A 57,671-nucleotide genomic window follows, 5' to 3' on the forward strand; every position below is an offset into this window, starting at 1 on the left:
GGTGTGGGAGGGGTGGAGTCGCGAGACTCCCCCCTATCCCGATCGGCCAGCGCCCGGCCTTCCCTGCGCCCTCCACTCGGTGAGGGCGGGTTTCGAGAGCATAGCTCGGGCGCGGAATGCGTCGCGAGGACGCGGATGCTCATCTCATCGCGACAGGCTGTTCGGATAGATGTTTCAGATGTGGATCAATGAAGCGGCGAACTCGGGACACCCTCCCCTGGAGGGGGAGGGTCGATCGCGCGCGTAGCGCGGGATCGGGGTGGGGTGATCTCTCCGTTGGCACAAGCATCCGCGGAGAGATCACCCCACCCCGCCTCACGCGTCGCTGCGCGCCCCGCGAGGCGACCCTCCAGGGGAGGGTGGGAGCCCGGCAGCGAGCTTTGGTGCGGGAGGCTGAACTCGCTGGTCTGGGTCGCGACGCTCGCCGCTCACGCCACCAGCACGGCCTCCGCCGCGAGCACGGCGTCGGCGCCGTCGGTGACGGTCTTTTCCAGGGACGGGGCCTGCACCGCGAAGGTCTCGGCGAAGAACCGGGCGAGCGCGACGTGACGCGCCCCCTCGGTCTCGTTCTCGCTGCGCGCGGCCAGCGCCTCGTTGGCCAGCATGCAGCCGCCGAGCGCCGAGCCGAACAGGCGCAGGTAAGGCGTGGCGCCGGCGAGCGCATCGTTCGGCGCGGTGCCGAGCTTGTCCAGCAGCCAGCGGCTGGAGCGGTCGAGCGCGCCGAGCGCCTCGCGCAGCTTGGCGCCAGTGGTGCCGAAGGCCGGATCGTTCGAGGCCTCGACGCGGCGGACGATCTCGGTGAGCTCGTCGAGCAGCTTGAACACCGAGGCGCCGCCGTTCGCACCCAGCTTGCGGGTGACGAGGTCGATCGCCTGGATGCCATTGGTGCCCTCGTAGATCGCGGTGATGCGCGCGTCGCGATAGTGCTGCGCGGCGCCGGTCTCCTCGATGAAGCCCATGCCGCCATGGATCTGCACGCCGAGATAGGCGACCTCGTTGCCGATGTCGGTGGAGAACGCCTTTGCGATCGGCGTCAGCAGCGCGCCGCGCGCGGCGGCTTCAGTGCGCACCGCCGGATCCTTGGCGCGCACGGACACGTCGAGTGCGACGGCGGTCGCGTAGCAGATCGAGCGAGACGCGGCGGTGAGGACGCGCATCTGCATCAGCATGCGCTTGACGTCGGGATGGGCGATGATCGCGTCAGAGCCTGTGCCCTTAGCTCCCACGGCGCGGCCCTGTTTGCGCTCCTGCGCGTAGGCCAGCGCCTGCTGATAGGCGCGATCGGCGACGCCGACACCTTCGAGGCCGACGCCGAGCCGCGCCTGGTTCATCATCGTGAACATGCAGCGCATGCCGGCGTTTTCTTCGCCAATGAGATAGCCGATGGCGCCGCCGTGATCGCCCATCGTCATGGTGCAGGTCGGCGAGGCATGCATGCCGAGCTTGTGCTCGATGCCGGAGGCATAGATGTCGTTGCGGGCGCCGAGCGAGCCATCGGCGTTGACGAGGAATTTCGGGATCAGGAAGAGAGAGATGCCCTTGGTGCCGGCCGGCGCGTCCGGCAGCCGCGCGAGCACGAAATGCACGATGTTGTCGGTCATGTCGTGGTCGCCATAGGTGATGAAGATCTTGGCTCCGGTGATGCGGTAGGTGCCATCCGCGGCGCGCTCGGCGCGGGTGCGCAAGGCGCCGACGTCGGAGCCGGCCTGCGGCTCGGTGAGCTGCATCGTTCCGGTCCATTCGCCGGAGATCAGCTTGCCGAGATAGATGTCCTTCAGCTCCTTGCTGCCGTGGGCGTCGAGCGCCTCGATGGCCGACAAGGTCAGCAGCGGGCACAGGCCGAAGGCGACGTTGGCCGCGCTCCAGATCTCGGTGCAGGCGGCGTTGATGGCGAGCGGCAGGCCCTGGCCGCCATGCGCCTCGGGACCGGACACCGCGTTCCAGCCGGCCTCGGTCCAGCGCTTGTAGGCGTCCGGCCAGCCGGGCGCGGTGGTGACCTTCTTATCGGCGAGCTTGACGCCGTTCCTGTCGCCGATGTGGTTGAGCGGGGCGAGCACGTCGCTCGCGAATTTGCCGGCTTCCTCGAGCACGGCCGCGGTGATGTCGGGGTCGAAATCGCCGTAATGGCCGGCCTCGACCGCCGCCTTCAGCCCGGCGCCGTGGTTGAGGGCGAGCAGCATGTCGTTGAGCGGGGCGCGATAGGTCATGGCGTGTCCTCGGGGCTCGATGTGGCCGGTTTGGCCGCCGTCATCCCATGAAACCGGCCGGGTCTCAACTTTTTCGCGTGGCGCTGCGGCCGGGCGCCGCGGCGGCTTCCAACGAGCAGGATAAGGGCTTGCCGGCATTGACGAATTGGCCTGGGCGGCGGATCACCGGAGGGGCCTGCAAAATTCCTGCGGCGGCGCGGTTGAAATGGGCGGGCGCGCTCTGTAGACCACGGGCGCCGACCCGGAATCGCATGGCGCCCGCGCGCCACGTCGATCCGCCGGGCCTGATGGGGCGTAGCCAAGCGGTAAGGCAGCGGATTTTGATTCCGCCATTCGGAGGTTCGATCCCTCCCGCCCCAGCCAGATTTCTGAAGCGAAGTCAGTATTTTAAATTTTCCCGACTTTGTTGTTCTGAAACCCTCAGGCGTGCCAGGAGTCTGGCCCTCCGAAGGCGGTTGCTGCGAAAAGATTGCCCTGCACTCTCATGATGCCCGCTTGTTTCTGGCAGCCAATTTACTTGGAGCTGAGCGAGAGTCTGCGCTCCGCCCAGGTCGTCTTGCCACTTCTCGCGCAGGCATCAGACGCTGGCGAGCGAGATTCCGTCGACCGGTCCAAACCGAGGCCCGTCACCTCAATCCGGGTCGTCCAGCAGGGATCGGCGGACAGCATCCTCGGACAGGAGCCGGTCGAAATAGGCGATGGTCCTGGTCAGGCCTTCGGTAAGGCCAATCCTCGGCTGCCATGACAGGACAGCTTCGGCGCACGCTATGTCGGGCCGTCGCCGACATGGATCATCCACCGGTCGCTTCCCGCATACGATGGCAGACCGCGAATTGCACAAGTCGATGATGGTCCTGGCGAGTTCCTGGATCGAGATCTCGGCGGGGTTGCCGAGATTGACCGGTCCGGTCACATCGTCGGGGGTCGCGGCGAGGCGGACGAGCGCATCGACCATGTCGTCGACATAGCAGAACGATCGCGTCTGCGACCCGTTGCCATACAGGGTGATCGGCTTGCCGAGCAGCGCCTGGACGATGAAGTTCGAGACGACGCGCCCGTCGTGGGGGTGCATGCGAGGCCCGTAGGTATTGAAGATTCTGGCCACCTTGATCTGTAAGCGGTGCTGGCGCCAATAATCGAAGAACAGCGTCTCGGCGCAGCGCTTACCTTCATCATAACAGGACCTCGGACCGATCGGATTGACGTTGCCCCAATAGTCCTCCGTCTGTGGGTGCTTCTCCGGGTCGCCGTAGACTTCCGAGGTCGAGGCCTGAAGGATCATGGCCTTGAGCCGTTTCGCCAGCCCTAGCATGTTGATGGCGCCGTGAACGCTGGTCTTGGTCGTCTGCACGGGATCGTGCTGGTAATGGACCGGCGAGGCGGGGCAGGCGAGGTTGTAGATGCTGTCGACCTCGACATAGAGAGGAAACGTCACGTCGTGCCGAAGCAGCTCGAAATTCCTATCGTCGAGAAGGGGCTCGATATTGCGGCGTGTGCCGGTGAAGAAATTGTCGACGCAGACGACCTGATGGCCGTCGGAAATCAGTCGCTCGCACAGATGCGAACCGATGAAGCCGGCGCCGCCCGTAACCAAACTGTTCTCGCTGATGCGCCTGGACGCTCTTCTCGACACGATCCTTGCTCGTTAGAATGTTCAGCAACCAATAACAACCATAAGATGAGTCGAAGGGCAAGGCGACGGTCCTGCGGGACTGTCGGCGCAAGGAATGAACGGGTCGATGGTGAATTGTCTTTCGCGGCGCTGGCCGCCGCTTCACCCGCCTGCCGGCGCGTCGGTCTGAAGTCATGGCGCGCATTCTCTATGGCGTGCATGGGACCGGCCGGGGGCACGCGATCCGCGCCTTGACCCTGGCTCAGCATTATTCCCAGCACGACTTCCTGTTCGTCTGTCATGGAGAAGCGGCGCGCCTGCTCGGGGGCCAATTCCGGGTATTCGAGTGTCCCAATCCGGTTACGCCCGTGGGCTCGCATCGGGTCGATGCTCCGGCGGCGTTGCTGCGTACCGCGGCGACACTCAGCAATGGCGCACATTGGCGCCGCCGGGTCGAGCAGGCGGCCGAGGCCTTCGTCCCGGACTTTGCCATGACCGACTACGAGTTCTTCGTGCCGCGGGTGGCGCGCAGGATAGGAGTGGCCTGCCTGTCGCTCGACAATCAACATGTCATCACCATGGGACGGATCACATGCCCTCTGGGCCAGATGTCGAGCCGGTTAGCGACGGCTGCGGCGGTCCGGCTTCTGTTCAGTTCGGCCGACCAGTACCTCGTCTGCAATTTCTTCGACGTTCCCGCGCGGGCGGCGAGCCCCTGGCTTCGGCAACTGCCGCCGCTGCTGCGGCGCGACGTCGTTGCGCGCCGGCCGACGACGGGTGACCACGTCGTCGCCTATCAGGGCTATCCGACGTTCCCGGCCTTCGTCGAGCATCTCGCCACGCTTGGCCGGCCTGTCCGCGTCTACGGCCTGGGCGAGCGCTGCAGCCTGGGTCGCGTCGACTTCAAGGCATTCGACGAGCAATCGTTTCTCGATGATCTGGCGTCCTGCGCCTTCGTCGTCTGCGGCGGTGGCCATACGCTCATCTCCGAGGCGCTGCATCTCGGCAAGCCGGTGTTGTCGATTCCGGTCCGTGGCGCCTTCGAGCAGTTTCTCAACGCGTACTATCTGGAGCGGCTCGGTTACGGCATGCGTGCCGATCTGGCGACTTTCTCGTCGCGGATCCTGCACGAATTCGAAGTGCGGCTGGAGAGCTATCGCGCCCGGATCGGTCACGGAGATTTTTGCGGCAACGATGCGGCCTTTGCCGCGATCGACGCGTTCATCGACGGCCGTTGGCGCCGCTCCCCGCGCTCCGGGCCTCGAGCACGGACTTGAACAGCGTTTCGTAGGCTGCGACCACTCGATCCGAGCCGTATTGCGACAGCGCGCGGATCGCGCCCCTCGCGGCAACGCGGGCCCGTTCCTCGGGATGGGCGACGACATGGCCGATGATCTCGGCGAGCGCGTCGGGATTGCCGGGCGGCACCAGCCAGCCGTCGACGCCGGAGGTGATCAGGCTGCGAAGCCCATCGACCGGCGAGGTAATCACCGGTTTGCCCATGGCCATGGCCTCGAGCACCGCGAGCGGCAGACCCTCGAAATAAGTCGGATGAACGAAGATATCCATCGCGGCGATCCAGTCGCGAACGTTGCCGCGGTCGCCGGCGAAGACCACGCGATCGGCGATGCCGAGCGCGCGCGCCTGCTCCATGAGTTGCGCGCGATCGGGTCCGTCGCCAACCAGCCAGAGGCGAACGTCCGAACACGCCAGCTTTGCGAACGCCTCGAGGAGATCGGGGTGGGCCTTCTGTGGGTGCAACCGTGCGACCATGCCGAGGATGGTGGTGGCGCCGCCGCCATGGTCCCGGCGCAGGGCGGATGCTGCAACGGAACGGTCACGGTCGTCCGCATCGACCCCGTTCGGAATGACCTGAACCTGGTCGCGCCGGACACCTTCATGCGCGAGCGAGAAGGGAACGATTTCGGCGCTCTGGAAGGCCACGCGGTCGGCCCAGGCCGCGGTCTTGCGATCGAACCACAATTGCAGCCGCGGTTTGTCCGCGTAGCGGGCGGTCACAGTCGAGACAATCGGGGCAATGCCGGCGACGCGCGCGGCGGTACGTCCGATCAGATCGCCCCACGGGAGTTCGGTGTGGACGAGATCCGGCCGGCGCCGCCGCAATTCCGCGGCGAGGTGCCAAAGACCGATCAGGCCGTACAGGCGCGGCCGCCCGATGATCTCGACGCTGGCTCCGGCGGCGCGCATGGCAGCGACGACCTCTTCGTTGAATATCTCGTTGAGGCAAATGATGTGCTGGATGTGGCCGCGCGCCGTGAGGCCGGCCACCACGCTGCGCAGCATGGTTTGAGCTCCGCCGCGATCGAGATTGTCGAGGATATGAATGATCTTCATCGCAACGGGGCTCCCACGCGCAGTGCCGCGTCCTTCAGGCCGTCGCGATACAATGTCGCGTAGGCATCCGCCATGCCATCCAGTGAGAAATGCTCGCGAACGTGCCGCAAGCCTGCCTGGCCGATGTCGGCTGCCCGGGCGGGATCCGCCAGGATATCCATCATGCAGCGTGCAAGAGCGTCGGCGTCGCCCGGTCTGACCATCCAGCCGGTCTTGCCGTGGATCACCAGTTCGCGGATGGCGTCGACATCGGAAGCGACCACCGGCCGGCTCGCGGCCATGGCCTCCATCAGTGCATTGGGCATGCCTTCCCACAACGAGGGAAGCGCGAAGAGATCGACGGCATCGAGGATGTCGCGCACGTCGCGCCGGGTGCCCGCGAAGCGGACGAACGTCGTTATCCCGAGCTCGTCAGCTTCGCGCTCCAAGGCTGCTCGACACTCACCGTCGCCGACGAGCCACAGAACCGCGCCGGGGTAGCGCTCGCGAACGAGACGGAAGGCGCGCAACAGATATTGTTGTCCCTTGGACGGATGGAGGCGGGCGACGGTCGCGAGCACGGTCGCTTCCGCGGACGTCTGTAGTTCCCTGCGCACGTCGCCGGGTGGCCGGCGCGCCGTCGTGATCGAAACGCCATTGGGAATGTAGACGACCTGGCCTGCGCGTATACCCTCGTGGCGGATCGCAAACGGCACCGCCTCGCGGTCATTGAAGACGACCGCCCTGGCCAAGTGTGCGGTGCGGCGATCGAGCCACCTCTGCCAGCTTGGTTTGTCGACGTTCCGGCCACGGATGGTAGAAAAGACCGCCGGTACCCCCGTCAGCCATGCCAGCAAGCGGCCGATCATGTCGGAGGTCGGCAGTGCCGTCTGCACGACCTGTGCCGGCCAGGTTCGGAGCTCCTGCGCCAGGCGCAGCAGTCCGGGTCCTGCCCACAGGCGGCCTTCGCCGATGATTTGAACTTCGGCGTAAGGCGCCAGACGTTCGAGGATTTCGGGATGCGCGATTGCACGCATGCCGTAGACGCGCACTGCGAAACCGCGCGCGGCCAGCGCCGGCACCAGGAGAGTCAGCCAGTTCTGGGTCCCGCCGACACCAAGATCGTCGATGAAAATCGCGAGATTGATGAGCTTCTGCATTGCTGCTCAGTGAGCCTACGCTTCGTGACGACAGTACCGCGTCGGTCGGTTCCGTCGGCGGTTGGTCGGGGCGTCCACACGGCGGGTCGGATGGCTGTGGACGTGGAAAATTGTCCAAAGACGTCATTGCCGCGAACCATTGACCGTATTCGGCCGCTGCCCGCAAGAGCGGCGCGAAATGTGGATGGCCGGCGGCGTTTTCATGACATGCTCGCCAAGATAGTATAATTTTCGTATGTCTAGTGTCGGCGGTAAGAGACAGTCGCCGGCAATACGGCTTTGGGGGCCGTGGTGGGAACGATTCCTAGGAAGGACCGTCCCCCCGGAGTGGAACTGCTGCCAGGGGCGAAGCGTGCTAGTTGGGGTCATTGACAGATATCTGACACGGCAGATTTTGCTTGCTTCGGCCGTCGCCGTTGCGGCTGTCGTCGCGCCGGTGATTCTGATCTCTCTGATCAGCCATCTGGGCGAAGAGGCGCTCTATACCAGCTTGGTGTGGCCCGCGCTCGCCAGCACTGGGCCGATGATCCTCTTCCATGTTCTCCCGGCGTTGGTTGCGATCGCGATCGTCTGGTCCTACGGCAGGTTTGCAGCAGATGGGATCCTGATCGTGATCTATTCGAGCGGTCGCTCGACCTTCGCTGCGCGGTTGCCGGGTTTTGCCGTCGCGTTCGCCGCGGTGGCGCTCGGCTATTTGCTGACCTGTTGGGTCGTTCCGCTAACCTCAGGGCATCTCCACGACGTGCTGTTCTCGCTGCGGCGCGGGGTAAATCCGGCGTTGCTCAAGGTCGGCGTTTTCAATCAGTTCGATCATGGTCGTCAGGTCTTCTATTTCAGGAACTACATCAAGGGCAACGAGCTTGCCGATGTCTTCATCCGGCAGGAGATGTCCGACGGCGAGGAGCGGGTCTTCAAAGCTCGTTACGCGGTGTTCGAAAGGCAGGGGGAAGAAAGCGGCTTAGTGCTGCTCGACGGGACCGTTCAGAGCTTGCGGAACGGACAGTCGGAGGTCAGGAGCGTCGCCTATGCTCGTATATTCGTACCACTGAACGAATATGGCTTCGGAGGCGTCAAGCGTGACTATACGATCATCGACGAAGTGCCCCTGCAGGACTTCCTCGATGGCCGCTCCAAGGCCATGGCCGACCCGGGGACGGCGCGCGAATGGATTCATGAGGCTCTCAACCGCCTGGGAATCCCGCTTCTCGCGCTCCTCCACACCTGGCTCGGCCTCGAACTGCTTCCCGTCTGGCGCAGCTTCGGCGACCGCCGAGGTCCGCGTGCCTTGCTCGTCTGCGCCGCGATCGGGGCGCTGCATTTCTTCATGGTGCTCACCATCGAGCAGACGCTGGTGGACTTGCGGACGACATGGGCGGTCGGCGGGCTCTTTCTGGCCGAGTTGGCGCTGGCACTCATCCTCGCCCTCAGGCGCCGCGGCGGGGCGATGGCCGCACCGTCCGCCACGCCCGCCGTTTCGATGCGGCTCGGAATGACCGGCGTGCCGGCGCTGCACGCCGGACTAGCTTTGTGGGACGGGGGCGCCGCCGTTTTTGCCAATGGACCGCACGATCAATTGCCGAACGCGATCGCGCCGCCGTGTCCTTGACGGGTAGTTCGGGCGACTCATCGATTACTTGGACGGATCGGCTTATGGACAACGGCGGAAACGGGATATTGGCGCGTGCAGATCGCCTCGGCAGCTCGCTGGAGAGGCTGGCCGATTCGCGAACCAACCCGCTGAGCATCGTCGTCGATGATGTCGTGGACACCGTCACCGCTATGGTCGCAGGCCGCCGAACGTTGATGTTCGGTACCAACAGCTATCTTGGGCTCAACTTCAATCCGGCGTGCATCGAGGCCTCGGTCGAGGCTGCGCGACACTACGGGACGGGCTCCACGGCTTCGCGGGTCGCTGCAGGCAATCACCGTCTCCACGTGATGCTCGAGGAGGACATCGCGACCCTCTATGGTCGGCGCGACGCGGTGATTTTCAGCACGGGATTCATGGCCAATCTGGGCGTGACTTCGGCGCTCGCCCGCAAGGGCGACATGATTTTTGTCGATGCCCATTGCCACGCCAGCATCTTCGATGCCTGTCGGTTGAGTGGCGCCCAGGTGGAGAGCTTCGCTCACAATGACCGCAGCGATCTCGACAGCCGATTTGCGCGCAGCAACGTCCCTGGACCGCAGACGTTGGTGATCTGCGAGGGGCTCTACAGCGTTCGAGGCGACCTTGGCGAGCTCAAGGGGCTGACGACCGTCGCGCGGCGCCATGGAGCGGTGGTCATCGTCGACGAGGCCCATTCGCTCGGCATCTATGGGCGCTACGGCCGCGGCATCGCCGAACACCTCGGCGTCGAAGCCAATGTCGATGTGATCGTCGGCACCTTCAGCAAGAGCCTTGGCGGAATCGGTGGCTACGCCGTGAGCGATTCGAGTGCGTTGCGCGCGCTGCGCTTCATGAGCAGGCCGTATCTCTACACCGCATCGCTCCCACCTCCGATCGTGGCGGCGGCGCGGCGGGCGCTTCACCTCATCGGAGGGGAGCCGAAATTGCGGGACGACCTCTGGCGCAACGCGCGAGCCATGCATGACGGCCTCGCCGGGATCGGCATCCGGCCATGCGCGGACCCCGGCCCCGTGGGGAGCATCCGGATGCCGGGGCTGGCCGCCGGCTATGAATTCTGGAAGGCACTGCTCGATCGCGGCATCTACGTCAATTTGCTGGTGCCGCCGGCGACACCCGACGGAGACGTGGTGTTGCGCTTCAGCGTCTCCGCTGCCCACACGCCGGATCAGATCCGGGCGGCGGTCGACGCCGTAGCCGAGGTGTCGAAGTTGGTGAAGCTGGCTTGATTGGAAGATGATGCTGGCGCCGCACGGCGTCGCGGCTTCGGATCGGGCTTGATGGGACGACGACGGTCGGGAAGTCATGGCAAAGACGAGCAGCCTGGGGATACTAACTGCGGCGCGCTACGCGCGACGAGTCCTTCCGCATCCATGGATCGCAACCAAGCTGATCCAGATGGAGGCTGACAAGCGGATTTTCAGCAAGTTCCGGATCAGTCGTGCGGAAGGCGAGGCCGGTAGGATTCGCCAAGCGAGCTTCCGTCTGACCGACCGCTGCAATCTGCGCTGCCATACCTGCGGCCAGTGGGGCGACAATGGCTATCTGCTCAACTCCAGCCTTCGGCATCTGAAGGAGCGCGAGATCCCGACCGGTCGCTATCTCGAATTGCTGCACGACCTCGTCGACCATGGTCATGGCCCGCTGGTCTACTTCTGGGGCGGCGAGCCGATGCTCTATGACGGCATCCTCGACCTGATCGAGGGCGCTACCGAACTCGGGCTGCCGGTGAGCATCGCGACCAACGGTACGCGGGTGGCTGCCTCCGCCGAACGGCTGGCCAAGGCGCCGCTCTTCCTGTTGCAGGTGTCGGTCGACGGCCATCGCGCTGACCTGCACAATGCGCTGCGACCGGCCGCGGGGGGCGGCGGCGACAATTTCCACGAGCTTTGCCGCGGGCTGGATGCGGTTGCCGAGGCGCGAGCGAAGCACGGCCGCGGGCTGCCCTTCATCGCCGCCCTGACCGTGATCTCGCAGGCCAACTGCAAGCATCTGGTCGACATCTACGATGCCTTTCGGGACAAGGTCGATCTGTTTGTCTTCTATCTGTCATGGTGGATCGACCAAGGTAACGCGGAGGCGCACGAGAAGGATTTCTTTCGCCGCTTCGGCTTCTATCCGACCCGCCATCACGGCTGGGTCGGAAACTGGAAGCCCAGCAGCACGGAGGCGCTGGACGATCAGCTACGGGCGGTGATGGAACGATCGTCCGGCTGGTCATCGCCTGCGGTCGCGTTGATTCCGCCGATCTCCGGCTCTGACAAGCTGACGACGTATTACACCGATCACCAGGAGCACTTCGGCTATGACGAATGTGCGGCGATCTTCCAGGCGGTCGAGATCAACAGCAACGGCGATGTCTCGCCGTGCCGCGACTACCACGACTACGTCGTCGGCAACGTCAAGACGTCGACGATCACCGAATTATGGAATTCCGAGCCGTACAGGAAGTTCCGGGCGAGCATCGGTCGCGACGGGCTCATGCCGGTCTGCGCCCGCTGTTGCGGTCTGATGGGATACTAAGCGGCTGCGGTCGGCAGGATCTGGAGGGAGTTCATGGCAGCGACACGATGCAACGTCCTCCTCGTTTATCCTCGCTTCGATCTGACGTCGTTCTGGAGCCTGACGACGACGTGCCGGATCGCCGGCAAGCGGCGCATGGAGCCGCCGCTCGGCCTGATCACCGTCGCGGCGATGCTGCCGAAGGAATGGTCGGTCCGCCTCATCGATCGCAATGCGGAGGAGGTCGGCGAATGCGATCTCGCCTGGGCCGACATGGTCATGACCGGCGGCATGATCCCGCAGCGAGCCGACACGCTGCGCCTGATCGAACTCGGTCAATCCCGCGGCAAACCGGTTGTCGTCGGCGGGCCGGACATCACCTCCAGTCCGGATGCCTACAGTCATGCGGACTTTCGCATGCCGGGTGAGGTCGAAGCGACGATGGCCGCCTTCATAGAGTCCTGGGATGCGGGCGAGCGCCGCGGGCTGTTCGAGGCGGAGAAATTCACCGTCGATGTGACCAAGAGTCCGCTCCCGCGTTTCGACCTTCTCAAGCTCGACCATTATCTGGCTTTGTCCGTCCAGTTTTCGCGGGGCTGTCCGTTCATCTGCGAGTTCTGCGACATCATCGAGCTCTACGGACGGGTGCCGCGCGCCAAGACCGTTGAACAGTTGCTCGGCGAGCTGGAGAATCTCTACCGGCTCGGTTATCGCGGCCATGTCGATTTCGTCGACGACAATCTGATCGGCAACAAGAAGGCGGTGAAGCAGTTTCTGCCGCATCTATGCGCCTGGCAAAAGGCGCACGGCTATCCCTTCACGTTCAGCACGCAGGCCTCGATCAACCTCGCCGACGACGACGTCCTCCTGCACTTGATGCGCGACGCGAATTTCGGGGCGGTCTTCATTGGGATCGAAAGCCCCAACGAGGACGCACTGCTGTCCACCCAGAAGAAGCAGAATATGCGGCGCAATCTCGCCGACTGCGTCCACAAGATCTACCGTGCCGGAATGTTCGTGACCGCAGGTTTCGTGGTTGGATTCGACAACGAACACGAGCGGATCGCCGACGAGATGGTCTCCTGCATCGAAACGGCCGGGCTGCCGATCTGTATGGTCGGCCTGCTGACCGCGCTGCCGCAGACCCAGCTCTCGCGACGACTCGAACGCGAGGGGCGGCTGAACCCTGACGTCGATTTCAGCTTCGTCAGCAGCGCCGATGGCGGCGATCAATGCACCGAGGGCCTCAATTTCCGAACCGCCCGGGCGCGGCGCGACGTGTTGGGCGACTACCGCTCGATATTGGAACGGGTCAATCGGCCTGCGGCCTTCTTCGGCCGGATCCGGGCGGTCGCCCGCCTGCTGGTCCCGGCTCGCATCAATGCCTCGGTGCCCTGGCGGGTGGTTTTGAACGATGCGGCGACGGTCGTGCGCCTGCTCTGGTTCCTGGCCGCGCGGCGGCCGGACCTCCTGAGCGGATTCCTTGCGACCATCGCCGAATGCGCAATCCGCAATCCGAGGGCGCTCAAACAGGTGGTCTCTCTATTTCTACTCTACCTCCATGTTGGGCCGTTCTCCAAAGAGGTGATCGCAAGCCTGAACCGGCAGATCGGATCAATCGATGCCGGCCTTGCGCGGCGGCATGAACCGCCGGCGGCGATCGGTCAGGCGGCGGTCCGATCGGGCCTCTGATCAGGCGGTCTTGTCAGGCGGTCTAGTCAAGTGGTCTTGGCGGGAACGTCGAACGGCAGTCCGGCCCAGGTCACACGGCGGTCGAGCAGCGCCTTCAGCCACATCACGGGAAGCAGGACTTCCCGGCACAATCCAGAGAGTGGGGACATCCAGGACCAGCCCCAGCCTTTGGCCGCGAAGAAGGTGACGTCGAGCAAGACCCAGCCGAGCAGGGTCCCGCCCGCCATCAGCCACGATGGCATTCCGAAGGCTGCAGCGCCCACGGCGCCGCACAGGGCCGTGAAAGCGCCACTGACCAGCGGCTCGCCGCAGAAGGCCAGCGGTGCCTGGATTCGACGAATGACCATCCAGCGCTGGTGGCGGTCCCAGACTTCGCTGAACGGCCGCCGGCCGATCGCCTGACGGATCTCCTTGGCTGCGAACACCGTTCGCAGGCCGAGGCGTCCCAGCCCTTGCGACAGCGCGTGATCGTCGCCGAAGGCCGAAGCCATCAATCCGATGCCGCCCGCCCGTGCCAGATCTCGCCGGTCGAACAGCATGACCTTGCCGAAGCCGACGTTTGCGCCGGCGGCGGACAGTGCCAGCGTCAGCGGAGCGGCCTGCCCATTGAGGAATGCTCGCTCGAGTTCGGCGGCGAATCCGGTCGGGGCGACGGCAACAGGGATCGCGCAGACGAGGCCGACGCCGGCGGTCAGGTTCGTCATCAGATCGGCGAGTTGGTCGGGGCTCAGGAGAATGTTCGAGTCCTTGATCAGGATCAGGTCGTGTTGCGCCGCTGCGATGGCCGGGGCGAGATTACTGACTTTCGGGTTCGGAGTGATGCGCTCGTTTCCGGTCAGGATCCGCGCGCCGACCGCCGGGAATTGCGCAGCGACCTGCCGGGCGATCTCGATCATCGGCGAGCGGTCTTCCGCGGCGGCGACCAGAACCTCGCTTTGCGGATAGACTTGCGCGAAGGCGGACGTGAAGGCCGCTTCGGCTTCGAACTCCAGCCGGCGGATTGGGATCACGATCGAGACCGGCGGTCGATCATGTCGTATAGCCAACCTGTGCCGTAAGCGAGGGTGCGCCAATGCGGCCGAGATGGTCGTGATGCGAAGAGCACAGGAGATCGCCCACCATGCCGCTGCGGCGACCGGGAGCATCGAGAGCGCGTCCATCGCCGTCGCCTGTCACTCGTTGTAGAGTTCGGTGCGCTCGGGCACGTCGACATGGACTGCGGCGAATGCAAGGTCGGTCAAGCGCCGCGGCAACAGGCGGGTCAAGTGCAGACCGAAGGCCAGCAGGCGGGGGAATGCGATGACCGCATCGCCGCGCTCCAGCCGCCGCCGTATGATGGCGGCTGCACGGTCGGCACTCATGATGAGGGGCTTCGGACAGACGGTGTCGCGGTTGAGCGCCGTGTCGACGAATCCAGGCGCAACGGTGCTGATGGTGACGCCCTGGGCGGCAAGAGTGGGACGAAGCGACTCGGCATAGGCGTGAAGGCCGGCCTTGCTGGCGCTGTATGCGGGACAGGAGGGCAGGCCGCGCAAGGCGCCGATCGACCCGATGACGGCGATCGTCCCGCGCCCGCGCATGCACATCCGCTCCGCCAGGGGATCGATGGTGTTGATGGCGCCGATCAGGTTGATTGCGATCACGTTGCGCACGACGGCCGGATCTTCCCGCAGCCGGCCGATGCCGAGCCCAGCGGTGACCCCGGCGCCGGCGATCGCGAGCCCGATCGGGGCGGCGTCGTCGACGGCGCGGATCCATCCCGCCATTCGATTGCGATCCCGGACATCGATCGACGCGGTCGTGACGGCTGCGCCGTTGGCCCGGCATTGTGCTGCCGTTTCTTCCAGGCGGCCCTCGTCCCGACCGGACAGCGCCATGTGGATCCCTGGCGCGGCATAGTTCATCGCGAGCGCGCGGCCGATGCCGCTGCTGGCTCCGGTGATGACGATCGAACTGGAGGCGGACATGATGTGCGATCCTCAGCCGTCGTGGCGCGCCGCGATTTCAGCGACGCATGCTGCGTACCCCGCATCGGTCGAGACGATAACGCGCAGGATCAACTGCTCGGCGCGACCGCTACCCGGCACGTCCGATGGCATTCGCTTGACAACACGGCCGGAGAAGAGGAGGCGGCTGCCAACTGGAACGGGCAACAGGAAATTGCCATGGATGCGATTGATCCGCAGTGCCGGCATCCAGTCGCGGAGCGCGCCTTCGATCTGCCCCATAGCCAGCATGCCGTGGATTATCAGGCCGTCGAGACCTGCGGCGCGAGCCGTTGCGGGATCGCTGTGGAGCGGATTGTCGTCGAGCGATGCCGCCGCGTAGCTCTCGGTCTGCGCGATGTCGATCGGCCCGGTCTCGATCACCGGAAAGCTCGAGTCCGGCATCGGGCGCGAGCGGAGTGCGGCGTCGCGTGCTGCGTCGGGACGAAACGTGCGCAACAGCGTGTCGAGCGTTGCGACGATCCGCCCTTCGGAATCGCACACGGTCCCGCGCAAGAGCGTCCGGTCCGTTGGGGTCCGCTCGCGACGGGCTTCGACTGCGAAGCCGTAGTCGCGATCGGGGCCGAGGCCTTCATGATAGGTGAAGGTCTGCGATTGCTGCACGACGATTTCATCGGTGAGCCCGAGCCTGCCGATCACGGTTGGTCGGATTGCGGGAAGGCTGAGCCAGCGGATCGGAAAGGAAAACGGTACGGGGCCGAAGCCGCGCTGCAGCCCCAGCGCGGACACGAAGGCAGCGACGTCCGCCCTGTCAGCGCGGACCGCAATCGGACCGATGCTGACCTGATCCTGCGCGCTGTCCGGCCCGCTCACATCAGATCCCTCAGGGTCAATCCGCCCGCGCGACGGCGAGGCATGCGTTGACGCCTCCGAAGGCGAAGGAGTTCGAGATGGCGACGCGGATCGGCATCGCGCGCGCCGCATTGGCGACCGGGTCGATGCCGCATTTCGCATCGGCACCGAGCCAGTTGATGGTCGGCGGCGCAATGTTGTCGCGCATCGCCATGATGGTGATCGCCAGTTCGATCGCCCCGCCGGCGCCCAGTGCGTGGCCGTGGATCGGCTTCGTGGACGACACTGCGAGGCGGGGCAGCCGGTCGCTGAACACGCGCTGCAGCGCCTCGGCCTCGGCGATATCGTTGGCGACGGTGCCGGTGCCATGGGCGTTGACATAGTCGATATCGCCGGGCGTCAGCCCGGCGTCGGCGATCGCCTGTTCGATCGCGGACCGAGCGCCATTGGGGTCGGGACGAACGATGTCGAAAGCATCGCTCGACGTGCCATAGCCGACGATCTCGGCCAGCGGTTCGACGTTGCGTCGGCGCGCGGTCTCGAGCTTTTCGATCACCATGATGGCGGCGCCCTCGCCGAGCACCATGCCGTTGCGGCCGGTGGAGAAGGGCCGACAGGCATCCGGGGTCAGCACTCGCAGCAATTCCCAGGTGCGGATATTCAGCGCGGTCATCGACGATTCGCTGCCGCCAACGATCGCCCGCTCCACCGCGCCGGACCGGACCAGCGAGGTACCTACTCCGATCGCCTGGGCCGATGAGGCGCAGGCGCTCGTGATGGTGAAGGTCGGGCCAGTGCAGCCATAGCGTATGCTCAGGTGCGAGGTGGCGGCGCTGCTCATGATGCGCGGAATGGCCAGCGGATTGAGACGGGACTTCGTCGCGTAGGCGCTGTAGCACTGCTCGTCGATGGTGGTGATGCCGCCGACGCCGGTTCCGAGAATCACGGCGGTCGTCGGCCCTTGGCGCTCCTCGCGCGCAAGGCCTGCCTGGGACAGGGCTTCGTCCGCAGCGACGATGGCAAGCTGCGCGTATCGGTCGCAGAACGGCAGAACCTTGGCCTCGACATAGCTCTCCGGGGCGAAGCATTTGATCTGCGCTGCGAGCTTGATCTGGTTCGAGCCCGGCCGCTCGAACTCGAGCGGTCCCACGGCGCTTTGTCCGTCGCGGGCTGCGCGCCAGAGGGCGTCAATGCCCTTGCCGGTCGCGCAAGCCGCGCCCATGCCAGTGACGACGACGCGAGGGCGCGACACGTCAGCTGCGCTCCACCAGAATGCGGGCTTCGATCTGTTGCACGAATCCGCTCAGGTCCTTGACGTCAGCGATGCCGCCGTCGATCGGCACATAGACGCCGAACTTCTCCTCGATCGCCATCAGGATCATGACGACGTCGATGGATTGGATCTCGAGACTCTCCAGCGTCGCATCGGGGGTCGTCTTGGCCGGGTCGATCTTCCCTTCGCTGACAATGACTTCAAGGATCTGGTCGGCCAGGGAGGCGGCAGGAGCGGCCTTTTCCACATTCGATTGGGTCAATCGTGCCTCCGATTGCGTGCCAAGTTGCGCTGCCTAGTTACGGCAACTTCAAGTCAGTCTACAATGCTCTTCTCGTAGACTCCATAGGTGTGGGACTGTCGCAATCCGATCCGGGTCAGGGATTGCGCCAGGGGGTTGTTGTCGAGAACCCACCCGGCTATTGCCCGGTCGATGCCCAGCGTCGATCCGCGCTTCCAGAGTTCCTCGACCATGACGGCCGCAATCGCTGCGCGGAGAGCGCTGCTGCGGTATTTCGAGGCCATGCCGAGTAGGACAATTCTGAAGGAACGGTACTTCGCGCGTTTGATGCGGATCAACAGCTTGAGCCAGCCGACGAGGCTCGGGACAGGCCCGAGCCCGGCGGCGACATCGAACAAGTTGGGAATCGCCAGCATGAATGCTGCGGGCTCGCCATCGACCTCGATGAAAAATCCAGCGTCCGAAAACAGCATCGGCTTGAATTGGGCCGTCAGTGCACGCACATCGGACTGCGTGGTCGGGGTGAAGCCCCAATTGTCCTGCCAACCATCATTGAAGATCTGCCTCGCCAGCTCCATGTCGGCGTCGAGGGCGTCGAGATGAATGTCGCGCGTGGTGATGCCGGCGTGACGTCGCATGGAGGAGAATCGTTCGAAACGCCCCTCGGTGCCGACGTCCATTCTATTGTACTCGAAGCAGAGCAACTCTCGGACGAGCGCGTATCCGGCGTCGCGAACGCGACCATCGAGATAGCCGGGATGCCATGGGAACAGCGTCATCGGCGGCTCCTGTTGCCCTTCCAGGAGGAGGCCAGATTCGCCATTGATCGACAGCAGGAACGGTCCCCGAGCCACCTTGCGCCGCTGCCGACGCAGCCAAGCCTCCGCGGCCACGAACAGCGCGTTGACGACGTCGCCGTCGTCGATCGCGTCGAGACACCCGAACAGTCCGATGTCGGCCGCTTCCGGCCCGGTGGCAGCGTGATCGATCTGGGCCGAGATGCGTCCCTGCGGCCGACCATTCCGCATGGCGATCCAATAGGCTGCCTGCCCGTGCGTGAAGAATGAGTTGTGCCGGGGATCGAGCATCTGCCGCCGTTCGAAATCGAGCGGAGCGACGAAACCCGGCATCCCGTTGTAGATCACTCGCGGCAGGACGATGAAATCGTGCAGTTGCGCGCGGGTGTGGACCTGCTCGATCGTCAGCGGCGACGAGGTCGTGCGGCGATGCACCACCGCAGAAGAAGAGTGGCTGTTCTCGCCGGTTGCGGTCATGTGCGGTCTCGGGGCAAGGCAGCGGGATGGGTGCTGCCGGGGCGGTCGGGCCCTTCGGCCCCACCGCCGAGGAACCAAAGCCACTGGGCCGCGGTCCGAGCGGTATTGTAATGCGCGCGCATCTGGGCATGTCCCTGACGCGCAATGCGATCCAGCCGCAGATCATCGTTCCAGATCTGCCGAATCGCGTCGCGCCATTGATCCGCGGTCTGCGCCGACGGCATGCCGCAGATCTCGCTGAAGGCGACAACATCCGGCGACCGGGCGTCGCCGATGGCCGGACATCCCCGGGCGAACAGGCCACGCATGCGACCGGCAGACTTGAGATAGGAATCGGGAACTGACGGCCGCGCCGGGACGATGCCCAGCCGGGCCTGGGCTGCCAGCGCGCACAGCGCTTTGGGCGACCAGGCGGCGTAGCGGACTGGCAGAGCACCCCACTGTTCGCTCCGCTCCGGAAGGTTCGTGAGGATGACGAGTTCGGCATCGGTGTCGCGGCCGAGCGAAGCGAGCGCGTCCTTCAGGGCGACGAGACCATCGAGGCTTTCCCGCGTACCATGCCACAACAAGAGTGGCGGTCGTTGCGAGGGTGCCGCAGCGTCGAGCGCGGCGCCGCCGCTTTCGATGAGATCGACCGTTTCGGTCTCCTCGATGAACCAGGTGCGGGAATGGGCAGTCCCTAAGAACGATGCGAATACCGGAGAGGAAACCGAGACGACATGAGCGAAGCGGTCGAGATTCGCCCAGACCCGGTCCGCGTCGTCGGGCTGCAGCAGGACGGTACGATGCGGTGAGCACAGGCCACGCGGCGGGACGGCCTTGAGGCAGAGCAGCCAATCCACCGGCGCGGTGGGGAGGCCTCCGGCATCGATCTGCCAAGGCAGACCGAGAGCTGCGACTTGACGGCGCAACTCCGGTACGACCCGATCGACATGGATGGCGGTGCTGGGCCACGGATTGGGTGTCCAGAAGTGAATGCGAAGTGGCGCGCGGCGCGGGTCGGGCGGCGGTTCCTCCGGGACAGCCACGAACCGGCCCGTTGTCCGTCCGCCGTGATGCGCCGCCAGCATGTGCCGGAAGCGAAGCTTGGCCGGCAGAAGCGGCGCCCAGCGGGGCAATGTGTTGTCCCAGATCAAGAAAGAATACCGGTACGAATTGTATTCAACGGTTCCGTCGTTCTTCTCTACCGTCCTTCGCCCCGGATTGATAGATATCGGACATCTTCAAGGTTGCAATTGCCATGGCCTGCTCGTTGATGTTTGATGGCATGGCCTTCGTCCGCAGTCTGCGCAGATGCCATCACTCGCCATCAAAGTCGAGAACGTCTCCAAAGCCTATACGGTCTGGTCGTCGCCGGCGGCGCGCCTACATGGGCCGATGCTCGGGCGGCTTGGCCAACTGCCGTTCCTGCCGGCCGCGGTGCGAGACACCTGCGAGCGATTGTCGCATGGCGCCGTGCGCAACTACTACGCCCTGCATGACGTCTCGCTCGAGGTGCGGCGCGGCGCCAGTGTCGGCATCATCGGCCGCAATGGTTCAGGCAAGAGCACGCTCTTGCAGCTGCTCGCTGGGACGCTGACGCCGAGCCAGGGCGAGATCGCCGTCGTCGGCAGCATTGCCGCCATGCTCGAGCTTGGCAGCGGCTTCGATCCGGACTTTTCGGGGCGTGAGAATGTCTATCTGAATGCGGCCATCCGCGGTATGAGCCGGCGGCAAACCGACGCGAAATTCGACGAAATCGCCGCGTTTGCGGACATCGGCGACTTCATCGACCAACCGACCAAGACCTATTCCAGCGGCATGACCGTCCGTCTGGCGTTCGCCACCTCCGCCTGTCTCAAGCCGGAGGTGCTGCTGGTTGATGAGGCGCTGAGCGTCGGCGACATCTTCTTCCAGCAGAAATGCATCCGCCACATGAGGGAGGCCATGGCCGATGTCACCAAGGTCTTCGTCACGCACGACCTCCAGGCGATCCGCAGCGTGACCGAATACGCCTATGTGCTCGACCGTGGCGAAATCGTCTTCGCCGGAAGCTCCAGGGATGCAGTCGATTTCTACATCAGGATGTCGCACCGCGTCTCCGACGGACGCGACCGTTCCGTGGCGGACGCCGGCTCTGCAGCGCTGGGCAGACGCTCTGCGCCGGGCGCGGACATGGACGCGAACAGGTTCGAACGGCTGCCATGGATTGATCTCAAGTCGTCGCAATTGAGCGGGGCGGGGGACGTTCTGATCAGGCGGGTCGCCGTCACCAGACCTGATCTTGCTCCGGCCGGTACGGTTCAGGCGGGGGACCGGATCAGCGTCGACCTGTTGCTGGGGTGCGCCGTAACGAAGACGCACGTGATCGTCGGCTATCTGCTCAGCGACCGTCACGGCAATCAAATCTGCGGCGAGAACAGTTGTAGCCTCGCCCGCGGCGTCGTCGCACTCGATCCCGGCGAACACCTGGTGCGGCTCGAATTTGTCTGGCCGGAAATCCAGCCGGGCGACTACACCCTTACGGTCGGCATTGGCGAGGGCACGGATCCGCTGCGGCACGTCGTCCAATGCTGGGCTCATAGCGTCGTCAAGCTCAACGCCATCAGTCCTGGTCTGGCGATCCACGGCATCTTCAACAACCCGATAACGAAGCTCGACATCGTCCCGCTTGGCGGTTCCACGGCCTGGCCAGCCCCCGGCTCGGCAGCGCCTCCATCAATCCGGTGTGGCGTATGATCGAGCCCGAGCATTCCGCCGACTTGTCGCAGCAACCAGCCTGGGTCGTCAGCGAACCAGCTTACGAGTCGGATGTCCTGAACCCGCAGCTCGCGATATCCCCCTGGCAGGGGCACCGCGACTTCGCCTATGATCTGGTCGGCTTTTCGCGGCCGCGCCTGATCGTCGAACTCGGCGTTCACTACGGCTGCTCCTATTTTGCCTTCTGCCAGGCGGTCAAAGATCGCGATCTGCCGAGCCGGGTCGTCGGCATCGATACGTGGGAAGGCGACGAGCACTGCGGCCACTACGGCGGCGAAGTGTACGAGACGGCAGCGAAGACGATGGCCGGCTCGTTCGCCGATGATCGCTTTGTGCTGCATCGCGCCCGCTTCGATCAGGCGACGGAAGCGTTCGACGACGATTCGATCGATCTGCTGCATATCGACGGCCTGCACACCTATGATGCGGTTCGCAGCGATTTCACCACCTGGTTGCCAAAGCTTGCCCCGGACGGAATCGTCCTGATGCACGATATCGCGCCGTCATCGGGCTACGAGTCCGCCCGTTTCTGGGCAGAGATCAAGCAGCGCCATCCGCACTTCGAATTCCTGAACCGGTGGGGGCTCGGCATCCTCTTTCCCAAGGGCGAACGCTGGTACCGCGCCGGGCTCGCCGAAGGCGTGCCGGACAAGATCCGCGGCTATCTCTACCGCGGCGAATGGCTCGTCGAGCGCTACCGCGCCGCCATCGACTTGCAATGGCAGAGGGAGCAGACCGACCGCTGGTGGCAGGAAAGCGAGAGATTCAAACAGCGCGTCGGCGAACTGGAAAGACGGCAGCCTTCTGGCTGGTTGCGCGCGATCGGCCTCGTTCGTCGCTCCGACGGTGATTGACGGGATGGATTGGGGATATCATCAGATGGATGACACTGTTGCGGTGATCACGCGGACCAGGAACCGTCCGTTGCTGTTGCCGCGCGCCCTGGACAGCGTGTTGGGCCAGAGCTTCGAGAATTGGATTCACGTCGTGGTCAACGACGGCGGCGATCCTGCCACGGTCGACGGACTGATCGCCCAGCGCACGGGCCGCTATGCAGGTCGTTGCCACGTCATCCACAATAATACATCGCGCGGCATGGAAGCCGCGTCAAATCAAGGCGTTGAAGCGACATCCAGCCGCTATATCGTTATTCACGACGATGATGACGCATGGCGACCGGACTTCCTCAGTAAGACTGTGGCCTATATGGAGGCGAATGCGACGTTTCCGAAACTGGCCGGCGTGATCACCCACACGGAGAGAGTCGTCGAATCCATAAGGGAGGACCGGATCGAGACCGTGCAACGACACGATTTCAATTCCTGGGTAAAGGGGGTGCATTTGTTTCGCATGCTGGCGCAAAACATGTTCCCGCCGATCTCGTTCCTGTTCAGGAGAGATGCGCTGGTGAAGATCGGCCCGTTCCGGGAGGATCTTCCGGTTCTGGGTGACTGGGAATTTAATGTCCGATTCCTGCAATCCTTCGAGATCGGAGTGCTGTGCGAATGCCTGGCCTATTATCACCATCGTTTGCCGGCAGGCGCGGTCGAATACAGCAATTCGGTCGTCGATCAGAGCCACCAGCATGAGAACTACAGCGTCTTCCTCCGCAACGAATGGCTTCGTCAGGAACTGAATAGCGGCCGCACCGGGATCGGCACCCTGGCCAATATTTCGTGGCAGATGTTTCTATTGGAGGCGTGGCTTCGAAAGCGGCGCCAGGACAAGGGCTTTCTTCATCGCGTCTTTCGCCGAAGAAAATTCGATTGAGCATGCAAAGCGACATGGACGCGGAACTCCAATCCAGACTTGATGACGCCGACGTCGTTTCATTCGACGTCTTCGATACGTCGATTCTTCGCGCGTTGGCGGAGCCCGATGATCTCTTTCTGTTGATGGAGCCGGCAGTGCGCCGCAGGCTCGGCGCAGATTCAATACAGTTCGCGGCGGCGCGGCGCGATGCGGAGCGGTTGGCGCGCGAACGTGCCTGGCAAAGCCATCGTGCCCGGGAAGTCACGTTGGACGAAATCTACGGCACCCTTTCCGAGTCCCTGGCTATCGATTCGGAGTTATCTAAGGCTGTTGCTCAAATGGAGATCGAGGCGGAGCTCGACGTCTGCCGGCGCAATCCGTTCATTTATGATGCCTATCGCTGGTGCCGCGATCGCGGCAAGCGAATCGCCTTCATCTCCGATTCGTACCTTCCGGAGCACGTGATCGCCGACCTGCTGCGGAATGCCGCCTACGACGGCTATGAAGCCTTGCTGGTTTCGTCGGTCTCGAAGAAGACGAAGTCAACCGGCGAGCTCCATGCCGAAGCGCGAGCGCGCCTGCCCGGTGAAGGTCAGCGCTGGCTCCACATCGGCGACAACGTCCGCGCGGATATCGAGATGGGACGGAAGCATGGAATGTCGACCTGGCATTACCGGCGCTGCATGGACGCGTATATGAGCTCTCACCGCGCCTCGAAGGTGTGGAAGACATCGGAGCCTGCATCTGCGGCAAGGTCGGTCGCGCAGGGGCTGATCGCCAACCGGATCACTCATGCAAGGCGGAACGCCGTGCCGGTCTCGCGCGAGGAGAGCTTTTGGGAGGATTTCGGCTATGTAACGGCCGGTCCGCTGTTTGTCGGCTTCACGGAATGGTTGATTGAGCAGGCTAAGGCGCGCCGCTTGGACGCCCTGTATTTCCTGGCCCGTGAAGGGCTCGTGATGCAGCAGGTCTATGACAAGCTGGCCGCCGCGACAGATGGAGCGGTCAAAGAGACGCACTATCTTTATGGTTCGAGGCGTGCGCTTAACGTGGCGGCGATCAAGGACCTCAATGAGGATGTCATCCGGTTTCTGTCGGGCGGGACATCGGTGCTTACAGCGGCGCAATTCATCGAGCGCGCTGGCGTCGACTGGCGCAAACATGAGGGAGCTTTCGGTGCGGCTGGATTTAGCGGCCCCGACCACGAGGTCAAGACGGAGGCGGACTATGGACGCCTGCGGCAATTGTTCCTCGGGCTTGCAGGACCGATCTGCGAGAACGCGCGCGAGGAACGTGAGGTTCTGCTGGACTATTTGAGCGCTTCCGGTCTGGTGGGGGGCCGCCGCGTTGGCCTGATCGACGTCGGGTGGCATGGTACGATGCAGCGGTCGATCACCGATATGCTGCGCGAGAGGGGGGATTGCCCGGAGATTACCGGACTCTACCTCGGCACATATGGGTTCGCGCACGAGATCGTTCTGCCCGACGAGAAATATCCCCACGACGCCTATCTTTTCCGGCGGGGCGAACCGGACGACTACCGGCGCTTGATCTGGGAGGGGGTCGAAGTCGTCGAATTGTTGTTTTCGGCGACGGAGGGCACGATCGTTCGTATGGAGCGCGACGCCGACGGCAACTATTTTCCCGTTAGGGCGTCCACCGATCTCGAGCCCTACAGGGTCGAGAGTATCGTGCGCATGCAACAAGGGGCGATGCAATTCGTCGACGATTATCTGGCGCTGAAGGTCCGGTTTCCGGACCTCGCCTTGTCCAAGGACGCGGCGGCGGCGCAATTGAAGCGCTTCCTGCAGTACCCGACCGAAGCGGAGGCGCGTCATGTCGGCGATATTCCGCACGGAGAAGGATTCGGTGCCGTATACGCAAGACGACTGCTGGCCTATCCGCACAGTCTGCGGATGCTGGCGCGACCGCAGTCGTTCCGATGGGTGCTCCGGCACGATTATTGGCACGCCGGCCGCAATCGTCGGGGCTCACCGGTGCAGCGCGCGGTTTATTGGCTTCTGACCCGGTAATCCCGCGGACGTCGGCGCCGGCGCGGCCAACCCGCCGGCGACGCCCTCCGCCTTGGTCCCATGGTCATCGCCCACAGTCCGCGCTCGTTCCATCAGCGCGAGATCGCGCGACGTCAACCCAAGGATCAGGAAGAACAGGATCACGCCCGCATATCCGAACCGATAATCCGGCACGACGATGAGGGGAAGCAGCATGACCTGATAGGCGATAGCCACGACCAGATAGACCATCCACTCCGGTCGACGCCGATGCAGCTTCAGCCGCACTATGGCCGCCAGAAGGACGACGGCTCCGATCATCGGCAGCCAATGGCTGGAGAGCCATTGAGGCGCAGCATCGAGATAGGCATTCACCATTCCGTTCGCCTTCGGCCAAAAGAGGTGAATACGAGGATTTGAGTCGATGCCGGGATGGTACGTCCAATGCCCGCGCAGGTACTCGCGCACGATGACGCTACGGGTGTCGAGATATGCGAGCGGATAGGCCACAACGGCGCTCTCCCAGCGGCGACGCAGCTCTGCCAAGTCGTCGCCGACGACGAACCGCACCATTTCGCTTTCGGGATTCGCCCATGCGATCGGAGACAGGCTGTCGCTCCAGTAGTGCCGCTGCAGCACAGCAAGATCGTTGGCGGGAAAGCTCGCGGGAGTCAGCAAGAGCTGATCGGTCCGGATCGAAATGCCGGCGAGGTCGAACAGAAAGATCCCGCCCTCGGCATGCCGGGCTTCAGGCTTGACGACTTTTGCGACGAACAGGCCTAGCGCGGCGGCGGTGAGGAGCAAGACCCCGGCGAAGCGGGCGGCCGGGAGCAATTTTCGTCCGGCCAGGACGTACTCGCCCCAAATGAACAGCGGCAGCAGGAGAACGGTCTCCGGGCGTATCGATGGTGCGAGCGCAATCAGGGCTGCGCGCGTGTGGACGAGCCTGGCTGGCGCGGCCGCTGAGGACATCGCGAAGGTCGCGACGAATAGCGCGGCCACCCAGGTGTCCTTCGAGACCGCAACGAGGTGGTTGAGTACGGGTGGGAACAACGCGAATCCGAACGCGGCCAGCAACGCCGCCGGCGACGAAAGGCCATTGGCGCGTAAGGTGAGGACGACCGCATAAACGATCGCGAAGACGATCAGCGTGGTATGCCCCGCGACCAGGGCCGGAGAGGCGCCGATCGTTCTCCACAGCCAGGCCACGAGAGGAGCGTGCCAGTCGTGAAAGCGGTCGCCGAGTGCCTGGCCATACAGGTCGAGCGCATCGGCATTCATCCGTCCGGGAAACGAGGGCAACGCGATCAGCGCTGATCCGACGAAGGTCAAGAGCGCCAGAGCCCAAGGCGGAAAGCGATCCTGATGCCCGGTCGTCATGAGCGCTGTGCCTGAGAAGGATGCGGAATCGTCGCTGTCGGCTTGCGAAATTCAGCTATTTGCTTGCACTCGTTTGGCGCTACTGTCAAACTTGTTGATACTTATGGTTTCGTAGCGGGGGCGACGTAACATGGCGGCCGTGCAGCAATCGCGAGATCATTTTTCCTGGCCGCAACTGCTGTTGCCGTGGGAAATCGTGCGCAGACTGGTCGCGCACGGCACGCTGCTTCGGCAGTTTACCTTGCGCGATATTCTGGCGCGCTACCGCGGCTCGTATCTGGGCGTTGTCTGGTCGCTGTTGCGGCCGCTGGGGATGCTGACTGTCTATGTGGTCGTCTTCGGCTTCATCCTGCAGCCGCAACTCGGCGGTGGCGCGGGCAAGCTGGACTTCGTGCTCTCGATGTTCTGCGGGCTGATCCTATTCGATTTCTTCGCCGAGGCGGTCGGACGCTCGCCCGCTCTGGTCGTCTCGAAACCTAACTTCGTCACCAAGGTGGTTTTCCCGCTGGAGATTCTGTCGCTGTCGGCCGTGGCGGCCGCGCTCGTGCAGATGATCGTCAGCTTCGTCCCATTCTTCTGTGGCGTCCTGCTGGCGCACGGTACGGTTCCGGCGACGGCGACGCTGCTTCCGCTCGTGGTCGCGCCGTTGATCTGCTTTGCATTGGGCTTTAGCTGGCTGCTGTCCAGTCTCGGCGTGTTTGTCAGGGATCTCAACGCGATGGTGCCATTGTTGCTGACAGTGCTCATGTTTGCCAGCGCGATCTTCTATTCGCTGAGCAGTGTCCCCCCGGAATTCCGATGGTTGTTCGATCTCAATCCGATTGCCGCGCTGGTCGATGATGCGCGCAAGGTCGCCGTGCTGGGGCTTGCGCCGGAATGGGGGAGGCTGGGCGCGATGTTCGCCGCTGGCGTCGTTGTCGCTGTCGCTGGCTATGCCTTCTTCATGCGCACGAAGCGCGGCTTCGCCGACGTGGTCTGACGGTCTGCGGACGCGATGAACAGCACAACGTGCGCTTCGGCCGGGGCGATGAAGGCGCCCACACCGTTTCGATTGGCAATTCTGTTCGACGATGCCGACGCGGCATCGCTGGCGCGAGCCGCCACCTTGCGCGACGGCTTCGATCCCACTTGGTTTGCGCCGGAACTCTGGCCGGCCGGACTCACGCGGTTCTCCGGCCTGATGCGGCTGGCTTGGCAGTTGCGTAGCCGTCGGCCCGCGGCTCTCTACGCGCCGTCGTCGCGCGGTGCGAACTGGGGCGCCGTTATGGGCGTCCTGTTCGGCATTCCCGTCGTGACGGACAGTCCCCAACCCGGCATTGCGCGCCTCGTGCGGCTGGTTCGTGGCCGCTGTGCCGCTGTGGGCTTGGATGCAGCGGCGTCTTCAGCCAAGACGTTGGCGCTGCCAGCCATCGAGGGCGTCGAGCATGTTCTGCGCGGGGTCCTGCAGATGGGATCGTCGTGGACGACGACGGGCGACGGGCGGCTGCCGATCGAGTTGGCGCTGGGCACCAGGAACGGCGGATCGGCGATGGCCGATCGGATCGAAGAGCGTGGCGTCAGTCGTCCCGACCGGTCGGTGCGCGTCGTCGGCCGGCCGACCTTGACGGTGTTCCTCCCCGAGCGGCGGATCGCGACCGGAACGGCGATCGTCATCTGTCCGGGCGGCGGCTATGCCGGCGTCACCATCGACAAGGAAGGTCATGACGTCGCGCGCTGGCTGGCGGCGCGGGGCATCGCCGGCCTTGTCCTGAAATACCGGCTGCCGCAATCGGATCGGGCGGACACCGCCCTGCCGTTGCCGATGGCCGATCTCGACGAAGCGCTGGCGGTAACGCGCGCCCATGCGACGGTGTGGGGGATCCGCTCCGATCGGATCGGCGCCATGGGCTTCTCGGCCGGCGGGCATATGGTGGCATGGGCCTCGCGGTCGGCGGGATCGCCGGCCTTTGCCATCCTGGTCTACCCCGTCATCTCAATGGATCGAGCCATTACCCATGCTGGATCACGCAAGGCCCTGCTCGGGAAGTCTCCATCCGATGCCGTGGCCGGACGTTACTCGTTTGAGCGGGCCGTCACGCCAGGCGTCTGTCCGACATTTGTCGTTCACGCTCGGGACGACACCGTCGCCAAGCCAGAGAATAGCTTCGTCTATCTTGAGGCGCTGCGCGCGGCGGCCGTGCCTGTGGAGGCCATGATCTGTGATCACGGCGGCCATGGCTTTGGCCTCGGAATTCATGGCGGCGAGGTCGCAAACTGGCCGGATCGTTGCCTTGAGTGGATCGCTACGACGACTGCAGCACGTTGGAGACCGTCACCCGAATGAGCGGGACTCGAGCAAGCCGGTCGACCACAACGATAACCCATGGTATCGATCGAAAGGTGTCGTATCGATATTTGATCGCATTGGTTGAGGTTGCGAGGCGGGAAGGTTGCGGCTGAAGAAAGCGAGTTCTTGCATGGGTGCTGGGCGGCGGATTCTTGTTACGGGCGGAGCCGGATACATCGGGTCACATTGTTGCAAGGCAGTTAGGGAAGCTGGATTTGAGCCTGTCTGCTACGACAACCTTGCAATCGGCCATCGATCGTTTGTGAACTGGGGACCTCTTGTTACGGGGGACATCCTGGACGAACGGAGCCTCGTTGCAGCGCTGAGGGAGTTTGAGATCCAGGCCGTTATTCATTTGGCGGCATCGAGCCTGGTGGGTGAGTCTGTATCGCATCCTCACATTTATTATCGTAACAACGTGGTCGGCACGCTGACGCTGCTCGACTCCATGCGCAAGGCCGGATGCTCCAGCATTGTTTTTTCGAGCACCGGCGCAGTCTATGGCGAAGTACCTCTGATGCCCATCAGAGAAGCCCAAGCAGGGCATGCCGTAAATCCATACGGCAGATCGAAATGGATGGCCGAGCAGATCATCGGGGACTTCGAGGCTTCATATGGGTTCAACGCGATTCGGTTGCGCTATTTCAATGCTTGCGGGGCAGATGATTGCGGGCTCATCGGCGAACTTCGGGACCCCGAAACTCATCTGATTCCGCGGGCGCTGATGGTCATTCAGGGACACCTGGATGAGTTCGCCGTCTACGGGGATGATTACGATACTCCCGATGGATCGGCAGTCCGGGACTACATTCATGTCAGCGATTTGGCAGATGCGCATGTGAGGGCGATCCATGCCTTGATGAGAAACGAAAGGAAAATTGTCGGACGAGCGTTCAATCTCGGAACCGGCAGGGGTTATTCGGTCAAAGAGGTGTTGCACGCCATTGAGCGGGAAACCGGTTCTGCGCCGCCCGCAACGATGAAGGATCGTCGCCCCGGTGACCCGTCCACGTTGGTGGCGGACCCCACAGCTGCCAACGACGATCTCCAGTTCCGCCCATTGCGATCGGACCTGCGTACGATCATCAGGTCAGCCTGGGCATGGCATACGAAGGCGCATCCTCGCCGGGTCCGCGAGCTTTGACCAAGGGGAGCCGCCGTTGCGTCCTTCTTTCCGGCTGCCGGCCATGTCAAAGTCGCGAACGACGCGGCCCACCGGCGAGATCGGCCAGCAGCTCTCGAGCATCCAGTCCGCCCCCCAGCAATCGGTCGGTGCCATCCGCGAGATCGGCATCACAATCGAGAAGCTGCAGGAGATTTCGTCGACGATCGCATCGGCCGTGGAGCAGCAGGGCGCTGTCACGCAGGATATCTCGCGCAATGTCCAGCACGCGGCGGCGGGAATGCAGTTGGTCTCGCCCAACATTGCGGATGGACAGCGTGGCGCAGTCGATGCCGGAACCGCCACATCCCAGGTTCTGTCCGCCGGGTACTAGGGCTAGAATCTGCGCCAAATTCAGAATTGGCGTTGATTTACAGCGGACGCCCGTAGCTTTTGATCCCGCCATTCGGAGGTTCGATCCCTCCCGCCCCAGCCAGGTCGAGCGCCCGACAGGCAGGGCTGGATATCGCCCGTGGGACAATGTCGCCGGTACGTCCGATGTTTCGGGTGCCTGCGACGGCAAAATTCCGGAAGTCCAGACAAACCGCGCGCTGTGCCTTGACCGCCCGCCGCGTGATGGTTCACAAATCGTAGCAAACTGAAGGACATGCAGGCGCCCCATGCTGCGCCGCTCCGCTGGCACGATTGCTGCTTAATGAGCCGCCAAACGAGCGCCAGCTCCAGAACAACAGATGCGAGGGACGTCCGGATGCCAGCCCACAGCCCATCCCTCACCTGAGATCCGGCGACAGGCGATTCCGCCTGCGCAGCTTCGCGGGTCCGCCCCCCGGCCCGGCCCGCGTCCGGACGCATGACGTTGCTCCGGCATGCAATGGAGCCGGCGCGGAAGCGGGTCATAGGCAGACCAGAGAGATAGACCGAGTAAGATCAGGGAGAGAAGATACGATGTCTGCAACCACCACAGCGGCCGCGGCACCACCGCAGAAGCCGTTCTACCGGGTCCTCTATGTGCAGGTCCTGTTCGCGATCGTGCTCGGTGTCATCGTCGGCTGGCTCTGGCCCGAGCTCGGCAAGAACGAATGGATCAAGGCGCTGGGCGACGGCTTCGTCAAGCTGATCAAGATGGTGATCGCGCCGGTCATCTTCTGCACCGTCGTGTCGGGCATCGCGCACGTCTCCGAGGTGAAGAAGGTCGGGCGCGTTGCCGTCAAGGCGCTGATCTATTTCGAGATCGTCTCGACCTTCGCGCTTGCGCTCGGGCTCATCGTCGGCAATTTCATTCAGCCGGGGGCAGGGTTCCAGGGCCAGAGCAACGCCGGCACCGCCGCCGTCGCCAACTACGCCAAGCAGGCGAGCGAGATGAAGTCGGTCGACTTCGTGCTTCACATCATCCCGGACACGGTGGTCGGAGCGTTCGCGCAGGGCGATATCCTGCAGGTGCTGCTGTTCTCGATCCTGTTCGGCATCGCCCTGATGACGCTCGGTGAGCGCGGCCATACGATGCGCGCCTTCATCGACGACGCCGCGCACGCGATCTTCGGCGTCATCGCCCTCGTGGTGAAGGCCGCTCCGATCGGTGCCTTCGGCGCCATGGCCTTCACCATCGGTCGCTACGGGCCGCAGGCGCTCGGCAACCTCGCCGGCCTGATCGCGACCTTCTATCTCACGTCACTCGCTTTCGTCGTGATCGTGCTCGGCATCATCGCCCGCATCGCCGGATTCTCGATCTTCAAGTTCCTCAAATACATCAAGGACGAGCTGCTGATCGTGCTCGGCACCTCGTCATCCGAGAGCGCGCTGCCGCAGATGATGGAGAAGCTGGAGCGGCTCGGCTGTTCCAAGCCGGTCGTCGGCCTGGTGGTTCCGACCGGCTACTCGTTCAATCTCGACGGCACCAACATCTACATGACGCTGGCGACGCTGTTCATCGCGCAGGCGATGAACGTTCACCTCTCCTTCGGCGAGCAGATCACGATCCTGCTGGTCGCGATGCTGACCTCGAAGGGCGCCTCGGGCATCACCGGCGCCGGCTTCATCACCCTGGCCGGAACGCTTGCGGCCGTGCGGCCGGAGCTCGTTCCGGGCATGGCGATCGTGCTCGGCATCGACAAGTTCATGAGCGAGTGCCGCGCACTGACCAATCTGTGCGGCAACGGCGTCGCCTGCGTGATCGTGGCGTGGTGGGAAGGCGAGCTCGATCGCGACAAGCTGCGCATCGCGCTCGATCGCGATATCGATCCCGCCGATGTCGAAGTCGCAGTCACCACGGGATAGGCCTGCGGTCGCGGTTGGCGCTGCTGTCGCATTCCAGCGTCGGTAGCGCCGGCCGCGGCCCTGCCCAATCGCGATGCCGCCAACATCTCGGATAATCTGCTAAGGTGGCGGCGGGCAGGGGTTTACCGTGGAGGCATCCTGCCTGGTGCCGCAAGGCCGGCATGGTCTGACCATCGCGACGATACGGCGTATCGTGAACATGGTCGCGCTGGCTGGGGCGGCGGTGCCGAAGCGATGACGCAACCGGAGTGACATCGCAGTCATTCCGTCGCGCCGCGGTCACCCTTGGGGAGGTTGGATGATGGCCGTTGCGCAGTCTGGTGTTCCTCGCATCGTGATCGTCGGCGGCGGCGCCGGCGGCTTGGAGCTCGCGACCCGACTCGGAGACAGATACGGTCGCAAGGGCAAGCTCGACGTCACGCTGGTCGAGCGCAACCGCACCCATGTCTGGAAGCCGAAGCTGCACGAGATCGCGGCCGGCAGCATGGACATCTCCGCGCACGAGGTCGACTATCTCGCCCAGGCCTATTGGCACGGCTTTCACTACCGCATCGGCGACATGATCGGCCTCGATCGCGACAAGCGCGAGGTGCTGGTGGCGCCCTACCTCGACGCCGAGGGGCGCGAGGTCACGCCGCAGCGGACCATCCCCTATGACGTGCTCGTCATTTCCATCGGCAGCCAGAACAACGATTTCGGCACGCCGGGCGTGGTCGATCACGCCATCAAGCTGGAGTCGCAGCGCGACGCCAGGCGCTTCCACGAGCGCATGGTCAACGCCTGCATCCGCGTCCATTCGCAGTCGTCGCCGATCGCGCCGCACCAGCTGAAGGTCGCGATTATCGGCGCCGGTGCGACCGGCGTCGAATTGGCCGCGGAGCTGCATCGCACGACGCGCGAGGTGGTGGCCTATGGTCTCGACCAGGTCGACGCCGAGAAGGACATCAGGATCACGCTGATCGAGGCCGCGGGCCGGGTGTTGCCGGCATTGCCCGAGCGGGTCTCGCGCGAGACCGAGAAGCTGCTCGCAAAGCTCGGCGTCGAGGTCCTGGTTGGCGCCAAGGTCGCCGAGGTCGGCGCCGACAAGGTCAGCCTTGTCGACGGCCGTGTCATCCCGGCCGAGTTGATCGTCTGGGCCGCGGGCGTCAAGGCGCCCGACTTCCTGAAGGACATTGCGGGCCTGGAGACCAACCGCATCAACCAGCTCGTGGTCAGGCAGACCCTGCAGACCACGCGCGACGAGCGCGTCTTCGCGATCGGCGACTGCTCGGCCTGCTCCTGGGGCGAGCGCGGCAACGTGCCGCCGCGGGCGCAGGCGGCGCATCAGCAGGCGTCGCATCTCTACAAGCAGATTCCGCGCTTCATCAGGGGCGAGCCGCTGGCGGACTACCGCTATCACGATTTCGGCTCGCTGGTGTCGCTCGGCGAGTTCAGCACGGTCGGCTCGATGATGGGCGCGCTGGTCGGCGGCAATCTGGTGTTCGAAGGCCTGTTCGCGCGGATGATGTATCTGTCGCTCTACAAGATGCACGAATACGCACTGCACGGGCTCGCGAAGGTGTCGCTGGACACGCTGGCGCGCCTGATCACCCGCCGCACCGAGCCGCACGTCAAGCTGCACTGACGAGGGCGCCTTGGCGTCGGCCCGGCCGATTTTGTTGTCGCCTATTGCCCGGCAAGACCTTAGACTTGCAGCACAATTACGGATACGGCAGCCGCGGCCCGGTACACGGGCCTGGGAAGTGATGGGCCTGGAACGTGATGGGCCTGGAAAAGGGAATGACGGACCTTCCATTCCGGATCGGCCTCGAGGGACATCCCGACGTCACCGCGGTGGTCCGCAGGCGCGCGGGCTGGGTCGTTCGCGGAGTGATGGCGGCTGCGCTGGTCGGCGTCGTGGCATGGCTCGGCTATGCCATTGCCTTTTCCCGCGGGCTCGATCAGCGGCACGCCGCGGCCCAGCAGCGGCTGGCGGTCGAGGCCGCGCAACTCGACGGCTACCTCTCGCGCTTCGAATATCTGCCCTCGCTGCTGGAGACCTCGCCCGATGTCTTCCGGCTGCTCGGCACGCCGGACGATCGCGCGCTGCAGCAGAGCGTCAGCCTGCATCTGAAGTCGATCAACCTGCTGGCCGGCGCCGACAACCTCTATGTCCTCACCGTCGCCGGTGATGCGATCGCCGCCGCCGACTTCGATCAGCCGGGGACGCCGGTCGGCAGCAACCTGTCCTACCGCCCCTATATGCGCCAAGCGCTGGCGACCGGCCGCGGCGTGTTCTTCGGCATCGGTATCACCAGCGCGCGCGCCGGCTATTACCTGTCCTATGCCGTCAAGCAAGAGGGACGGACCATCGGCGTCGCCGTCGTCAAGGTCAATCTCGATGCCTTCGAGCGCGAATGGCGCAACCGCGGTGCCGACATGCTGCTGGTCGACGCCCGCGGCGTCACCATTCTCGCCTCGCGCGAGGAATGGCGCTTCCGCCCGTTGACGCCGCTCTCGGCCGACGCGCTCGAGGAGATCGCGACGTCCAAGCCCTATGGCAGCTCCAGCCTCGCGCCGCTCGGCTGGAGCTTCACGGAGAGGACCGATCGCGGCGGCCAGGTCGCGACCGAGCGCGGCGCGGTCTACAGCGTCGACGAGCGTCCGCTCAACGGGCGGCAATGGCAGCTGCTGCTGCTCGACGACGAGGCGCCGATCCGGCGGACGGCCTTGATCATCGGCACGCTCTCGGGTCTCGCCAGCATCGTGGCGCTGCTGGCGTTCGGCCTGCTGGCGCAGCGACGCCGCGAGATCCGGCAGCGGCTGGCGAGCCAGGCCGCGCTGCAGGCCGCCAATGACAGGCTGGAAATGCGGGTGCAGGAGCGCACCGCCGAATTGCGCGCCGCGCAGGACGAACTCGTCCATGCCGGCAAGCTCGCCGTGCTCGGCCAGATGTCGGCCGGCATGGTGCACGAGATCAACCAGCCGCTGGCGGCGCTGCAGACCGCCTCCGACAATGCCGTGCAATTCGTCGATCGCGGCATGATCGGCGAGGCCCGCGGCAATCTCATCCGCATCGGCGAGCTGGTCCGCCGGCTGGCGCGCCTGACCGGCCAGCTGCGCGTGTTCGCCTACAAATCGAACGCGCCGCTCGATGCCGTCTCGGTCGAGCAGGCGCTGTCCGAGACGCTCAAGATCCTCGGCGCGCGGGTGAAGGACGGCAATGTCGACGTCACCATCGATCTCGCGCCCGAGCTTCATGTCAGGGCCGATCAGATCCGGCTCGAGCAACTGCTCTGCAACATCATCGCCAACGCGCTCGATGCCGTCGAGGGCGCCGCGCGGAAGTCCATCCACATCCGCGCCGTGCGTGAGGAGGGCCAGTGCCGCATCACCATCGCCAACAGCGGCCCAGCGATCGCCGCCGATGTCCTGCCGCGCCTGTTCGAGCCCTTCGTGACGACCAAGCCGGCCGGCAAGGGTCTCGGACTTGGGCTCGTGATCGCCAATCACATCGCGCGGTCGTTCGGCGGCGAGCTGCGGGCGCGGAATCTCGAACCGTCCGGCGCCGAGTTCATTGTGCTGCTGCCGCTTGCCGATTGAAGAGGTTCCCGCATGACTCCTGAGCAACCGGTCGGCGTGATCTATGTCGAGGACGACGAGGATGTCCGCATCGGCGCCGTCCAGGCGCTGCAGCTCGCCGGGCTCTCGGTCACGCCGTTCGCCTCCGCCGAAGCCGCAGGCACGACCGTTCGCGCCGACATGCCGTTCGTGGTGGTCTCCGACGTGCGGCTGCGTGGCAAGAGCGGCACCGAGTGGCTGTCCGAGCTGCACCGGCTCGATCCGGACCTGCCGGTCATCCTGGTCACCGGACACGGCGATATCTCGATGGCCGTGGAAGCGATGCGCAACGGCGCCTATGACTTCATCGAGAAGCCGTGCTCGTCGGAGCAACTCGTCTCCGTCGTGCGCCGCGCGCTCGACAAGCGCCGCCTGACGCTCGAAGTCCGCGCGCTGCGCTCGGCGCTCGCCGACCGCCAGGGCATCGAGGCGAGCCTGCTCGGGCGTTCGCCGCAGATCCAGGAGGTGCGCCGCCTGGTCTCGACCCTGGCCTCGACCAATGTCGACGTGACGATCTATGGCGAGACCGGCACCGGCAAGGACGTCGTCGCCCGCTGCCTGCACGCTCACAGCGCCAGGCGCGGCGGCAACTATGTCGCGGTGAATTGCGGCGGCCTGCCGGAGTCGCTGGTCGAGAGCGAATTGTTCGGCCACGAGGCCGGCGCCTTCACCGGCGCGACCAAGCAGCGGATCGGCAAGATCGAATATGCCCATGGCGGCACGCTGTTCCTCGACGAAATCGAGAGCATGCCGCTCAGCGTGCAGGTGAAGCTGCTGCGGGCGTTGCAGGACCGCTCGGTCGAGCGCGTCGGCTCCAACAAGCCTGTGGCGGTGGATTGCCGCGTGGTGGCGGCCAGCAAGGCCAATCTGTTCGAGCTCAGCGAGCAGAAGCTGTTCCGCGCCGATCTGTATTATCGTCTCGGCGTCGCGTTCATCGAGCTGCCTCCGTTGCGCGAACGCCGCGAGGACATCCCGATCCTGTTCGAGCACTTCACCCTCGAGGCTGCCAAGCGGTTCGAGCGCGACGCGCCGATCGTGAACGAGCAGACCATGTCGCTGCTGCTCGGCTACTCATGGCCGGGCAACGTGCGCGAGCTGCGCAACGTCGCCGACCGCTTCGTGCTCGGTGTGCTCGACCGCAAGGTCCTCGACCGCTCGGGCGCCGCGGCCTCGGAGCTGTCGCTGCCACGGCAGCTGGAGAACATCGAGCGCTCGATCATCGAGGATGCGTTGCGCCGCAAGCTCGGCGACGTGCCGGCGACTGCGGCGCTGCTGAGCATTCCGAAGCAGACGCTTTACGACAAGATCAAACGGCTGGCCGTGAAGGTCGACGGCATCCGCGAGGGCGCGCCGCTGCGGCCGCAGTCCTGACCGTGGTCCTGCGGCGGCAGGAGGGCATCTGTTCCATGCCGGCGATCAGGAACGAATGCTGGACACCGCTTGTTGAAAGATCATGACAGGCAGAGACACTCGCGACCTGCGCTCCGGCGCCTACGACCCCGTCAGCAAGGACGGTCTGCCGCAGTCGCAACAGGTCAAGGACAAAACGACGCCCCACCAGCAGGAGCAGTGGGGCGCTGACGTGCGGGCCGAGCCGTTGCCCGGCACCGAGCCGGTGCTTCCGGAAGGGCTCATGCGCGAGCGGCGTGGTCCGCTCAATCGCAATACTGGTCGCCGCGACACGGACTAGTGCGCGGCGACCCAGCGCGCCTACTTCGCCGCGATCACCATGATCTCGACGGTGTATTGCGGCGCAGCCAGCTTGGCTTCGACCGTGGCGCGCGCCGGGGTATTGCCGGCCGAGACCCAGCCATCCCACACGGCGTTCATTTCGCCGAAGGTCTTGATGTCGGTGAGGTAGATCGTCGCGGACAACAGCTTCGACTTGTCGGTGCCGGCCTTGGCGAGGTGGCCGTCGATGATCGAGAGAATCTCCTCGGTCTGCTTGGTGACGCTTTCACCGGCCGTCTTCTGCGCGACGACTCCCGCGAGATAGACGGTATTGCCGTGAACGACGACCTGGCTCATGCGCGGGCCAATTTCGAAACGCTGGATCGACATCGAAGAACTCCTCAAAAGGTCAATTCGGGGCTTCTCCCTAGCGCGTGCGACGCGGCGACGCCAGTCGGCTGAACGGCCACTTTCGCCAGCTTGGAGCGTGCGACCTTGCGTTGTCGACCGCGCCGCGGCACACGGACCGCGGGGCGTTTCACGATGACCCGGCCTTGTCGCGCTGCAAAGCGGGCTTGCCCATGGGGCAGGCAAAGGCGGGGCGTTTTCCGCGCTTGCACAGATATTTGAGACATGAAACATTCTCCGCGAGGTTCCTTTTTGAAATGGCGGAGGGGCGTGATGCGGAAACGGTTGATGCTGGCGGCACTCGCGGCGATGGCTTTGGTGACGAGCGCGGGGCCGACATTCGCACAGCAGACGATCCGCGTCGGCTGGACCATCCCGGCGGAAGAATCCAAATACTGGATGATGAAGCGGCCGACCGAATTTCCGGATCTCGGCAAGACCTACAACATCGAATGGACCCAGTTCCAGGGAACGGCACCGATGACGCAGGCGCTCGCCGCCGGCGCGCTCGACTGTGCCACGCAAGCGCCGCTGTCACTGGCGAACGGCGTCGTCGGCGGCGGCCTCAAGGCCTACATCGTCGCCCAGCACGTCTATGAGAAGCCGGGCGGCTTCTCGGTCTACTGGGCGGTCAAGGACGATTCCCCGATCAAGACCATCGCTGATCTCAAGGGCAAGACGGTCGGCATTTCCGTGATCGGCGGCGGCACGCAAGGGCCGTTCAACATGCTGCTGAAGCAGGCCGGGCTCGATCCGGCCAAGGACATCAAGCTGGTCGAGGTCGGCTTCGCGGTGTCGGAGGATGCGCTGCGCCAGGGCCGCGTCGATGCGGTCAACATGAACCAGCCGTTCGCCGCGCGTGCCGAGGCCAAGGGCGGCACCCGCAAGCTGTTCTCGCTGTCGGAGGCGATGCCGAACATCGTCCACATCCTCGAGGCCTGCCGCGCCGATTTCGTCGACAAGAATCCGGAGCTGGTGAAGGCCTATGTCCGCGACATCACCGCCGGCATGAAGAAGGCGCTGGCCAACCGCGACGAGACCTTGAAGGTGGTGTCGGAGGTCATGAAGGCGCCGGTCGCCGTGATCGACACCTATCTGCTGAAGGACAATGATTTCGGCCGCGATCCGGTGGCCGCGCCGAACTTCCCGGCGATCCAGAAGATGCTCGACATCTACGCCGAGACCGGCATGCTGCCGAAGCTCGACGTCGCCCAGTTCAAGCATCCCACGATCGTCGCGCCGATCCAGTAGGCGGCTTCACGCGGAGCCTTGTCGATGAGGAAGCTGCGATCGCGTGTGACGGTGGAAGGGCTCGATCGCGCTCCGCACCGGGCCTTCATGCGCGCGATGGGGCTGGACGATGCCGACATCGCCAAGCCGATGATCGGCGTCGTTAGCCAGAAGGGCGAGCAGACGCCCTGCAACATGACGCACGATTTCCAGGTCGATGCGGCGAAGACGGGCGTCTCCGAAGCTGGCGGCACGCCGCGGGAATTCGCGACCGTCTCGGTCTCCGACGGCATCAGCATGAACCATGAGGGGATGAAGTTCTCTCTGTTCTCGCGCGAGCTGATTGCCGACTCCATCGAGGCCGTGGTCCATGGCCTGGCCTATGACGCGCTGATCGGCTTCGGCGGCTGCGACAAGACCCTGCCCGGCGTCATGATGGGCATGGTCCGCTGCAACGTTCCGTCGATCTTCATCTATGGCGGCAGCGCGCTGCCCGGCAAGTACCGGGGCAGGACGCTCACGGTGCTCGACTCGTATGAAGCGGTCGGCAGCTACATGACCGGCGAGATCGATGCACAGACGCTCGAAGGCATCGAGCGGTCCTGCCTCCCGACGATCGGCGCCTGCGCCGGACAGTTCACCGCCAACACCATGGGCATGCTGTCGGAGGCGATGGGCCTGTCGATGCCCAACGTCTCGATGATCCCCGGCGTCTATGCCGAGCGCGCGCACGTCGCGCGGCAGGCCGGACGCCTGATCATGCAGATGCTCGCGCATGGCGGCCCGCTGCCGCGCGACATCGTGACCCGGAAGGCGCTGGAGAACGGGGCGGCCATCGTCGCGGCTACCGGCGGCTCCACCAACGCCGCGCTGCATCTGCCGGCGATCGCCAATGAGGCCGGCATCCGCTTCACCCTCGACGATGTCGGTGAGGTGTTCGCGCGCACGCCGCTGATCGGCAATCTCAGGCCGGGCGGCAAGTACACGGCGAAGGACGTCTACGACATCGGCGGCGCCGCCGTGGTGATCCGCGCGCTGATCGAGAGCGGCCACATCGACGGTTCCTGCATCACGGTCACCGGCCGCACGCTGGCCGAGGAATATGGCGCGGCCAATGCGCCGGACGGCGAGATCGTGTTCAGCCCGGCCAAGCCGATCATGGCGGATGGCGGCGTGGCCGTCCTCAAGGGCAACCTCGCGCCCGACGGCGCCGTCATCAAGATTGCCGGCCTCAAGAACCTGGTGTTCGAGGGCCGTGCGCGGGTGTTCGAGGACGAGGAGGCCTGCGTCGCCGCGGTCCGCGCGCGCAGTTATCAGGCGGGCGAGGTGCTGATCATCCGCAACGAAGGTCCGGTCGGCGGTCCGGGGATGCGCGAGATGCTCGGCGTCACCGCGCTGATCTATGGCCAGGGCATGGGCGAGAAGGTCGCGCTGATCACCGACGGCCGCTTCTCCGGCGCCACCCGCGGCATGTGCATCGGCTATGTCTCGCCGGAAGCCTTCGTCGGCGGTCCGCTGGCGCTGGTGCAAGACGGCGATCCGATCCGCATCGATGCCAAGGCGCGCACGCTCGATGTGCTGCTTGATGACGTTGAGCTGGCTTCGCGCCGCAAGCACTGGACGCAGCGGCCGCCGCGGCACCGCGCGGGAGCGCTGGCGAAGTATGCGAAATTGGTCGGGCAGGCGCCGCTCGGCGCCGTCACGCATGAGGGACCGGCCGAATGGCCCTGGTTCGATCAGGAGCAGCAATGAGCGGCGCGCGTGGGACGATTGGCAGGGTTCTTGCTAATCTTTCCAGGTCCCCGTCATTCCGGGGCAATCGTCGAGGCGCAGACGCGAAGCGGTTGCGCTTCGATGATTGAACCCGGAATCTCGAGCTTGTTGAGCATGACGCAAGGCAATCTCGAGATTCCGGGTTCAAGGCCTTTCGGCCTTGCCCCGGAATGACGGCGGATGTGGTTTAAAACGATCGTCTGCGGCAGTCTTCATGCCTGATATCACGGAGCCTCTAAGCGTGCTGCATCGGAAAGAGAAGCCGACATGGGCGTGACCCCGATCCGACCCGGCCAGCTCGCGGGCGCTCCGCTCGGCCGCCGCGCGGCCACGCCGATCATCGAGATCGATCACGTGTCGCAGGTGTTCAAGACGTCGTCGCGCCGCGACCACACCGCGCTGTCGGACATTTCGCTTTCGGTCGGCGAGGGCGCCTTCGTCTCCATCCTCGGGCCCTCCGGCTGCGGCAAGTCGACCTTGCTCTACATCGTCGGTGGCTTCGTCAGCCCCACCAAAGGCACGGCGAAGATGAAGGGCAAGCCGATCAGCGGTCCCGGCACCGATCGCGGCCCGGTGTTCCAGGAGTTCGCGCTGTTTCCCTGGAAGAGCGTGCTCGGCAACGTCATGTATGGTCCGCTGCAGCAGGGCAAGAAGCCGGCGAAGGCCGAGGCGCTCGCGCGGACTTTGCTCGCCATGGTCGGACTTACCGGCTTCGAGAAATTCTATCCCAAGGAGCTCTCCGGCGGCATGAAGCAGCGCGTCGCGCTCGCCCGCACGCTGGCCTACGGGCCGGAGGTGCTGCTGATGGACGAGCCGTTCGGCGCGCTCGACGCGCATACGCGCACGCGGCTGCAGAACGACCTGCTCGACATCTGGGAGCGCGACCGCAAGACGGTGCTGTTCGTGACCCACTCGGTCGAGGAAGCCGTGTTCCTGTCCGACAAGGTCGTGATGATGTCGCGCTCGCCTGGCCGCATCCGCGAGGTGATCGACATCGACCTGCCGCGCCCTCGACGCCGCGAGGAGCTTCTGCTGGACCCGCGCTACCAGAAATACATCGTCGACATCGAGCGCATGTTCGACGATTCCGGTGACAACGAGCTGCCGTCATGAACGGCCTGCTGAAGCCGCTCGCGCCGGTGCTGGCTTGCTGCGGTCTGCTGCTGGCGTGGCAGCTCGCCTCGCTCGGACTGAAGAACGACAGCTTTCCGACCGCGCTGGAATCGCTGCGTGCGATCCCGCCGATCCTCACCGACAAGGACTCCCTGATCAACATCCTGGCCTCGCTGCGGCGGATGGCGATCGGCTTCGCACTGGCGCTTGCGTTCTCGATTCCGCTCGGGTTGCTGATGGGGCGCAGCCGGTCGACCGCCGCCTTCTTCAACCCGCTGCTGATGCTGATCTACCCGGTGCCGAAGGCGGCGCTGATGCCGATCATCATGCTGTGGCTCGGCGTCGGAGACATCTCCAAGACGCTGGTGATCTTCCTCGGCGTCAGCCTTCCGGTGATCTACCACAGTTTCGAGGGCGCCAAGGCGGTCGAGGAGAAGATGCTGTGGTCGGGCGCGGCGATGGGGCTCTCGGCCGGCGAGCGCCTGCTGCGCATTGTCCTGCCCGCGGCGCTTCCGGAGATCCTCACCGGCTGCCGCACTGGAATCGTGCTGGCGCTGATCACGATGGTGACGAGCGAGATGATCGCGCGGCAATCCGGCGCCGGCAACATCCTGTTCAACGCGCTCGACATGGGCCAGTACGACACGGTGTTCGCGATGATCATCATCATCGGCGCCATGGGCATCTGCCTCGATGCGGCGTTCGAGGTCGTCAGGCGCTGGCTGGTGCGCTGGTCCGAGCCGCAGTTCGACATGCCGCTGAGCTTCTCATGACGCGCACCTCCAACGACATCCTCCTTGGCGCCGCGCCGATCGTGCTGGTCCTGCTGCTGTGGCAGGGGCTGGTGTCGTTCGGCTATGCGCCGCCGACCCTGCTGCCGCCGCCGGGGCAGGTGTTTTTGCGGATGGGCCAGCAGCTCACCAGTGTCACGTTTCAGCAGGACATCGCGGCAACGCTGTTCCGGCTGTTCGCCGGCTTTGCGATCGCCGTGGTGCTCGGTGTTTCCCTGGGAATTGCCGCCGCAGTGAGCCCGCCTGTCAATGCCGCCGTCAAGCCGATCGTGCGCGTGCTGGCGCCGCTGCCGAAGGTCGCGCTCTATCCGGCGTTCCTGCTGCTGCTCGGCTTCGGCCACGAATCCAAGATCATGCTGGTGGCCGCGGATGCGCTGTTTCCGATTCTGCTGTCGACCTACTACGGCGCGACGACCGTCGAGCAGAAGCTGATCTGGTCGGCGCTCGCCGCCGGCACGCCGCCGCGCGACGTCTTGTGGAAGGTGGTGCTGCCGGCCGCGATGCCGTCGATCCTGACCGGCTGCCGCATCGGCCTCGTGATCTCCTGCATCGTCGTGTTCCTGGCCGAGATGATCACCTCGACCGACGGGCTCGGTCACGTGCTGGTGACCGCCGCGCGCACCTTCCAGGCTGTCGACATGTTCGTGCCGCTGATCACGATCTCGCTGCTGGGCCTCATTCTCAACGGCCTGTTGCAGGGCCTGCGCGCGTATCTGCTGCGCGGCTTCCCCTCAGTCTGATAACAACACCAACAACAATCGGGAGAACGTACCATGCTGGCGGATCGCATCGAGGCGAAATGGATCGACGCATTCTGCGAGATCTTCGAGCGCTGTGCCGTCAAGGCGGGTGACACCGCCGCGATCCTGTCGGAAACGCAGTCGCGCGCCCTCAACGTCCACCTTGCGGAGTTGGCGCTGTTGCGGATGGGGGCGCGTCCGTTCCATGTCGTTGTGCCGACCCCGCGCAACCGCCATCCGGTGCCGGTGCGCTCGACCGGTGCGTCGGAGGCGATCGGCAAGCTCGGGCCGGTGGTCTCAGCGCTGCAGCAGGCCGGCTTCGTCGTCGACTGCACCATCGAAGGCTTGATGCATGCGGTGGAGACGCCGGAGATCCTGAAAGCCGGCGCGCGCATTCTCGTGATCTCCAACGAGCATCCCGAGGCGCTCGAGCGCATGGTGCCGGACTCGGCGCTCGAGAAGCGGGTGCGCGCCGCCGCCAAGATGCTGCGCGGCACCAAGCGGATGCGCGTGACCTCGAAGGCCGGCACCGATCTCGACGTGATCATGGAGGGCGCCTCCACCGTCGGCGTCTGGGGCTGGACCGACCGTCCCGGCACGCTCGCGCATTGGCCGGGCGGCATCGTCGTCAGCTTCCCCAGGAGCAAATCGGTCAACGGCACCATCGTGATGGCGCCCGGCGACATCAACCTCACCTTCAAGCGCTATCTCACCTCACCGGTGACGATGACCCTCTGCGACGACTACGTCACCGGGCTGGACGGCGAGGGCGCCGATGCCGCGATGATGCGTTCCTATCTCGCCTCCTGGGGCGACCGCGAGGCCTATGCGGTGTCGCATGTCGGCTGGGGCATGAACCCCGGCGCGCGTTACGAGGCGCTGACCATGTACGACCAGCGCGACACCAACGGCACCGAGCTGCGCGCCGTTCCCGGCAATTTCCTGTTCTCCACCGGCGCCAACGAATTCGCCGGCCGCTACACGGCCGGGCATTTTGACCTGCCGATGATGGGCACCACGATCGAACTGGACGGTGTGGCCGTGATCAAGGACGGCGTGCTGCAGGACGTGTTCGGGTAATTCTCCGGGTCGTCGCTCGCGAGTGGGCGCCACGGCGGCAGTCTACTCCCCTCCCCGCAAGGGGGAGGGGAGCGCACCGTCACATGAGGGGCAGGTCGCCCCACAATGGCGAAGCGTCCGCGATGCAGAATTGTGTCGAGCGAGTTCTGAAAAAAATAATTCACTTGCCATTTTCCGGAAATTGTGGTTCTCTCTCGCCATCCCGCCTCACTGCGGAGGGGCGTTGCGCGCGATCGTCACGACACGCGAGGCGGGGAGCGATGGCCGCGAGAGATCGCAGCGTCCTCTCGCGAGGGCGCCGACGAACGATCGATTGCGGACGTGAAGTCGCAGCGTCCTGACACCCCGAAGCTGGTGTCCAGCGCAATGCGCCTAAAGCGCATTGTCGCCATGGTGGCCAACAAGCCCGGCGCACCAGGGAGACTGCGTATAAGCGTGAAGCCCATCGCGCAGGGAATGCCGGAGTGTTCGGCTGCACCTGTGGTACCTGCCGCCTGCATTCTTCTTCGCAGGCGGGCCACGGGTGAGGCCTTCACCCGGCATTCCCTGCGCCCTCTGCATTTGAAGAGGGACGAACTGATCGCAACGCTCGGGCGCAAATGCGCCGCGAGAACGAGACGTCATGCCGCCCGCTGTTTGACCCGTGTATCCGATCCCCCCACCATTGTCGTCCTGGGCAAGCCGTGACGCGCAAAGCGCGTCGCGGCGCCGACCCGGGATCCATACTCCGCGGCAGTCATTGTTTTGCGAGATGATCGACGCGCGTCCCCAAACTCCTCCCTGGGGTTATGGGTCCCGGCGCTCGCCGGGACGACGGCGGAGTTTGTTGATGCAGTTGCAGTTGATACCCGCAAAGGGCCGGCAGCGACACCGCTGTAGGGTGGGCAAAGCAGCCGCCCGCAGGGCGGTTGCGTGCCCACCGTGCATCCAGGCATGCGGAGCGACATGGTGGGCACGGCGCGCGATGGAGCGCAGCATGAGGCGCGCAGTGTCGCCTGCGCGCCTTTGCCCACCCTACGGCTATGCGCCACGCGACGATCAGCCTCGCTGCGTGCTCAATCCACAACCGGCGGCCGGGCGAGCTTGAAATGCCGCAGCATGTCGACCAGCGCGCCGAGCCGCTGCTCGCGATAGGCTGCGACATCCATACCGGAATAATCGAGGAATCCGGCGCCGGTGCGCAGGCCGATGCGGCCCTCTGCCATGTTGCGCTCGATCACGTCGGGCGCGCGATAGCGGTCGCTGTGGAGCGCGCCCTCGAGATAGCGGCTGGCGTAGTAGAGGATGTCGCCGCCGCCCCAGTCGATGAATTCGAGCAGGCCGAGCACGGCGTAGCGGAAGCCGAAGCCGTAGCGGATCGCCTTGTCGATCTCCTCGGCGCTGGCGACCCCTTCGCCGACCATGCGCGCCGCCTCATTCATGGCGAGCGCCTGGATGCGCGGCACGATGAAGCCCGGCGTGGCCGCGCAGACCACCGGCACCTTGCCGATGCCTTCGAGCAGTGCCTTCAGCCGCGCCGTGACATCGGGATCCGTCGCCTGGCCCGGCGAGATCTCGACCAGCGGGATCAGATAGGCCGGGTTGAGCCAGTGCGCATTCAGGAAGCGCTCAGGCCGCTCCACCGCACCGGAGAGATCGTCGACCAGGATCGTCGAGGTCGTCGAGGCGATGATCACGTCGGGCGCGACCGCGCGCGACGCTGCCCCGAGCACCTCGCGCTTGAGGTCCACGATCTCCGGCACGCCCTCGAACACCAGGGTCGTCTGCGCCAGCACATCGCCGCTCGCGCTGGCCGGCGCGACGGTGATTTTGCCCATCAGCTTTTTGGCATCGGCGGCTTGCAGCATCCCGAGCCGCGCCAAGGTCGCGAACGTCGCGCCGACCTCGCCGAGCGCGTCGCGCTCGAGCCCGGCGAACTCCTCCGGCCTGCGCGACTTGATGTCGATCATCGTCACGGGATGGCCGGCATAGGCGAAGGCCACGGCGATGCCGCGGCCCATGCGGCCGGCGCCGAGGCAGGCGATATGACCGCGCGCGCTCATTGAGCAAATCCATCACGCAGCAGCGCCTGCAGCGCGGTCCGGTCGAGACCACCAAGGCCGAGGCGGGCGAGCGTGCGCCCCGTTGCCACGAAATCCTCGCCGCAGATCGCACCGCCGATGGCCAGGAAGGCGCGGGCGAGCGGCGTCGGCGTGCCGCTCAGCTCGGCGGCCGAGATCAGGAACGACAGGCCGAGCCTGAGATCTTCGCGCATGTAGCGGTGCTGCGTCAGCACGAGCTGCTCGCGCCAGTCGCCGGAATCGGTGAGCCGGTCATGCGAGCCGCGGCCATACATCCAGATCTCGCCCTCCCTGGCGTAGTGATGCGCCAGCGGAAAATGTGGCGCGCCGTAGCCGAGCGCTTCGCGCACCGCAATCCGCTCCGCATCGAGCGCATCGGTGACGCGGCGGATCGAAGGTTGCGTGCCCTCCTTGTGGATGTCCCAGCGCTCGAAATGCTCGATCGGACCTGCATTCATCACGATCAGCGGCGGATGGATGATGCAGCCGGCATTCATCAGCGCGCCCGACAGCGCGTCGCCACAGGGCTCGATCACGTCGGGGAAGGCGCGGCCGATCACAGCCAGCGCGTGCTCGGCCGTCTTCGAAGGAAACACGCCGACCGGCAGCCGCTTGGCCCGGATGGTGATCGCGACCTCGAACGGGCCGTGCTTGCGCGTCAGCCAGGGCAGCGTGCCGGTCTCGGCGTAGCTGACGTTGGCTTGATTGCCGGCATCACGCGCGGCCGCCGCGAAGATCATCGTGCCGAAGGTCGCCGGCGGCAGGAACACGACCTGACCGTCGACGAGATGCGGCGCAAGTTGGTGCGCGATGGCTGCCTGCGCGAAGGCCGGTGCCGGGCAGAGGATCAGCTCGGCGCCATAGACGGCCTCGCCGATATCCGTCGTGACCAGCGCCAGCCTGGCCTCATGACGGCCATTGACGTCCTTGACGATGATCGTCGAGCCCGCCGCGCGATGCTGCGCGACAGCGTCCACATCGCGGCGCCACAGCCGGACCTCGTGACCTCCGAGCGCGAAATCGCCTGCCGCTGCAAAGGAGCCGTTGCCGCCGCCAAGCACTGCAATTTTCAAGAGCGCGTCTCCATGCCGATCATTTGGGGCCATCGATCTGGCGCAGCAGATGGTGCTGCACCTTGCCGAGCGCAGTGCGCGGCAGGTCGTCGACGAACACGATGTCGCGCGGCACCTTGAAGCGCGCGAGCTGCGCCTGCAGATGCGCGCGCAAGGTGTCCGCATCGAGCGCGCAGCCCTGGCGCTTGACGACGAACGCTACCGGCACCTCGTCCCAGCGCGGATCGGGCCGGCCGATCACGCCGCATTCGACGACGTCGGGATGCTCGCCGAGCACGCGCTCGATCTCGGCCGGATAGACGTTTTCGCCGCCGGAGATGATCATGTTGTTCTTGCGCTCGAGCACGAAGAAGTTCCCCTCCGCATCGCGCTGGGCGATGTCGCCGGTGCGGTACCAGCCGTCATGGATCGCCTGCTGCGTGACTTTGGCGTTGCCCCAATATTCGAAGAACAGATTGGGCCCGCGCACGGCGATCTCGCCCGCTTTGCCCGCCGAAAGCTCGTCGCCGTCCTTGTCGATGATCTTGGCTTCGCAGCACAGCCCGGGCAGGCCGGTGGAGCCTGCGCGCGAGAGGTCGCCGCCGAGCCGTGTGTAGACCGCGATCGGACAGGTCTCGGTCGAGCCGTAGACCTGCAGCACCGGCACGCCGCGTGCGGTGATGCGTTCGATCAGCGCCGGCGGCACGATGCTCGATCCGGTCGCAACAGCTCTCAGCGAGGACAGGTCCGTCGCGTTCCAATCGGGATGCTCGGTGACGGCCTGAATGGTTGCCGGCACCAGCACGGTCAAAGTCGGCCGTTCGTTGACGATCGCCGCCAGTGTCGAATCCGGCGTGAAGCGGGCGTGCAGCGTAACGGTGGCGCCGTGATGCAGCGCCGGCGTGGTCTGGATGTTGAGGCCGCCGACGTGGAACAGCGGCAGCACCGTCAGCACGTGATCGTCGGAGGTGAGGCCATGCATGTGCTGGCTCATCACCCCGTTCCACAGCAACGCCTCCTGGCGCAGCACCGCGCCCTTCGGCCGGCCCGTGGTGCCCGAGGTGTAGACGATCAGCAGCGGGCAGGAGAGGTCGATGTGCGGGTTGCGATCATCGCCGTGACCGCGGCCCAGCAGATCGTCGATCTGCAATCCGCTCGACGGCGCAAAGTCGATGCCGACCGGCACGGTCTCCGGATGGCTCTCGGCGAGCGCCGGCAGCACCGGCGCAAAGGCCTGCTCCAGCACCAGCACCTTGGCGGCAGCATCCGAGAGAATGAAGACCTGCTCGGCCACCGCCAGCCGCCAGTTCAGCGGCACCAGGATCGCGCCGAGTCGCGCACAGGCATAGAGCAAGACCAGATAGTCCGGCCGGTTGAGGCTCAAAATCGCGACGCGGTCGCCGCGTCCGACGCTGAACTCGGATTTCAGCGCCCGCGCTGTCCGCGCTATGCGCTCGCTGAAATCGGCATAGCTCAGCGTCCTGCCTTCGAAGTGGATCGCCGGCTTGTCCGGCGTGAACGCCGCGTTGCGCTCGATCAGGCTGCAGAGGTCCACGCTCAGTCGTCCGTCTCGCCGGGCTCGTACAGTGCCTCGCGGCCGATGCGGTCGAGGCACAATTCGGCGGTCCAGGGCAGCATCAGGGAGCCGCAACGGCTGTCGCGATAGATGCGCTCCAGCGGCAGCGTCTTCAGCATCGATTGTCCACCGCATGTGCGGATGGCGAGCGCCGCCAGATCATTGGCCCCCTCCATCACCGAGTACTGCGCCGCATAGGCGCGCAGCACCTGCTCCTTGCTCGGATTGGCTCGCGCCTCGGTGACGGCCTGGAACCAGATTCCCTTGATCTGCTCCAGCTTGATCTGCATCTGCGCGACCGCGATCTGCTTGGTCGGGTACATCCGCCGCTTGACCGGCGGCATGCCCGGCACCTCGCCGCGCAGATATCTGACGGTGAAGTCATACGCAGCCTGCGCCAGCCCCATATAGGTCGGCGACAACGTCATGAACATGTGCGGCCAGCGCATCGCCGCCTGGAAATAGACGCCGCGCGGCATCAAGGCGGCGTCCTCCTCGACGAAGACATCCTTGAAAAGCAGCGTGCGTGACACCGTGCCGCGCATGCCCAGCGGATCCCAGTCGCCGACGACAGAGACGCCCTCCGTTTTCGCCGGCACCGCGAGATAGAGCGTGTTGCGGCGGGACGCCTTCTCGCCCTCGCTGACCTCGGTGCATAGCACACCATAATAGTCCGCGTGTCCGGCGAGCGAGGCGAAGATCTTCTTGCCGTTGACCAGCCAGCCGCCCTTGACCGGCTTGGCCTCGGTACCGAACGCGACGCCGCCCGCTGCCGCCGCGCCACCCTCCGAGAAGGGCTGCGAATAGATCGCGCCGTCGTCGACGATGCGCTTGTAGTGGATCGCGCGCCGCCGCTCGTGCTCGGCGCGGACGTCCTCGTCCATGTCGAGATCGTCGGCGAGCGGTCCGGACCATAAGGTCGAGCAAACGTGCATGTTCCAGGTCAGCGCCGTGGCGCCGCAATAGCGACCGATCTCGGCGGCGGTGAGTGCGTAGGTCTGGTAGCCCGCGCCGAGGCCGCCGAGAGCCTTGGGAACGGAGATGCCGAGCAGGCCCGCGCGATGCAGGTCCTTGTAGTTTTCAGTCGGAAAGCTCGCCTCGCGATCCCAGGTCGCGGCGCGGCCCGCCAGCACGCTCTGCCCGAGTTCCCGGGCCCGTGTGATGATGTCGGCCTGCTCGGCCGTGAGCCGATATGCGGCCGGATCGAACATCGGCGCATCGAGGGCTTCGCCGGAGGCCATCGCCGTCTTCTGGACCGGGATCGTCATCATCTCTCCGCTGTCGCTGGTGTTGCATGTGTCATCAGGAACGTATCGAGTGCGGCGTTGAACTGGCCGGGCCGTTCGAGATTGACGAGATGGCCGGCGCCCTGAAGTTCGACGTAGTCCGACGAGGGAATGAAGCTCGCCATCTTCTCCATCATCGGCGCTGGCGCGTTGCGATCCTTCGAGCCCGAGAGCACCAGCGTCGGCACCTTGATGTCCTTCAAGGCTTGTCGCCGGTCGAAACCGAGCAGGGCCAGCATGCTGGCGCGATAGCTTGCCTCGGGTACACCGGCCATGCAGGAGGTTGCAATTTCAAGGCCGCGCGGATCGGGATCGTCGCCGACCAACTCCTTGACCAGGTCCGGCGCCAGCGACGCCATCGTCGCGCCCCGATCGAGCGGTCCGAGACGCGCCTCGATGAACGACTTCTGCCAGTCGCCGTCGGCCTTGCCGAAGGCCGGGCTGGTCTGAGCCAACACCACGGCCGACGCGGCCTGCGGATGCGTCGTCAACCATTCCTGTACGATCATCCCGCCGATGGAATGACCAACGAGGATCGGCTGCTTGGCGCCGATCTGGCTCAGGAAATCTTGAAGCGCAGCGGCGAGCGTGGTGATGCTGGCCGTCTCGAGCCGGGCGGATTGGCCATAGCCTGGCATGTCCCAGGCCACCGCATGGCGGCGCTCGCCGAAATAGTCGAGCTGACCGCGCCAAGCGCGTGCCGCGCCGCCGATGCCGTGCAGGAACACCACGGTCTGCCGCTCGGGCGCCCCCGACGCCTCGTAGCCGAAGCGGCCGTCCTTCGTGGTGGTGATTTGCGACGCAGGCACGCAGACCTCCGAGATATGCCTGATACCGCTACGCTGCTCGCTCCAGGCCCTTGAACGCTAGTCGCGGCAACCGGGGTGTCAAGGCGCTTCGGGCGTGTTGTTGCAAAAATTTGAAGTTTAAAATAACTTCGAGGCCGCGATCGTATTGCAAGAGATGAGGAGGCGCGCGTGTCGGGATTGCCTGCAGCTGCGCATGCGATGGTGACGGGCGGCGGACGCGGCATCGGCCGCGAGATCGCGCAAGCCCTGAAGCTTGCCGGCGCAACCGTGACGATCGTCGGGCGCAACGGCGCAACGCTCGATGAGGCGATCGCAGCCGGCTGCGCCGATTACGCCGCCATTGCCGATGTTGCCGATCAGGCCGCGCTGAACGCGGCCGTTGCCGCCGCTGTTGCGCGCCAGCCGATCGACATCCTGATTGCCAATGCCGGAAGTGCCGAGTCCGCCCCGTTCCTGAAATCGGATGCCGCGCTGTTCCGTCGCATGATCGACATCAATTTCATGGGTGTCGTGCATGCCGTGCAGGCAGTGCTGCCGGCGATGAGGGCAAAGTCCTATGGCCGCGTCGTTGCGGTCGCGTCCACGGCAGGGCTCAAGGGCTATCCTTACGTCAGCGCCTACACCGCAGCGAAGCATGCTGTCGTCGGCCTGACGCGCTCGCTCGCGCTGGAGCTGGCTGCGACGCGTGTGACAGTCAACGCAGTCTGCCCAGGCTTCACCGATACGGATCTCGTCGCCGACAGCGTGGACAACATCATGAAGAAGACCGGCCGCAGCCGGGAGCAGGCGATCGCCGAGCTTGCCAAGCATAATCCGCAGGGGCGGCTCATCATGCCGCAGGAAGTTGCTGATACCGTGCTGTGGCTGTGCGGCAGCGGTGCCGGTGCGATCACGGGACAGGCGATCGCTGTGGCCGGCGGCGAGGTGTAGACCGTAACGCCCAACGATAAGATTTGAAGGAAGGAAGCTGACATGTCGAGACACGCCAATCCCGTCACCGTGCCGTTGGCGGACTACAAGCCCAGCCATTTCCTGCTCGCGGTCAAGGATCGCGTCGCGACCGTGACGTTGAACCGGCCCGAGCGCAAGAACCCGCTGACCTTCGAGAGTTATCGCGAACTGACCGACTTCTTTCGGGCCTGCGCGTTCGACGACGACGTCAAGGCGATCATCGTGGCCGGTGCAGGCGGCAATTTCTCGTCCGGCGGCGACGTGTTCGAGATCATCGGTCCGCTGGTGAAGATGGACACCAAGGGTCTGACCGCCTTCACCCGGATGACCGGCGATCTCGTCAAGGCGATGCGGGCCTGTCCGCAGCCGATCGTCGCGGCGGTCGAAGGAATCTGTGCAGGCGCTGGCGCGATCGTTGCGATGGCCTCCGATATCAGGCTGGCTGCAACCGGTGCCAAGGTCGCGTTCCTGTTCAACAAGGTCGGCCTTGCCGGTTGCGACATGGGGGCCTGCGCGATCCTGCCGCGCATCATCGGTCAGTCCCGCGCGTCCGAACTGCTCTACACCGGCCGCTTCATGAGTGCCGACGAGGGCGAGCGCTGGGGCTTCTTCAGCCGCATCGTCGCACCCGCCGACGTGCTGGCGCAGGCCGTGGTGTTGGCAACCGAGATCGCGAACGGCCCGACTTTCGCCAACACGATGACCAAGCGCATGCTGGCGATGGAATGGGCGATGTCGGTCGAGGAGGCGATCGAAGCCGAGGCAGTTGCCCAGGCCTTGTGCATGACGACGGAGGATTTCAACCGCGCCTTCGAGGCCTTCGCGGCCAAGTCGAAGCCGGTCTTCCAGGGCAATTGACAAGCGGAGGGAACCGAAGGGGCTTGCCAGGAGATATTTTAGGGTTAAAATAATTTCGGTTGGCTCGGCACTCCAGCGGAGGCGCTCATGAAGATCGCGATCATCGGCGGCGGACCCGCCGGTCTCTATGCGGCGATACTGCTCAAGAAGCAGCGGCTCGGCGCCGACATCGCGGTCTACGAGCGCAACCGCGCCGACGACACGTTCGGATTCGGCGTGGTGTTCTCCGATGCCACGCTCGACAATTTCGAGAAGCATGACCTGCCGAGCTACCAGCGGATCACCCAGGAATTCGCCTACTGGGATGATATTGCCGTGCATTTCCGCGGCACGGTCCACCGGGTCGGCGGCAATGGTTTCTGCGGCTGCTCGCGCCGCACGCTGCTGCGAATCCTGCAGGAGCGAGCGCGCGAGCTGGGCGTGACCCTGCAGTTCGAGGTCGACCTCGAGGACGAGTCGCAATTCGCTGATGCGGATCTCCTGATCCTGTCTGACGGCATCAACAGCCGCTTCCGCCAGAAATACGTCGATCACTTCCAGCCCGAGGTCGATCTGCGCGCCAACAAGTTCGCGTGGATGGGATCGACCAAGCCGCTCGACGCCTTCACCTTCATCTTCCAGGAGACGGAGTGGGGCCCGTTCATCGCGCACGCCTATCAGTACGAGACGGGCCATTCGACCTGGATCTTCGAGACCGATCCAGAGACCTTCGAGCGGGCCGGCCTGACCGGGCTCGATGAGCGGCAATCCGCCGACCGCATGAAGGAGATCTTCGGCTGGTTCCTCGGTGATCATCCGCTGCTGATCAACCGCTCGATGTGGCGCAACTTCCCGATGATCCGCAACAAGCGCTGGGTCAAGGACAACATGGTGCTGCTCGGCGACGCCAAGTCGACCGCGCATTTCTCGATCGGCTCGGGCACCAAGCTCGCGATGGAAGACGCGATCGCGTTGGCTGACGCCATGCAGCGCGCGCCCAGTATTCCGGCCGCACTGGATCTTTATGAGCATGGCCGCCGCGAGGAGGTCGAGAAGACGCAGCATGCCGCCGACGTGTCGCTGGTCTGGTTCGAGCACGTCGACCGCTTCTGGGATTTCGATCCGGTGCAGTTCGCGTTCGGCGTGATGACGCGCTCGAAGGCGATCACCTACGACAATCTCACCTTGCGCGCGCCGGATTTCGTGGCCGAGGTCGACAAGGCGTTCGCGCGGCAGGTTCGCGCGAAGGGCTTCGACGTCGACGTCGAGAAGCCGGTCGCGCCGATGTTCCAGCCGCTCAAGCTGCGCGAGATGACGATCGCAAATCGCGCGGTGCTGTCGCCGATGTGCATGTACTCGGCGGCGGAGGGTGTGCCCGGCGATTTCCATCTCGTGCACTATGGCTCGCGCGCGATCGGCGGCGCCGGTCTGCTGTTCACCGAGATGACCTGCGTCAGCCGCGAGGCCCGCATCACGCCCGGCTGCGCCGGTCTGTGGAACGACGCGCAGGAGGCCGCCTGGAAGCGCATCGTCGATTTCGTTCACGCCAACTCGCAAGCCAAGTTCGCGCTGCAACTTGGCCATGCCGGACGCAAGGGCGCGACCAAGCTGATGTGGGACGGCATGGACCGGCCATTGGAGCAGGGCGGCTGGGACATCGTGTCGGCGTCGCCGCTGCCGTACTTCCCTGACAGCCAGGTGCCACGCGAGCTCGACCGCGCGGCGATGGACGCGATCAAGGCCGATTTCGTCGCCGCGGCCGAGCGTGGCGAGCGCTGCGGCTTCGACATGCTCGAGCTGCACTGCGCCCACGGCTATCTGCTGGCGAGCTTCATCTCGCCGTTGACCAACAAGCGGACCGACGCGTATGGCGGCGCGCTGGAGAACCGGCTGCGCTTCCCGCTGGAAGTGTTTGCCGCGATGCGCGCGGCGTGGCCGGCGCACAAGCCGATGTCGGTGCGCATCTCCGCCACCGACTGGGCCGAGGGCGGCGTCGCTGGTGACGACGCGGTGCTGATCGCCCGCGCCTTCGGCGAGGCGGGCGTCGATCTCGTCGACGTCTCGACCGGTCAGACGGTGCGCGAGGCCAAGCCGATCTACGGCCGCATGTTCCAGACGCCATTCTCCGATCAGGTCCGCAACGAGGCCCGCGTCGCCACCATGTGCGTCGGCAACATCACCTCGGCCGATCAGGTCAACACCATCCTTGCCGCCGGCCGCGCCGATCTCGTCGCGCTCGGCCGCCCGCATCTGGTCGACCCCGCCTTCACCATGAAGGCCGCGGCCTGGTATGGCGCCGACATGTTCTGTCCGCCGCAATATCTGCCGGGCAAAGAGCAGATCTTCCGCAACAGCGTGCGGGAGCGGCAGGATTTCGAGGAGCTGAAGATTAAGGCTAAGCCGAAAACGCGGGCGGAGCTGAAGGCCGAGGCTGCGAAGCCGCTTGCGGCGGAGTAAGCCGCTGTGCCACGCTGCGGCCAGGTACGTCCTGAGCGAGTGGAGTAGGGCGCGATGAAGGCGATCATCGTTGGCGGCGGTATCGGTGGATTGACCACGGCGCTGATGCTGCGGGCGCGCGGCATCGACTGTGAGCTGTTCGAGCAGGCGGATGCGATCCGCGAGCTCGGCGTCGGCATCAACACCCTGCCGCACGCGATCCGCGAGCTCGCCCAGCTCGGACTGCTCGACCGGCTCGACCAGGTCGCCATCCGCACCTCCGAGCTGTTCTACCTGACTCGGCGCGGCCAGGAGGTCTGGCACGAAGCGCGTGGGCTCGACGCCGGCCATGACGTGCCGCAATTCTCGATCCACCGCGGCCGGCTGCAGAGCGTGATCCACCAGGCGGTGGTGGAGCGGCTCGGGCCGGAGAAGGTCCACACCGGCTGCCGGCTCGGCGCCTTCACCCAGGACGAGGGCGGGGTCACCGCCTATTTCTTCGATCGCACCGGGTCTCATGTCCACACCGTCCGTGGCGACGTGCTGATCGGCGCCGACGGCATCCATTCCAAGGTCCGGCAGACGCTGTTCCCCAACGAGGGCGCGCCGTGCTGGAACGGCCTGATGCTGTGGCGCGGCGCCACCGACTGGCCGGTGTTTTTGACCGGGCGGTCGATGATCATCGCCGGCGGCCTGAACGCCAAGGCGGTGATCTATCCGATCGCCGAGGGCTCGAGCCCCGCGACCCGCCTCACCAACTGGGCCGTGCTGGTGCGCATCGGCGATGCCAACACTGCGCCGCCGCGGCGTGAGGACTGGTCGCGGCTCGGCAAGACGGACGAGCTGATGCCGCATGTCAACGGCTTCTCCATTCCCCAGGTCGACTTCGCCGCGATGGTGCGGGCGACGCCGGAGTTCTGGGAATATCCCTGCTGCGACCGCGATCCGCTGCCGATCTGGTCGAGCGGCCGCGTCACCTTGCTCGGCGATGCCGCGCATCCGATGTACCCGGTCGGCTCCAACGGCGCCTCGCAGGCCATTCTCGATGCCCGCGCGCTCGCCGATGCCTTGGCCTGCTCCGAGCATCCGCGCCAGGCGCTGATGGCCTATGAGCAGAAGCGGCTGCCGATGACCGCCGAGATCGTCGCGTCGAACCGCCGCGGCGGCCCCGAGGGCGTCATCGATGCCGTCGAGCAGCTCGCGCCGCAGGGCTTCACCGATATCAACACCATCCTCAACTACGAGGCCCGCGAGGGCATCGTGCGCGGCTATGCCAGCCGGGCCGGCTTTGCCGCGCGGATGGTCACGCGGCAGGCGTCGTAGCAACTATCTGAGACTGCCCGAACGGCTGCCCCTCCAGCCCTCTCCCCGCGAGGACGGGGAGAGAGAGCGCGCTGCGTTCTGCGCGACAGTTCGAAAACAAGCGCCAGATCCGGCTCACGCCCCCGGAGGCGGCGGCAGGAAGTGGATGTTGTGCTCGGCGGCGAGCTTCACCACGTCGTCCGGATTCTGCTCGCGCATGTTGTGGATCGCCCAGAACAGGTCATAGAGCCGGCGCGTCGGTGACACCCAGAACAGCGTCTTCGCGGTCTGCTGCGACTTGTTGAAGATGCCGTGCGGCTTGCCCATCGGCAGCCGCACCGTGTCGCCGGCGGTGGCGTATTCCTCGGCGCCGTCGAGGAAGAAGTCGAGCCGGCCTTCGAGGATGTAGAGATATTCGTCCTGGTCGGGATGGATGTGCGGCGGCACGAAGGTGCCGACCGGGAACGTCGCATGCCAGGAGAAGCTGTGCTCGGTGCGGTTCTTCGGCACATAGATCTGGCCGAGGATGTTCCAGGAGATGCCCTGGATGCCCTCATTGGCCCGGGTGATGCCGGCGATTTCCGGATGGCTCATGTTGGTTTTCGCTCCCTGTTCTTACTTGGCCACGCA

47 protein-coding genes, 1 tRNA gene and 1 pseudogene (1 of these 49 running past the window's edge) are annotated in these 57,671 nt (G+C 65.1%); 29 read left to right on the forward strand and 20 right to left on the reverse strand.

The window, feature by feature from the left end; translation table 11 throughout:
• Positions 1 to 428 precede the first annotated feature (428 nt).
• Positions 429 to 2,207 carry an acyl-CoA dehydrogenase gene (locus QX124_RS28190; RefSeq protein WP_315798884.1) on the reverse strand — a complete coding sequence of 593 codons (1,779 nt, stop codon included), beginning with the start codon at positions 2,205 to 2,207 and terminating at the stop codon, positions 429 to 431.
• Positions 2,208 to 2,495: 288 nt separating this feature from the next.
• Here QX124_RS28190 and QX124_RS28195 point away from each other — a divergent pair.
• Positions 2,496 to 2,570: transfer RNA gene (locus QX124_RS28195), tRNA-Gln, on the forward strand.
• Positions 2,571 to 2,838: 268 nt separating this feature from the next.
• Here the strand turns inward: QX124_RS28195 and QX124_RS28200 are convergent.
• Positions 2,839 to 3,840 (reverse strand): UDP-glucuronic acid decarboxylase family protein, encoded by a 1,002-nt coding sequence (locus QX124_RS28200; protein WP_315741074.1) that lies wholly within the window; start codon positions 3,838 to 3,840, stop codon positions 2,839 to 2,841.
• A gap of 173 nt (positions 3,841 to 4,013) precedes the next feature.
• Between QX124_RS28200 and QX124_RS28205 the strand changes: the two genes are divergently transcribed.
• A complete protein-coding gene (locus tag QX124_RS28205; RefSeq protein WP_315798885.1) occupies positions 4,014 to 5,096 on the forward strand; it encodes a glycosyltransferase family protein in 1,083 nt (360 codons plus the stop codon).
• On the opposite strand, the gene QX124_RS28210 is transcribed toward QX124_RS28205, so the two are convergent.
• Both QX124_RS28210 and QX124_RS28215 read right to left on the reverse strand, forming a co-directional pair.
• On the reverse strand, positions 5,041 to 6,174 hold the full coding sequence (locus QX124_RS28210) for a glycosyltransferase (RefSeq protein WP_315798886.1): 1,134 nt from the start codon (positions 6,172 to 6,174) through the stop codon (positions 5,041 to 5,043). The genes QX124_RS28205 and QX124_RS28210 overlap by 56 nt on opposite strands.
• Entirely contained in the window at positions 6,171 to 7,313 is a 1,143-nt protein-coding gene (locus QX124_RS28215) for a glycosyltransferase (RefSeq protein WP_315776278.1), read from the reverse strand. The genes QX124_RS28210 and QX124_RS28215 overlap by 4 nt, the downstream gene beginning before the upstream one ends.
• A gap of 352 nt (positions 7,314 to 7,665) precedes the next feature.
• Between QX124_RS28215 and QX124_RS28220 the strand changes: the two genes are divergently transcribed.
• The 4 genes from QX124_RS28220 (at position 7,666) to QX124_RS28235 (ending at position 13,134) form a co-directional block, all read left to right on the forward strand.
• Positions 7,666 to 8,919 (forward strand): LptF/LptG family permease, encoded by a 1,254-nt coding sequence (locus QX124_RS28220; protein ID WP_315782541.1) that lies wholly within the window; start codon positions 7,666 to 7,668, stop codon positions 8,917 to 8,919.
• 44 nt (positions 8,920 to 8,963) lie between these two features.
• Positions 8,964 to 10,169, forward strand: a complete 1,206-nt coding sequence (locus QX124_RS28225) for a pyridoxal phosphate-dependent aminotransferase family protein (RefSeq protein WP_315776280.1) — start codon at positions 8,964 to 8,966, stop codon at positions 10,167 to 10,169.
• A gap of 76 nt (positions 10,170 to 10,245) precedes the next feature.
• Positions 10,246 to 11,463 (forward strand): radical SAM protein, encoded by a 1,218-nt coding sequence (locus QX124_RS28230; protein ID WP_315717191.1) that lies wholly within the window; start codon positions 10,246 to 10,248, stop codon positions 11,461 to 11,463.
• A gap of 135 nt (positions 11,464 to 11,598) precedes the next feature.
• Positions 11,599 to 13,134, forward strand: coding sequence for a B12-binding domain-containing radical SAM protein (locus tag QX124_RS28235; protein ID WP_315798887.1), 1,536 nt, complete (start codon positions 11,599 to 11,601; stop codon positions 13,132 to 13,134).
• A 26-nt stretch (positions 13,135 to 13,160) separates the two neighbouring features.
• Here the strand turns inward: QX124_RS28235 and QX124_RS28240 are convergent, their stop codons facing one another.
• The 7 genes from QX124_RS28240 to QX124_RS28270 all read right to left on the reverse strand — a co-directional run bounded on the left by QX124_RS28240 (position 13,161) and on the right by QX124_RS28270 (position 19,856).
• The gene (locus tag QX124_RS28240) at positions 13,161 to 14,294 is read right to left on the reverse strand and encodes a glycosyltransferase (protein WP_315798888.1); all 1,134 of its coding nucleotides are present in this window, start codon (positions 14,292 to 14,294) and stop codon (positions 13,161 to 13,163) included.
• 12 nt (positions 14,295 to 14,306) lie between these two features.
• Entirely contained in the window at positions 14,307 to 15,101 is a 795-nt protein-coding gene (locus QX124_RS28245) for an SDR family NAD(P)-dependent oxidoreductase (protein ID WP_315798889.1), read from the reverse strand.
• A gap of 12 nt (positions 15,102 to 15,113) precedes the next feature.
• On the reverse strand, positions 15,114 to 15,953 hold the full coding sequence (locus QX124_RS28250; protein ID WP_315798890.1) for a MaoC family dehydratase: 840 nt from the start codon (positions 15,951 to 15,953) through the stop codon (positions 15,114 to 15,116).
• 16 nt (positions 15,954 to 15,969) lie between these two features.
• Complete coding sequence (locus tag QX124_RS28255) at positions 15,970 to 17,184, reverse strand: beta-ketoacyl-[acyl-carrier-protein] synthase family protein (RefSeq protein ID WP_315798891.1); 1,215 nt, start codon at positions 17,182 to 17,184, stop codon at positions 15,970 to 15,972.
• Position 17,185: 1 nt separating this feature from the next.
• Complete coding sequence (locus tag QX124_RS28260; protein WP_315741085.1) at positions 17,186 to 17,452, reverse strand: acyl carrier protein; 267 nt, start codon at positions 17,450 to 17,452, stop codon at positions 17,186 to 17,188.
• Between the two features lie 68 nt (positions 17,453 to 17,520).
• Positions 17,521 to 18,720, reverse strand: a complete 1,200-nt coding sequence (locus tag QX124_RS28265) for a hypothetical protein (RefSeq protein ID WP_315798892.1) — start codon at positions 18,718 to 18,720, stop codon at positions 17,521 to 17,523.
• Positions 18,717 to 19,856 (reverse strand): hypothetical protein, encoded by a 1,140-nt coding sequence (locus tag QX124_RS28270; protein ID WP_315798893.1) that lies wholly within the window; start codon positions 19,854 to 19,856, stop codon positions 18,717 to 18,719. Before QX124_RS28270 ends, QX124_RS28265 begins: the two co-directional genes overlap by 4 nt.
• A gap of 319 nt (positions 19,857 to 20,175) precedes the next feature.
• Between QX124_RS28270 and QX124_RS28275 the strand changes: the two genes are divergently transcribed.
• The 4 genes from QX124_RS28275 to QX124_RS28290 are packed head-to-tail and all read left to right on the forward strand — an operon-like array spanning position 20,176 to position 25,244.
• Positions 20,176 to 21,438, forward strand: a complete 1,263-nt coding sequence (locus QX124_RS28275; RefSeq protein WP_315798894.1) for an ABC transporter ATP-binding protein — start codon at positions 20,176 to 20,178, stop codon at positions 21,436 to 21,438.
• Positions 21,435 to 22,313: a class I SAM-dependent methyltransferase gene (locus tag QX124_RS28280; protein WP_315798895.1), complete on the forward strand. Its 879-nt coding sequence runs from the start codon at positions 21,435 to 21,437 to the stop codon at positions 22,311 to 22,313. The genes QX124_RS28275 and QX124_RS28280 overlap by 4 nt, the downstream gene beginning before the upstream one ends.
• Before the next feature lie 25 nt (positions 22,314 to 22,338).
• Positions 22,339 to 23,229, forward strand: coding sequence for a glycosyltransferase family 2 protein (locus tag QX124_RS28285; RefSeq protein ID WP_315776290.1), 891 nt, complete (start codon positions 22,339 to 22,341; stop codon positions 23,227 to 23,229).
• 2 nt (positions 23,230 to 23,231) lie between these two features.
• Positions 23,232 to 25,244, forward strand: coding sequence for a hypothetical protein (locus QX124_RS28290; RefSeq protein WP_315798896.1), 2,013 nt, complete (start codon positions 23,232 to 23,234; stop codon positions 25,242 to 25,244).
• On the opposite strand, the gene QX124_RS28295 is transcribed toward QX124_RS28290, so the two are convergent.
• On the reverse strand, positions 25,203 to 26,603 hold the full coding sequence (locus tag QX124_RS28295; protein WP_315798897.1) for a hypothetical protein: 1,401 nt from the start codon (positions 26,601 to 26,603) through the stop codon (positions 25,203 to 25,205). The two genes, QX124_RS28290 and QX124_RS28295, sit on opposite strands and share 42 nt — an antisense overlap.
• 130 nt (positions 26,604 to 26,733) lie before the next feature.
• Between QX124_RS28295 and QX124_RS28300 the strand changes: the two genes are divergently transcribed.
• The 9 genes and pseudogenes from QX124_RS28300 to QX124_RS28340 all read left to right on the forward strand — a co-directional run bounded on the left by QX124_RS28300 (position 26,734) and on the right by QX124_RS28340 (position 37,616).
• Positions 26,734 to 27,582, forward strand: coding sequence for an ABC transporter permease (locus QX124_RS28300; RefSeq protein ID WP_315798898.1), 849 nt, complete (start codon positions 26,734 to 26,736; stop codon positions 27,580 to 27,582).
• 48 nt (positions 27,583 to 27,630) lie between these two features.
• A complete protein-coding gene (locus QX124_RS28305; protein ID WP_315798899.1) occupies positions 27,631 to 28,926 on the forward strand; it encodes an alpha/beta hydrolase in 1,296 nt (431 codons plus the stop codon).
• Between the two features lie 133 nt (positions 28,927 to 29,059).
• Complete coding sequence (gene galE, locus QX124_RS28310) at positions 29,060 to 30,073, forward strand: UDP-glucose 4-epimerase GalE (protein WP_315798922.1); 1,014 nt, start codon at positions 29,060 to 29,062, stop codon at positions 30,071 to 30,073.
• 55 nt (positions 30,074 to 30,128) lie between these two features.
• Positions 30,129 to 30,416, forward strand: a pseudogene (locus tag QX124_RS28315) (methyl-accepting chemotaxis protein); the annotation flags it as partial.
• 581 nt (positions 30,417 to 30,997) lie between these two features.
• A complete protein-coding gene (locus QX124_RS28320; RefSeq protein WP_315741096.1) occupies positions 30,998 to 32,326 on the forward strand; it encodes a dicarboxylate/amino acid:cation symporter in 1,329 nt (442 codons plus the stop codon).
• A gap of 301 nt (positions 32,327 to 32,627) precedes the next feature.
• Positions 32,628 to 33,950 (forward strand): NAD(P)/FAD-dependent oxidoreductase, encoded by a 1,323-nt coding sequence (locus QX124_RS28325; protein WP_315798900.1) that lies wholly within the window; start codon positions 32,628 to 32,630, stop codon positions 33,948 to 33,950.
• 155 nt (positions 33,951 to 34,105) lie between these two features.
• On the forward strand, positions 34,106 to 35,908 hold the full coding sequence (locus QX124_RS28330; protein WP_315798901.1) for an ATP-binding protein: 1,803 nt from the start codon (positions 34,106 to 34,108) through the stop codon (positions 35,906 to 35,908).
• Between the two features lie 12 nt (positions 35,909 to 35,920).
• Positions 35,921 to 37,297 (forward strand): sigma-54 dependent transcriptional regulator, encoded by a 1,377-nt coding sequence (locus QX124_RS28335; protein ID WP_315798902.1) that lies wholly within the window; start codon positions 35,921 to 35,923, stop codon positions 37,295 to 37,297.
• Positions 37,298 to 37,379: 82 nt separating this feature from the next.
• On the forward strand, positions 37,380 to 37,616 hold the full coding sequence (locus QX124_RS28340) for a hypothetical protein (protein ID WP_315798903.1): 237 nt from the start codon (positions 37,380 to 37,382) through the stop codon (positions 37,614 to 37,616).
• Positions 37,617 to 37,636: 20 nt separating this feature from the next.
• Here the strand turns inward: QX124_RS28340 and QX124_RS28345 are convergent, their stop codons facing one another.
• The gene (locus tag QX124_RS28345; protein ID WP_315741101.1) at positions 37,637 to 37,987 is read right to left on the reverse strand and encodes a RidA family protein; all 351 of its coding nucleotides are present in this window, start codon (positions 37,985 to 37,987) and stop codon (positions 37,637 to 37,639) included.
• Positions 37,988 to 38,278: 291 nt separating this feature from the next.
• Here QX124_RS28345 and QX124_RS28350 point away from each other — a divergent pair, with 291 nt between their 5' ends.
• The 6 genes from QX124_RS28350 to QX124_RS28375 all read left to right on the forward strand — a co-directional run bounded on the left by QX124_RS28350 (position 38,279) and on the right by QX124_RS28375 (position 44,732).
• Positions 38,279 to 39,256 (forward strand): ABC transporter substrate-binding protein, encoded by a 978-nt coding sequence (locus QX124_RS28350; protein WP_315741102.1) that lies wholly within the window; start codon positions 38,279 to 38,281, stop codon positions 39,254 to 39,256.
• Positions 39,257 to 39,280: 24 nt separating this feature from the next.
• Entirely contained in the window at positions 39,281 to 40,987 is a 1,707-nt protein-coding gene (gene ilvD / locus QX124_RS28355; RefSeq protein ID WP_315798904.1) for a dihydroxy-acid dehydratase, read from the forward strand.
• A 288-nt stretch (positions 40,988 to 41,275) separates the two neighbouring features.
• Positions 41,276 to 42,121 (forward strand): ABC transporter ATP-binding protein, encoded by an 846-nt coding sequence (locus QX124_RS28360; protein WP_315773045.1) that lies wholly within the window; start codon positions 41,276 to 41,278, stop codon positions 42,119 to 42,121.
• Positions 42,118 to 42,894 (forward strand): ABC transporter permease, encoded by a 777-nt coding sequence (locus tag QX124_RS28365; RefSeq protein WP_315773047.1) that lies wholly within the window; start codon positions 42,118 to 42,120, stop codon positions 42,892 to 42,894. The genes QX124_RS28360 and QX124_RS28365 overlap by 4 nt, the downstream gene beginning before the upstream one ends.
• Positions 42,891 to 43,652, forward strand: coding sequence for an ABC transporter permease (locus tag QX124_RS28370; protein ID WP_315773049.1), 762 nt, complete (start codon positions 42,891 to 42,893; stop codon positions 43,650 to 43,652). The genes QX124_RS28365 and QX124_RS28370 overlap by 4 nt, the downstream gene beginning before the upstream one ends.
• A gap of 33 nt (positions 43,653 to 43,685) precedes the next feature.
• A complete protein-coding gene (locus QX124_RS28375; RefSeq protein ID WP_315773050.1) occupies positions 43,686 to 44,732 on the forward strand; it encodes a peptidase M29 in 1,047 nt (348 codons plus the stop codon).
• Between the two features lie 1,055 nt (positions 44,733 to 45,787).
• On the opposite strand, the gene QX124_RS28380 is transcribed toward QX124_RS28375, so the two are convergent.
• Genes QX124_RS28380 through QX124_RS28400 form a run of 5 tightly spaced genes read right to left on the reverse strand, consistent with a single transcriptional unit; the run spans position 45,788 to position 51,515 of the window.
• Positions 45,788 to 46,774, reverse strand: a complete 987-nt coding sequence (locus QX124_RS28380; protein WP_315773051.1) for a 3-hydroxybutyryl-CoA dehydrogenase — start codon at positions 46,772 to 46,774, stop codon at positions 45,788 to 45,790.
• Positions 46,771 to 47,865, reverse strand: a complete 1,095-nt coding sequence (locus QX124_RS28385) for an NAD/NADP octopine/nopaline dehydrogenase family protein (RefSeq protein WP_315773052.1) — start codon at positions 47,863 to 47,865, stop codon at positions 46,771 to 46,773. Before QX124_RS28385 ends, QX124_RS28380 begins: the two co-directional genes overlap by 4 nt.
• 19 nt (positions 47,866 to 47,884) lie before the next feature.
• Positions 47,885 to 49,399: a class I adenylate-forming enzyme family protein gene (locus tag QX124_RS28390; RefSeq protein ID WP_315773054.1), complete on the reverse strand. Its 1,515-nt coding sequence runs from the start codon at positions 49,397 to 49,399 to the stop codon at positions 47,885 to 47,887.
• Positions 49,400 to 49,401: 2 nt separating this feature from the next.
• On the reverse strand, positions 49,402 to 50,688 hold the full coding sequence (locus QX124_RS28395; protein ID WP_315776321.1) for an acyl-CoA dehydrogenase family protein: 1,287 nt from the start codon (positions 50,686 to 50,688) through the stop codon (positions 49,402 to 49,404).
• Positions 50,688 to 51,515 carry an alpha/beta hydrolase gene (locus tag QX124_RS28400; RefSeq protein ID WP_315798905.1) on the reverse strand — a complete coding sequence of 276 codons (828 nt, stop codon included), beginning with the start codon at positions 51,513 to 51,515 and terminating at the stop codon, positions 50,688 to 50,690. Before QX124_RS28400 ends, QX124_RS28395 begins: the two co-directional genes overlap by 1 nt.
• Before the next feature lie 168 nt (positions 51,516 to 51,683).
• On the opposite strand from QX124_RS28400, the gene QX124_RS28405 reads away from it, so the two are divergent.
• The 4 genes from QX124_RS28405 (at position 51,684) to QX124_RS28420 (ending at position 57,062) form a co-directional block, all read left to right on the forward strand.
• Positions 51,684 to 52,445, forward strand: coding sequence for an SDR family oxidoreductase (locus tag QX124_RS28405; protein WP_315741174.1), 762 nt, complete (start codon positions 51,684 to 51,686; stop codon positions 52,443 to 52,445).
• Between the two features lie 42 nt (positions 52,446 to 52,487).
• Complete coding sequence (locus tag QX124_RS28410; protein WP_315741175.1) at positions 52,488 to 53,324, forward strand: enoyl-CoA hydratase family protein; 837 nt, start codon at positions 52,488 to 52,490, stop codon at positions 53,322 to 53,324.
• An 87-nt stretch (positions 53,325 to 53,411) separates the two neighbouring features.
• Positions 53,412 to 55,760 carry a bifunctional salicylyl-CoA 5-hydroxylase/oxidoreductase gene (locus QX124_RS28415; RefSeq protein ID WP_315798906.1) on the forward strand — a complete coding sequence of 783 codons (2,349 nt, stop codon included), beginning with the start codon at positions 53,412 to 53,414 and terminating at the stop codon, positions 55,758 to 55,760.
• A gap of 54 nt (positions 55,761 to 55,814) precedes the next feature.
• Positions 55,815 to 57,062, forward strand: coding sequence for a flavin-dependent oxidoreductase (locus QX124_RS28420; RefSeq protein WP_315798907.1), 1,248 nt, complete (start codon positions 55,815 to 55,817; stop codon positions 57,060 to 57,062).
• A 114-nt stretch (positions 57,063 to 57,176) separates the two neighbouring features.
• Here the strand turns inward: QX124_RS28420 and QX124_RS28425 are convergent, their stop codons facing one another.
• Both QX124_RS28425 and QX124_RS28430 read right to left on the reverse strand, forming a co-directional pair.
• Entirely contained in the window at positions 57,177 to 57,635 is a 459-nt protein-coding gene (locus tag QX124_RS28425; RefSeq protein ID WP_315741178.1) for a cupin domain-containing protein, read from the reverse strand.
• Positions 57,636 to 57,656: 21 nt separating this feature from the next.
• A protein-coding gene (locus tag QX124_RS28430) for an ABC transporter substrate-binding protein (RefSeq protein WP_315798908.1) crosses the window boundary here: on the reverse strand, positions 57,657 to 57,671 show its final stretch. It continues 1,170 nt past the right edge of the window; only the last 15 of its 1,185 coding nucleotides appear in the window; the start codon falls outside the window, past its right edge — the gene reads right to left on this strand; its stop codon occupies positions 57,657 to 57,659.

Source organism: Bradyrhizobium sp. SZCCHNRI3043, assembly GCF_032377735.1.
Lineage (GTDB): Bacteria > Pseudomonadota > Alphaproteobacteria > Rhizobiales > Xanthobacteraceae > Bradyrhizobium.

Bases quoted from the DNA above. Each gene is read 5' to 3' on its own strand.
- QX124_RS28190 (WP_315798884.1), bottom strand. From the start codon at position 2,207: ATGACCTATCGCGCCCCGCTCAACGACATGCTGCTCGCCCTCAACCAC.
- QX124_RS28205 (WP_315798885.1), top strand. From the start codon at position 4,014: ATGGCGCGCATTCTCTATGGCGTGCATGGGACCGGCCGGGGGCACGCG.
- QX124_RS28210 (WP_315798886.1), bottom strand. From the start codon at position 6,174: ATGAAGATCATTCATATCCTCGACAATCTCGATCGCGGCGGAGCTCAA.
- QX124_RS28215 (WP_315776278.1), bottom strand. From the start codon at position 7,313: ATGCAGAAGCTCATCAATCTCGCGATTTTCATCGACGATCTTGGTGTC.
- QX124_RS28225 (WP_315776280.1), top strand. From the start codon at position 8,964: ATGGACAACGGCGGAAACGGGATATTGGCGCGTGCAGATCGCCTCGGC.
- QX124_RS28230 (WP_315717191.1), top strand. From the start codon at position 10,246: ATGGCAAAGACGAGCAGCCTGGGGATACTAACTGCGGCGCGCTACGCG.
- QX124_RS28235 (WP_315798887.1), top strand. From the start codon at position 11,599: ATGGAGCCGCCGCTCGGCCTGATCACCGTCGCGGCGATGCTGCCGAAG.
- QX124_RS28240 (WP_315798888.1), bottom strand. From the start codon at position 14,294: ATGGACGCGCTCTCGATGCTCCCGGTCGCCGCAGCGGCATGGTGGGCG.
- QX124_RS28245 (WP_315798889.1), bottom strand. From the start codon at position 15,101: ATGTCCGCCTCCAGTTCGATCGTCATCACCGGAGCCAGCAGCGGCATC.
- QX124_RS28265 (WP_315798892.1), bottom strand. From the start codon at position 18,720: ATGACCGCAACCGGCGAGAACAGCCACTCTTCTTCTGCGGTGGTGCAT.
- QX124_RS28280 (WP_315798895.1), top strand. From the start codon at position 21,435: ATGATCGAGCCCGAGCATTCCGCCGACTTGTCGCAGCAACCAGCCTGG.
- QX124_RS28285 (WP_315776290.1), top strand. From the start codon at position 22,339: ATGGATGACACTGTTGCGGTGATCACGCGGACCAGGAACCGTCCGTTG.
- QX124_RS28290 (WP_315798896.1), top strand. From the start codon at position 23,232: ATGCAAAGCGACATGGACGCGGAACTCCAATCCAGACTTGATGACGCC.
- QX124_RS28295 (WP_315798897.1), bottom strand. From the start codon at position 26,603: ATGACGACCGGGCATCAGGATCGCTTTCCGCCTTGGGCTCTGGCGCTC.
- QX124_RS28300 (WP_315798898.1), top strand. From the start codon at position 26,734: ATGGCGGCCGTGCAGCAATCGCGAGATCATTTTTCCTGGCCGCAACTG.
- QX124_RS28305 (WP_315798899.1), top strand. From the start codon at position 27,631: ATGAAGGCGCCCACACCGTTTCGATTGGCAATTCTGTTCGACGATGCC.
- galE (WP_315798922.1), top strand. From the start codon at position 29,060: ATGGGTGCTGGGCGGCGGATTCTTGTTACGGGCGGAGCCGGATACATC.
- QX124_RS28320 (WP_315741096.1), top strand. From the start codon at position 30,998: ATGTCTGCAACCACCACAGCGGCCGCGGCACCACCGCAGAAGCCGTTC.
- QX124_RS28325 (WP_315798900.1), top strand. From the start codon at position 32,628: ATGGCCGTTGCGCAGTCTGGTGTTCCTCGCATCGTGATCGTCGGCGGC.
- QX124_RS28330 (WP_315798901.1), top strand. From the start codon at position 34,106: ATGACGGACCTTCCATTCCGGATCGGCCTCGAGGGACATCCCGACGTC.
- QX124_RS28335 (WP_315798902.1), top strand. From the start codon at position 35,921: ATGACTCCTGAGCAACCGGTCGGCGTGATCTATGTCGAGGACGACGAG.
- QX124_RS28340 (WP_315798903.1), top strand. From the start codon at position 37,380: ATGACAGGCAGAGACACTCGCGACCTGCGCTCCGGCGCCTACGACCCC.
- QX124_RS28345 (WP_315741101.1), bottom strand. From the start codon at position 37,987: ATGTCGATCCAGCGTTTCGAAATTGGCCCGCGCATGAGCCAGGTCGTC.
- QX124_RS28350 (WP_315741102.1), top strand. From the start codon at position 38,279: ATGCGGAAACGGTTGATGCTGGCGGCACTCGCGGCGATGGCTTTGGTG.
- ilvD (WP_315798904.1), top strand. From the start codon at position 39,281: ATGAGGAAGCTGCGATCGCGTGTGACGGTGGAAGGGCTCGATCGCGCT.
- QX124_RS28360 (WP_315773045.1), top strand. From the start codon at position 41,276: ATGGGCGTGACCCCGATCCGACCCGGCCAGCTCGCGGGCGCTCCGCTC.
- QX124_RS28365 (WP_315773047.1), top strand. From the start codon at position 42,118: ATGAACGGCCTGCTGAAGCCGCTCGCGCCGGTGCTGGCTTGCTGCGGT.
- QX124_RS28370 (WP_315773049.1), top strand. From the start codon at position 42,891: ATGACGCGCACCTCCAACGACATCCTCCTTGGCGCCGCGCCGATCGTG.
- QX124_RS28375 (WP_315773050.1), top strand. From the start codon at position 43,686: ATGCTGGCGGATCGCATCGAGGCGAAATGGATCGACGCATTCTGCGAG.
- QX124_RS28380 (WP_315773051.1), bottom strand. From the start codon at position 46,774: ATGAGCGCGCGCGGTCATATCGCCTGCCTCGGCGCCGGCCGCATGGGC.
- QX124_RS28395 (WP_315776321.1), bottom strand. From the start codon at position 50,688: ATGACGATCCCGGTCCAGAAGACGGCGATGGCCTCCGGCGAAGCCCTC.
- QX124_RS28410 (WP_315741175.1), top strand. From the start codon at position 52,488: ATGTCGAGACACGCCAATCCCGTCACCGTGCCGTTGGCGGACTACAAG.
- QX124_RS28415 (WP_315798906.1), top strand. From the start codon at position 53,412: ATGAAGATCGCGATCATCGGCGGCGGACCCGCCGGTCTCTATGCGGCG.
- QX124_RS28420 (WP_315798907.1), top strand. From the start codon at position 55,815: ATGAAGGCGATCATCGTTGGCGGCGGTATCGGTGGATTGACCACGGCG.
- QX124_RS28425 (WP_315741178.1), bottom strand. From the start codon at position 57,635: ATGAGCCATCCGGAAATCGCCGGCATCACCCGGGCCAATGAGGGCATC.